Annotated in this window: 47 protein-coding genes and 3 pseudogenes (1 of these 50 running past the window's edge); 22 read left to right on the plus strand and 28 right to left on the minus strand. The window is 70.6% G+C overall.

Annotated features, from left to right (window positions below; translation table 11 throughout):
• Positions 1-1,036 (plus strand): hypothetical protein (locus IPN03_18840; protein ID MBK9375714.1); only part of this gene is annotated, 1,036 nt, incomplete at its 5' end.
• Positions 1,037-1,188: 152 nt separating this feature from the next.
• Entirely contained in the window at positions 1,189-1,335 is a 147-nt protein-coding gene (locus IPN03_18845; GenBank protein ID MBK9375715.1) for a hypothetical protein, read from the plus strand.
• 306 nt (positions 1,336-1,641) lie between these two features.
• Here IPN03_18845 and IPN03_18850 read toward each other — a convergent pair whose 3' ends face one another.
• On the minus strand, positions 1,642-1,815 hold the full coding sequence (locus IPN03_18850) for a hypothetical protein (protein ID MBK9375716.1): 174 nt from the start codon (positions 1,813-1,815) through the stop codon (positions 1,642-1,644).
• Positions 1,816-2,201: 386 nt separating this feature from the next.
• On the opposite strand from IPN03_18850, the gene IPN03_18855 reads away from it, so the two are divergent.
• Positions 2,202-2,915, plus strand: coding sequence for a DUF1801 domain-containing protein (locus IPN03_18855; protein MBK9375717.1), 714 nt, complete (start codon positions 2,202-2,204; stop codon positions 2,913-2,915).
• Between the two features lie 274 nt (positions 2,916-3,189).
• Here IPN03_18855 and IPN03_18860 read toward each other — a convergent pair whose 3' ends face one another.
• The 8 genes and pseudogenes from IPN03_18860 to IPN03_18895 form a co-directional block, all read right to left on the minus strand.
• On the minus strand, positions 3,190-3,453 hold the full coding sequence (locus IPN03_18860) for a hypothetical protein (protein MBK9375718.1): 264 nt from the start codon (positions 3,451-3,453) through the stop codon (positions 3,190-3,192).
• Positions 3,454-3,574: 121 nt separating this feature from the next.
• A complete protein-coding gene (locus tag IPN03_18865; GenBank protein MBK9375719.1) occupies positions 3,575-4,420 on the minus strand; it encodes a hypothetical protein in 846 nt (281 codons plus the stop codon).
• A gap of 2 nt (positions 4,421-4,422) precedes the next feature.
• Positions 4,423-4,668 carry a hypothetical protein gene (locus IPN03_18870; protein MBK9375720.1) on the minus strand — a complete coding sequence of 82 codons (246 nt, stop codon included), beginning with the start codon at positions 4,666-4,668 and terminating at the stop codon, positions 4,423-4,425.
• Between the two features lie 301 nt (positions 4,669-4,969).
• Positions 4,970-5,314 (minus strand): hypothetical protein, encoded by a 345-nt coding sequence (locus tag IPN03_18875; GenBank protein MBK9375721.1) that lies wholly within the window; start codon positions 5,312-5,314, stop codon positions 4,970-4,972.
• 644 nt (positions 5,315-5,958) lie between these two features.
• Positions 5,959-7,686 (minus strand): inositol phosphorylceramide synthase, encoded by a 1,728-nt coding sequence (locus IPN03_18880; protein MBK9375722.1) that lies wholly within the window; start codon positions 7,684-7,686, stop codon positions 5,959-5,961.
• A 395-nt stretch (positions 7,687-8,081) separates the two neighbouring features.
• Positions 8,082-8,858 (minus strand): CPBP family intramembrane metalloprotease, encoded by a 777-nt coding sequence (locus tag IPN03_18885; protein ID MBK9375723.1) that lies wholly within the window; start codon positions 8,856-8,858, stop codon positions 8,082-8,084.
• A complete protein-coding gene (locus tag IPN03_18890; protein MBK9375724.1) occupies positions 8,855-9,643 on the minus strand; it encodes an NAD-dependent epimerase/dehydratase family protein in 789 nt (262 codons plus the stop codon). The genes IPN03_18885 and IPN03_18890 overlap by 4 nt, the downstream gene beginning before the upstream one ends.
• 352 nt (positions 9,644-9,995) lie before the next feature.
• A pseudogene (locus IPN03_18895) lies at positions 9,996-11,362 on the minus strand (MFS transporter).
• A 207-nt stretch (positions 11,363-11,569) separates the two neighbouring features.
• On the opposite strand from IPN03_18895, the gene IPN03_18900 reads away from it, so the two are divergent.
• From IPN03_18900 to IPN03_18910, 3 genes and pseudogenes are all read left to right on the plus strand, one after another.
• Positions 11,570-11,809, plus strand: coding sequence for a hypothetical protein (locus IPN03_18900; GenBank protein ID MBK9375725.1), 240 nt, complete (start codon positions 11,570-11,572; stop codon positions 11,807-11,809).
• Positions 11,806-12,801: an FAD-dependent oxidoreductase gene (locus tag IPN03_18905; GenBank protein ID MBK9375726.1), complete on the plus strand. Its 996-nt coding sequence runs from the start codon at positions 11,806-11,808 to the stop codon at positions 12,799-12,801. The genes IPN03_18900 and IPN03_18905 overlap by 4 nt, the downstream gene beginning before the upstream one ends.
• 70 nt (positions 12,802-12,871) lie before the next feature.
• Positions 12,872-14,195, plus strand: a pseudogene (locus tag IPN03_18910) (sodium:alanine symporter family protein).
• Positions 14,196-14,242: 47 nt separating this feature from the next.
• On the opposite strand, the pseudogene IPN03_18915 reads toward IPN03_18910, so the two are convergent.
• From IPN03_18915 to proB, 3 genes and pseudogenes are all read right to left on the minus strand, one after another.
• Positions 14,243-15,544 (minus strand): annotated as a pseudogene (locus IPN03_18915) (glutamate-5-semialdehyde dehydrogenase).
• The gene (locus IPN03_18920) at positions 15,541-15,732 is read right to left on the minus strand and encodes a hypothetical protein (protein MBK9375727.1); all 192 of its coding nucleotides are present in this window, start codon (positions 15,730-15,732) and stop codon (positions 15,541-15,543) included. Before IPN03_18920 ends, IPN03_18915 begins: the two are co-directional and overlap by 4 nt.
• A complete protein-coding gene (gene proB, locus IPN03_18925) occupies positions 15,729-16,736 on the minus strand; it encodes a glutamate 5-kinase (GenBank protein ID MBK9375728.1) in 1,008 nt (335 codons plus the stop codon). Before proB ends, IPN03_18920 begins: the two co-directional genes overlap by 4 nt.
• A 121-nt stretch (positions 16,737-16,857) precedes the next feature.
• On the opposite strand from proB, the gene IPN03_18930 reads away from it, so the two are divergent.
• Complete coding sequence (locus IPN03_18930; protein MBK9375729.1) at positions 16,858-17,733, plus strand: hydroxyacid dehydrogenase; 876 nt, start codon at positions 16,858-16,860, stop codon at positions 17,731-17,733.
• Between the two features lie 498 nt (positions 17,734-18,231).
• Here IPN03_18930 and IPN03_18935 read toward each other — a convergent pair whose 3' ends face one another.
• From IPN03_18935 to IPN03_18955, 5 genes are all read right to left on the minus strand, one after another.
• Complete coding sequence (locus IPN03_18935) at positions 18,232-19,173, minus strand: DUF2752 domain-containing protein (protein ID MBK9375730.1); 942 nt, start codon at positions 19,171-19,173, stop codon at positions 18,232-18,234.
• On the minus strand, positions 19,142-19,876 hold the full coding sequence (locus IPN03_18940; GenBank protein MBK9375731.1) for a YIP1 family protein: 735 nt from the start codon (positions 19,874-19,876) through the stop codon (positions 19,142-19,144). The genes IPN03_18935 and IPN03_18940 overlap by 32 nt, the downstream gene beginning before the upstream one ends.
• An 82-nt stretch (positions 19,877-19,958) precedes the next feature.
• Positions 19,959-20,627 carry an NAD(P)H-binding protein gene (locus tag IPN03_18945; protein ID MBK9375732.1) on the minus strand — a complete coding sequence of 223 codons (669 nt, stop codon included), beginning with the start codon at positions 20,625-20,627 and terminating at the stop codon, positions 19,959-19,961.
• Between the two features lie 22 nt (positions 20,628-20,649).
• On the minus strand, positions 20,650-21,594 hold the full coding sequence (locus IPN03_18950; GenBank protein MBK9375733.1) for a transposase: 945 nt from the start codon (positions 21,592-21,594) through the stop codon (positions 20,650-20,652).
• A 9-nt stretch (positions 21,595-21,603) separates the two neighbouring features.
• Positions 21,604-23,061, minus strand: a complete 1,458-nt coding sequence (locus IPN03_18955) for a response regulator (protein ID MBK9375734.1) — start codon at positions 23,059-23,061, stop codon at positions 21,604-21,606.
• A 230-nt stretch (positions 23,062-23,291) separates the two neighbouring features.
• On the opposite strand from IPN03_18955, the gene mgtE reads away from it, so the two are divergent.
• Positions 23,292-24,662: a magnesium transporter gene (gene mgtE, locus IPN03_18960; protein ID MBK9375735.1), complete on the plus strand. Its 1,371-nt coding sequence runs from the start codon at positions 23,292-23,294 to the stop codon at positions 24,660-24,662.
• Between the two features lie 73 nt (positions 24,663-24,735).
• On the opposite strand, the gene IPN03_18965 is transcribed toward mgtE, so the two are convergent.
• Positions 24,736-25,527, minus strand: coding sequence for a DUF4412 domain-containing protein (locus IPN03_18965; GenBank protein ID MBK9375736.1), 792 nt, complete (start codon positions 25,525-25,527; stop codon positions 24,736-24,738).
• 145 nt (positions 25,528-25,672) lie between these two features.
• Here IPN03_18965 and IPN03_18970 point away from each other — a divergent pair, with 145 nt between their 5' ends.
• The gene (locus IPN03_18970; GenBank protein ID MBK9375737.1) at positions 25,673-26,293 is read left to right on the plus strand and encodes a class I SAM-dependent methyltransferase; all 621 of its coding nucleotides are present in this window, start codon (positions 25,673-25,675) and stop codon (positions 26,291-26,293) included.
• On the opposite strand, the gene pdxA is transcribed toward IPN03_18970, so the two are convergent.
• Positions 26,294-27,307 carry a 4-hydroxythreonine-4-phosphate dehydrogenase PdxA gene (pdxA, locus tag IPN03_18975; GenBank protein MBK9375738.1) on the minus strand — a complete coding sequence of 338 codons (1,014 nt, stop codon included), beginning with the start codon at positions 27,305-27,307 and terminating at the stop codon, positions 26,294-26,296.
• Between the two features lie 71 nt (positions 27,308-27,378).
• On the opposite strand from pdxA, the gene IPN03_18980 reads away from it, so the two are divergent.
• Positions 27,379-29,253, plus strand: coding sequence for a S9 family peptidase (locus IPN03_18980; GenBank protein ID MBK9375739.1), 1,875 nt, complete (start codon positions 27,379-27,381; stop codon positions 29,251-29,253).
• Here the strand turns inward: IPN03_18980 and IPN03_18985 are convergent.
• The gene (locus IPN03_18985) at positions 29,250-29,867 is read right to left on the minus strand and encodes an SRPBCC family protein (GenBank protein MBK9375740.1); all 618 of its coding nucleotides are present in this window, start codon (positions 29,865-29,867) and stop codon (positions 29,250-29,252) included. The genes IPN03_18980 and IPN03_18985 overlap by 4 nt on opposite strands.
• Positions 29,868-29,907: 40 nt before the next feature.
• Positions 29,908-30,783, minus strand: coding sequence for a DMT family transporter (locus tag IPN03_18990; protein ID MBK9375741.1), 876 nt, complete (start codon positions 30,781-30,783; stop codon positions 29,908-29,910).
• Between the two features lie 102 nt (positions 30,784-30,885).
• On the opposite strand from IPN03_18990, the gene IPN03_18995 reads away from it, so the two are divergent.
• From IPN03_18995 to IPN03_19015, 5 genes are all read left to right on the plus strand, one after another.
• Positions 30,886-34,188, plus strand: a complete 3,303-nt coding sequence (locus tag IPN03_18995) for a SpoIIE family protein phosphatase (protein ID MBK9375742.1) — start codon at positions 30,886-30,888, stop codon at positions 34,186-34,188.
• Between the two features lie 52 nt (positions 34,189-34,240).
• Complete coding sequence (locus IPN03_19000) at positions 34,241-35,122, plus strand: DMT family transporter (GenBank protein ID MBK9375743.1); 882 nt, start codon at positions 34,241-34,243, stop codon at positions 35,120-35,122.
• A 2-nt stretch (positions 35,123-35,124) separates the two neighbouring features.
• Positions 35,125-36,048, plus strand: a complete 924-nt coding sequence (locus IPN03_19005; protein MBK9375744.1) for a cation transporter — start codon at positions 35,125-35,127, stop codon at positions 36,046-36,048.
• Positions 36,049-36,170: 122 nt separating this feature from the next.
• Positions 36,171-36,518, plus strand: coding sequence for a hypothetical protein (locus IPN03_19010; protein ID MBK9375745.1), 348 nt, complete (start codon positions 36,171-36,173; stop codon positions 36,516-36,518).
• Between the two features lie 485 nt (positions 36,519-37,003).
• Positions 37,004-38,806: a response regulator gene (locus IPN03_19015; protein MBK9375746.1), complete on the plus strand. Its 1,803-nt coding sequence runs from the start codon at positions 37,004-37,006 to the stop codon at positions 38,804-38,806.
• Here IPN03_19015 and IPN03_19020 read toward each other — a convergent pair.
• Together IPN03_19020 and IPN03_19025 are read right to left on the minus strand one after the other, a co-directional pair.
• Positions 38,784-40,163: a sigma-54-dependent Fis family transcriptional regulator gene (locus tag IPN03_19020; protein ID MBK9375747.1), complete on the minus strand. Its 1,380-nt coding sequence runs from the start codon at positions 40,161-40,163 to the stop codon at positions 38,784-38,786. The genes IPN03_19015 and IPN03_19020 overlap by 23 nt on opposite strands.
• Positions 40,160-40,762, minus strand: coding sequence for a hypothetical protein (locus tag IPN03_19025; protein MBK9375748.1), 603 nt, complete (start codon positions 40,760-40,762; stop codon positions 40,160-40,162). The genes IPN03_19020 and IPN03_19025 overlap by 4 nt, the downstream gene beginning before the upstream one ends.
• A gap of 241 nt (positions 40,763-41,003) precedes the next feature.
• On the opposite strand from IPN03_19025, the gene IPN03_19030 reads away from it, so the two are divergent.
• Positions 41,004-41,960, plus strand: coding sequence for a hypothetical protein (locus tag IPN03_19030; GenBank protein MBK9375749.1), 957 nt, complete (start codon positions 41,004-41,006; stop codon positions 41,958-41,960).
• A 118-nt stretch (positions 41,961-42,078) separates the two neighbouring features.
• Here IPN03_19030 and IPN03_19035 read toward each other — a convergent pair whose 3' ends face one another.
• Positions 42,079-45,084 carry a pyruvate, phosphate dikinase gene (locus IPN03_19035; GenBank protein MBK9375750.1) on the minus strand — a complete coding sequence of 1,002 codons (3,006 nt, stop codon included), beginning with the start codon at positions 45,082-45,084 and terminating at the stop codon, positions 42,079-42,081.
• A 143-nt stretch (positions 45,085-45,227) separates the two neighbouring features.
• Between IPN03_19035 and IPN03_19040 the strand changes: the two genes are divergently transcribed.
• The 4 genes from IPN03_19040 (at position 45,228) to IPN03_19055 (ending at position 51,805) form a co-directional block, all read left to right on the plus strand.
• A complete protein-coding gene (locus tag IPN03_19040) occupies positions 45,228-46,544 on the plus strand; it encodes a TolC family protein (GenBank protein MBK9375751.1) in 1,317 nt (438 codons plus the stop codon).
• Complete coding sequence (locus IPN03_19045; protein MBK9375752.1) at positions 46,541-47,689, plus strand: efflux RND transporter periplasmic adaptor subunit; 1,149 nt, start codon at positions 46,541-46,543, stop codon at positions 47,687-47,689. Before IPN03_19040 ends, IPN03_19045 begins: the two co-directional genes overlap by 4 nt.
• Positions 47,686-50,784 (plus strand): efflux RND transporter permease subunit, encoded by a 3,099-nt coding sequence (locus IPN03_19050; protein MBK9375753.1) that lies wholly within the window; start codon positions 47,686-47,688, stop codon positions 50,782-50,784. Before IPN03_19045 ends, IPN03_19050 begins: the two co-directional genes overlap by 4 nt.
• Positions 50,785-50,845: 61 nt before the next feature.
• Positions 50,846-51,805 (plus strand): GDP-mannose 4,6-dehydratase, encoded by a 960-nt coding sequence (locus tag IPN03_19055; protein MBK9375754.1) that lies wholly within the window; start codon positions 50,846-50,848, stop codon positions 51,803-51,805.
• 11 nt (positions 51,806-51,816) lie between these two features.
• Here the strand turns inward: IPN03_19055 and IPN03_19060 are convergent, their stop codons facing one another.
• Positions 51,817-52,257: a hypothetical protein gene (locus tag IPN03_19060; GenBank protein MBK9375755.1), complete on the minus strand. Its 441-nt coding sequence runs from the start codon at positions 52,255-52,257 to the stop codon at positions 51,817-51,819.
• 252 nt (positions 52,258-52,509) lie between these two features.
• Here IPN03_19060 and IPN03_19065 point away from each other — a divergent pair, with 252 nt between their 5' ends.
• Positions 52,510-52,983 carry an ACT domain-containing protein gene (locus IPN03_19065; protein MBK9375756.1) on the plus strand — a complete coding sequence of 158 codons (474 nt, stop codon included), beginning with the start codon at positions 52,510-52,512 and terminating at the stop codon, positions 52,981-52,983.
• Between the two features lie 53 nt (positions 52,984-53,036).
• A complete protein-coding gene (locus IPN03_19070) occupies positions 53,037-54,953 on the plus strand; it encodes an ATP-binding cassette domain-containing protein (GenBank protein ID MBK9375757.1) in 1,917 nt (638 codons plus the stop codon).
• Between the two features lie 7 nt (positions 54,954-54,960).
• Here IPN03_19070 and argJ read toward each other — a convergent pair whose 3' ends face one another.
• The 3 genes in view from argJ to IPN03_19085 are tightly spaced (each overlapping or abutting the next) and all read right to left on the minus strand, a layout consistent with a single transcriptional unit that may run on beyond the window.
• Positions 54,961-56,145 carry a bifunctional glutamate N-acetyltransferase/amino-acid acetyltransferase ArgJ gene (gene argJ, locus IPN03_19075; protein MBK9375758.1) on the minus strand — a complete coding sequence of 395 codons (1,185 nt, stop codon included), beginning with the start codon at positions 56,143-56,145 and terminating at the stop codon, positions 54,961-54,963.
• The gene (gene argH / locus IPN03_19080; GenBank protein MBK9375759.1) at positions 56,142-57,554 is read right to left on the minus strand and encodes an argininosuccinate lyase; all 1,413 of its coding nucleotides are present in this window, start codon (positions 57,552-57,554) and stop codon (positions 56,142-56,144) included. The genes argJ and argH overlap by 4 nt, the downstream gene beginning before the upstream one ends.
• Positions 57,551-57,671 carry the end of an argininosuccinate synthase gene (locus IPN03_19085; GenBank protein MBK9375760.1) on the minus strand. The gene runs 1,136 nt beyond the window's last position, so only the last 121 of its 1,257 coding nucleotides appear in the window; the start codon falls outside the window, past its right edge; its stop codon occupies positions 57,551-57,553. The genes argH and IPN03_19085 overlap by 4 nt, the downstream gene beginning before the upstream one ends.

A 57,671-nucleotide genomic window follows, 5' to 3' on the forward strand; every position in this document is an offset into this window, starting at 1 on the left:
CTGCGACGCCGGCCTCGGCTACCTCGCGCCGGAGCGCGAGCTGGCGACGCTCTCGGGCGGAGAGGCGCAGCGGGTTCGCCTTGCCGCCGCGCTCGGCGGCGGGCTGGTCGGCGTGACGTACGTCCTCGACGAGCCGACGCAGGGGCTTCACCCGCGCGACACCGCCCGGCTGGCCGCCCTCCTGCAGGCGCTCTCCGACGCCGGGAACGCCGTGGTCGTCGTCGAGCACGACCCCGACCTCGTCAAAGCAGCCGATCACGTCGTCGAGCTCGGCCCCGGCTCCGGCCCGGACGGCGGGCTCGTCGTCGCCTCCGGCCGGCCGTCGGCCCTCGCGGCAGATTCCTCTACGTATACGAGCCGCCTGCTCGTACGTACGGCTTCGCCGGCCCGCGGCCCTCGGCGCCTCCTCTCACCGGGCGTCACGATCCGGGGCGCGACGCGTCACACGCTGAAGAACGTCGACGTGGAGATCCCGTCCGGCGGGCTCGTCGTCGTGGCCGGAGTGTCCGGCAGCGGCAAGTCGACGCTCGTCCTCGAGGTACTCGCCCCGTCGCTCCGCGCCGCGATGCGCGGCGGCGCTCCTGTCGGCTGTCGGGCGCTCGACCTGCACGTGCCGATCGAGGCAGTCCTTTCCTCGGACCAGGAGGAGCTCGCCGTCGGCGGCGGGAGCACCGTGGCGACGCTCTCAGGGATCGCCGAGCCCTTGCGGAAGCGGTTCGCCGCGACGCCCGAGGCGCGCGCGCGCAGGCTCACGGCAAAGGCGTTCTCCTCGAGCTCCCCCGGCGGTCGCTGCGAGACGTGCGCGGGACGGGGCCTCGTCACGGTGGCGATGGACCTCCTCCCGGACGTGACCGTCGGCTGCGAGGCCTGTGGCGGGCGGCGGTTCTCCGACGACGTCCTCGCGTGCCGCCTGGATGGACGGAGCCTGACCGACATCCTCGACGCACCGGTGGGTGACCTCGCCTCCTGGTTCGACGGCGACCGGGCCATCGCCGCTCGCTCCGGGCCCTCTGCGAGATCGGCCTCTCCTACCTGAGCCTCGGTCAGGAGGCCGCCGCTCTCTCCTCGGGCGAGCGGCAGCGGCTCCGGCTGGCACGACTCCTCGCCGAGCCTCACGCGGGCCGCACCGCTGTGCTCTCGACGAGCCGACGCGCGGCCTCGGATTCGAAGACGTCGCCCGGCTGCTGCGTGCTCGGCCGGCCCGCGACGGAAGGCCACCTCGTCGTCGTCGTGGAGCACCACCGCGATGGCCTCGCCGCGGCCGACTGGCTCGTCGAGCTCGGCCCGGAAGGGGGCGAGCGCGGCGGCCGGTCCTTTCGAGCCGGATCTCCGTAGCCGACGGCGGCGGCAGGATCCCCTGCCGCCCGCCGCCAGGAGCACAAGCCAACGGAGAAGGAAAAACCCTAGTCGATCGAGAATTTCTGGAGCTCGACCGAAGCAGGGTTCCGTCGATGACAAGCGCATCCCCTGCTGGGTGAGCGAACCGCTGTCGTTGGCGGCTACCCACGCCGTCCCGTTCCACTGCAAGGCATTGCCCGTCGTGGTCGTCCCCATGATCGTGATCGGCGGGACGAACGGACCAGAGGCGAGTGGTTCCGCCGAGCTGGTAGTCGACCCAGTAGGTTCCGGCGGCGAGATTCGTCACGACCGTCGCCGTCTCGCAGCCTGGATCGGCCGCTGGTTGTTGACCACGGAGGTCTCGCTGTCCCGGTAGATGTTGACGAGGGCGCAGGAAGCGAACCGGTTCGTCGTGAGATCGCCGAAAACGATGGTGCCACCGGCGTTCGGAGGACCGTTCCAGATCTGGACCCTCACATCGTTGAGCGTGCAGGCCGCCGCACCCGTCTGGTAGGCAAAGAACGTGATCGTCGAGACCCATCCGCCGCCGGCACGGTGAAGTCGTCGGTGAGCCGGAAGGCACCCGCTGTTGAGGCGGTGAGCCGAGACTGGTCATCCGGAGGCTGGTGTTCTGCACCTGGGACGCGTCGGCTCCGCCGAAGCCCCCGCCGACGTGCGTCACGAGCGGGCCGCTGTCCAGGAGGAGTGCCTTCGGCCCTTTCCAGATCGGACCGGCGGGGACCGGTGCCCGCATTTCGGCGGGCGGCTGCGGGCCGGATGTCGTCGGTCGCCTGGCCGGCCGCGGCGCCCGCGGCTACGACAGAGGCCAGAACGACGGCGAGCAGGGATCGAAACTCTTGTGCATGAACACTCCTCTCCCGATTTGCGCCGGACTCTACCGGCCGAGGCTGAGTCGCGCAAGGAGTCACGGTCCGAGTCATGGTCAGGGCATTGAAAACGGTGCGCGCCGGATCGCAGGTCTTTCAAGTCCAGATACGCCTGCCGATTCCGGGCCGCTCGACGCGCAACCGGCCTCGACGGTGAGGCCGGTCATCGTCCGAGGTCTCGGCTTCCGTCGGCGCCCGGCGGCGGGCCGAGGGGACTCCCCGCAGGTCCGCTTCTCGGGCAGACGGCTCGGCCTCCTCGCCGTCGCCTCCCTCCCCCAAGGCGGGAAGGCGACGGTCGGAGGCAGGATCGTGCGCGAGAATCCACCGTCCGGAGAGGACGGGGAGGATCGGGTGAAGAACACCGACGCACGCATCGACGCCTACATCGCGAAGTCTGCCCCTTTCGCCCGGCCCGTCCTGTCGCACCTTCGCGCCCTCGTCCACGAGGCGTGTCCCGGGGTGGAGGAGACGATGAAGTGGAGCATGCCTTCGTTCGTCCACGAAGGCAGGATCCTCTGCGGCATGGCGGCCTTCAAGGGCCACTGTACCTTCGGCTTCTGGCACAAGGACATGGTCGAGGTCCTGGCAAGGACGGCGAAGGGCGACTCCATGATGGGCAGCTTCGGCCGCATCACGGCGATCGCCGACCTCCCGAAGGAGAACCTTCTTCGCCCCTCCGCGAGGCCGTGAAGCCGGCGCCTCGGACGAACCCGCCCGCCCGAAGCCCGCGCAAGGCTGGCCGATCGCCATCCCGGCCGACCTCGCGAGCGCGCTGAAGCAGAACGGGCCGCCAACTCACGTTCCGGGCCTGCCCTCGCACCGGAAGTGAGTACGCCGAGTGGATCCCGAAGCAAGCGCGACAGACCCGCCGAAGCGCCCGCGACGACTCTCGGTGTCGCCAGGGAAGTCCCGCAACTGGAACGAGAGCTGCTGAGGCGCGCGGAGCCGTCTCGCCGGACCCCGGTCAGAACAGCGACTCGGTCGTGATCAGGTAGACGGGCCCACCGCCGCGATCCGGAAACGCCATCTCGAAGCGCACGATGCGCACGTTCGAAGTCCGGGTGAGCTCGACCAGGAGGCCCGCTCCGAGGTCGCTCCGCCATCCTTCCGTGGACGGCCCGACGCGCTCTCCCCACGTCTTGCCGCAATCGGCGAACACCTCGACCCCCGGGGCCGCCAGGGACAGCACCTCGCCGGTGAGGCGCCGCCGCCACTCGATGTTGGCCACCGCCCGCGAGGTACCGTCGAAGGTGTTCGGGTCGTACCCGCGAAGCCCGAGTGTCGGCTCCGAGGGTGAGCTGTCTCTCGCCGTCGAGGGCGTAGCCGGAAATCGGCAGCGACCCGGCCTCTCAGGCCCGCCCTGCCGGTGAGGGCGCCGCCCAGCTCGACGTGGCTGACCACGTTTGCCAGGCCGCGGTTCTCGACCCGTCCCGTGAAGGCTGCGCGCTGCCAGGTGAAGACCTGCCCCGAGAGCTGTCCCGGAGTCGAACGACACCCGATAGCGAGCGAGCGCTGTCGCCGCCGAATAGAGGCAGCGAGAGTCCCGTCATGACCTTCCAGTTGGGTCCGAGCGCCAGGTCCTCCTGCCTGAACCAGGCGCGGAAGCCGTGCACGACCTTCCAGCGAAAGGTCGTGCGTTCCCAGCCCACCTCCGGACCCACCAGGTCGCGGTCCTTCGGCTGCGGGTAGGGCAAGCCGTATAGGCTTTGCCAGTTTCGAAAGTGGGCGCTTTCACCGAAGGCTCCCACCAGGAGACGGTTGATCCGAACGTCGCCTCCCGGCAGCCGAAGCCCCCACACCTCCCAGGCCTGCGTGTCCGCGTCACCCTCGACCCGCTTCTCGCCGTCCGACCAGAGGTATTCCGTTGATTCCTGGCGCGCCCACTCGACGCCGCCGGCCCGCGGAGTCGAAAGGGAGAAGAACGGGTATTCGAACTGGAAGTGATCCGCGAACCCGTCGGTGGATTTCTGATGCTCCAGCTCGAGCTGCCAGCGGCTGCCCAGAAACGTGATGTCCCTGTAGCGGATCGTCGTGGAGGTCCGTTCGGGTTCGTCCGAAATATCGAAGAGGAGGCTCTTGCCGAGCCCCAGGAAGTTGTCGTCCTTGATTCCGGCCGTGCCGGACCGGCGATCCCCCTCCACACCGAAGCTGAGGTTCACGGCCAACGTCCACTGGTCGTGCGTCTCGACGATCACTTCTACCCCGCCGGGGCGGGCCGCGCCGAGATGCTCACCGGGTTCAGGAATCCTGTGCTTCGCAGGATGATCTCGGTCTCCTCCAGCCGCGCCGGATCGAGGACATCGCCCACCTTGAAGAGCAGCAGGCGGCGGATGAAGTCCTCGCGGGTGAGGATGTGCAGGGCGTTGACCCAGCGATAGGGCCACGCCGACGTGGACGGGTCGTCCAGGTCGAAGACGTCGTGCCGGTTGACCTGCACCGCCACGATGGGGTGCCGGGAGCCACGTCCTCCACCACGGCGCCTGGAGCGCCCAGCCTGACGGGAACGAAGGAGAGGCACAGGGCAACGCACCGCTGGACGGCGCTCCAGCCCATCGCGGGCCGGATGCCGATCTCCCGCGTCCGCTCCGTGACCGGCACCCGCATGGAGTTCATGATACCGCGCGGAGGGGTCTGGTCTACGTTCTACACTCTGCGATGTCCTGGGGTTCGGTCCGGACGTCGAGAGTCGCGGACACGCCCATGTGCCGCCGCTCACCAGTCCCAGGGCTGACGGGTTCAGGCCCTCAGCCTCTCGTTCCGTCTGGTTCCACCCTGCGCGGCTGAGGCGTAGTCTCCCTCTTCGGCCTAGGTGTCGCGGTCGGTCCCTCCTCGACCTTCTTCGGCTCTGCCTTACCTGGTTCGGTCGTTGCCGGTGCAGCCCTTCTCGGCTCCGCCTTCCTCACGTCGGGCTCGACGGGACTGGCAGGTACCGGCGCCGTCTCGACGCGCTGGCGCCGGGGCTCGGGAGCGATCCACGTTCCGACCTTCGGCGTCGGCACGGGAGTCGGCCGGTCGTAGTTCCGCTCCGGAGGCCTCGCCACGTCGTGGCGCTCGGGTCTCTGTTCCGGGACGGGGACTGTCGGCGCCACATCCCTCCTTGGTGCGGACGTCGGAGCCAGGGCCCACCCCCGCTGAGGCGTCGGAGCGGGGACGTCGCCACGCCGGGGCTCGTACGCCGGGCTCGTCGGCTCGACCTCACGCCGGGGCTCCGGCGCGCGGGCGGGCGGCACCTCGTCACGACCGACCGGGGGATGGCGGTCTCACGGGAGTCGCTCCGCGGACTGGGGCAGCGGTTGAGGCTGGCGCGTCGTCGCAGTCGTCGTCGCGTCGCTCCGGGGTTTCAGCGCGACTTCGTCCCTGCCAGCCGGCCGGACCGGCTGAACGCGCGTCTCTCCGCGGCGACCTTCCGAAGTGAGGCGGCGCGCCTCGTCGGCCTGGACCGGCGCTCCTCCCCTTTCCCGGATCACCTCGAGCTTGCGGTCGAAGGACGGGGGGGCCGGCGGCGGGATCGAGCGAGTGACGACCTCGCGCCGTCCGATCTGCTCCGGCGGCCTGACCGCGGCGCGCCCCTGGACGGCGACGGTGCTGACGCGGATCGACGCGCGGGTCGGCAGGACCGGGATCGGCCCGCGAAGAACGGGCGCCCGGGAAACCTCGTTCACGACCCTCGTGTCCCGCACGACGTCGCGATCGACCCGCCCGCCGCGAACGAAGACGTCGCGGGAGACGACGGTCACACGTCCCCGATAGGCGTAGTTGAAGTTGGTGACGTTCTCCCTCGAACCGGCGCGGTACCACCATGGGTCGAACGGCTCCCGGGGCCCGAGCGGGAACCAGCCGACGAACCCGCCCGCGGAGACGGAGATGGACCAGCCCGCGCCACCGCCCACGAACCCGACGACGGCCGGGGAGTAACCCGGATAGCGGGAGTGCGGCCCGACGGGGACCCAGCACCAGCGTCCCCGCGCGACGGCCCAGCGACCGTAGTGGTACGGCGCCCAGCCCCGGGGCTCGGAGGAGAGCCACGTCCAGCCCACGGGTCGCGCCAGATCCAGCGCCCATAGCGGTACGGCTCCCAGCCGGCGGCCATCCTCGCGGATACCAGACGTTTCCGTACTCGGCGCTGTTTTCCCACGAGCCGTACGCGTCGAGGTCGTCGATTCCGTAGATGTCGGGGTGCACGTACGAGGCCGAACGAACCGTGCGGTAACGTCGGGCACGGTTCTCCACCCAGCGGTCCCAGCTGTCGGTCCGGGTGATCCGGATGACGTCGTAGTCGGGGCGGTCGATACCCCGGATACGGATCCGCTCGCCCCGTTCCAGCGAAAGCTGACCACCGGCGGCAGCCACCCAGGCCCGTCCCTGAAAGACAGAGACGCGGCTGTCTCCCCGTTCGTCGACGTCGATCCGGTAGGTGCCGGGAGTCTCGAACGTCACGGAGACGTTCGGAGTCGCCACTTCGAAGATCTCGTCCCGCTCCATCCGGCGAATCCGGAAGGTGGCCGTACCGAGGGTGAGCGAGAGCTGCCTGACCTCCCGGGCCAGGTCGAGCGCGCCCAGCTCCGACTCGGGCCCGAGGTAGACCGTGCCGCCGCGAAGCTGAAGCTCCACGCGCGCGTCGCTGGCGGCCCAGATCCGGTCGCCGAGCGTCATCGGGTAGTTGATCGAGGCGGCCTGCCAGTCGTCGGGGTCGTCCCCCCGGTTGAACGAGACCTCCCCCTGGAACCAGGAGACGCGGGCCACGGACTGGCGGATGCCGTCGTCGCGCTCGTCGCCGTCGTAGTAGTTGCGGTCGTACTGGGCCGCGGCGGGCGGTGAAGTCAGAAGGATCGCCGCGAGGGCGAGCAGGGCTACGGGTCGAAGTTGGAGTCTCATGGTTCCTCCATTTCGGAAGTCTAGCGAATGCCGTGCCAGCTGGCGGGAGGACGGTGATCCCGGACACGAGCCGCCGCCCAGGCACGCAGGAGCGGCGCGCCAGGATCGCGGCAAGGACTCCGGTCGCGATACCGACGACCGCGTCCGTGGCGTAGTGGAACCGGCCGTACACCGTCGAGACGTAGAGGGACAGGATGACCGGCGAGAGGATCCAGAACGTCGTTCGGTGGTGCTTCCAGGCCATCAGCCACATGACCGTCGCCGCCGCGGCGTGGGGGCTCGGGATCGAGCCGCCCGCGAAGTGGGTCCGGGTCCGGATCAGCTCTCCCGCCCAGGTGAAGGCCCAGCCCTCGAGCGGCACGCGGAAGCGGTCGGGCATCCAGTACATCGGGCTCGCCACCGGAAAGAGGATGAACCCGACGTCGCAGAGGACGTTCGCGAGACCGAGCGTGAAGAAGTACTCCTCCACGGCGGCGGCGCCCCGCTTCCACTGGAGGATTCCGCAGAGGACCGGGTAGAGCGGCACGTAGATCACGTAGCAGAACATCAGCCACTCGGTGAGGGACGGCGTGACGAAGCGCTCCATCCAGAGCGTGGGCTGGACGCCGAACAGGCGATCCTCGAGCGCGAGGACCAGGTCGTCCCGGAACCTGCCGTGAAAGATCAGCTGCAGCCCGGCGACGGCCTCGAAGAGGTAGGCGTACGACAGCGAGACGGTGACCGTGCGGAGAACGAAGACGGGAAGCGGCCGCCGAAGCCGCGCCAGGAGCGCTGACGAGGCCAGGACCGCCGTGGCGACGGCGAGGTTCGTGGCGACGAGATGGGGCCAGCGTTCAACCGTCGCCCTCCCGCCGACGGCGAGAAGGCTGAAGAGCACGAGCGCCGCCAGGATGACGACGTCGGCCGGCCGAAGCTCGAACGGCCCGAAGGCCGGCCGCCCGGAGCCCTTTGCCTCGACCTGCACGCGATCGACCGCCACCGTCAGCGGGAGACGATGAAGAGGTCGAGGGACAGGCCCAGCAACCAGTGGGTCAGCAGAGGAACGAGAAGAGAGCGCGACCGGAACGCGACGATGCCCCAGACGAGGCCGCCCAGGACCGCCCCCACCGTCTCCCCGAACGGCTTGCCGACGTGGAGGAGCGAAGACGCGAGGGCCTGGACGAGGATGGCGTTCCAGTCACCCATCCGGTCGCGCAATCCGAACTGCACGAATCCCCGGAAGCCAAACTCCCAGCCGACGTAGAAGACGAGGTAGGCGATGGCATGGAACGCGAACGCGAGCGGGCCGTTGCCCGCGGCGCGGTTCAGCGGGTACTCGGCCAGGAACTCCGAGTCTTTCGATGCGAAGAAGCGGAGCGCGAACATCACGGGCGTCACGACCGTGAAGGCCTTCCAGCCCCACGACAGGTCGCCCGCCTGCACACCCCACGCCGCGAGCGGCTCCCGGAAGACGAGCGTGACGATCAGGGCCGGGATCAGCCCGAAGAAGACGAAGGCCGAGCCGAAGTGGTAGAGCCCGGCGGTCAGCTCCCGGTTTCCACCGAGCGCGAACGAGGAGGCCAGGTGGCGGAAGTAGAACGGCTTGCTCCCGAAGTACCTGAAGAGAATTCCGAGAAGGGTCACGGCCAGCAGGACGATCGTCGTCTTCCGGTCGATGGGGCTCCACAGGTCGCCGACGGACGGCGTCGTCTCCGTCGCGACCATTGTCCCTGTCGTCGCTTTCGACTCTTTCGTCCCAGTCGTCTCACGCGACGTCATCCGCGGTCCCTCTGTCCGCGCAGCCAGTCGAGGGTCCGGCGGAGCCCCTCCCTGAGGGGCGTGATCCGGTACCCGAGCTCGCGCTCGGCCTTCGCGCTCGTGAAGGCCCAGTCGGCGAGAAACGTCTCGACCCATCCCGGGGTGACCTTCGGGTAGACCCCGAGCCATTCCGCCTTGCGTTCTTCGAGACCCGCATATAGAAGCGCCAGCGAGGGGGGCAGGCTTACCCGGAAGTGCTTTCGATTCGTCACCTCGTCCACGAGCGAAAAGAGGCCCTTCAGCGGAACGTTCTCGCCGCCGAGGAGGTACCGCTCCCCGACTCTCCCCTTCTCCATCGCCAGGAGGTGCCCCTTCACGACGTCGTCGATGAACGCGTAGTTCCCGACGTCTCCGCCGCCGTCGAGCAACGCGGGGAAACGACCGCGGTCGTACTGGTCGATCATCAGCGAGACCGAGTTGCCCTCCGTCAGCGGCCCCGGCCCGTAGAGGCGCGTAGGGTGGACGATCACGACCGGAAGGCCCCGCGACGCTCTCTCCGGGGCCTCCTTCTCGGCCAGAGCCTTGCTCTCCTCGTACTCCGTGAAGAACCGGGGCGTCGCCCTCGGCATCGCCTCGTCGCCCACGACTCCCGGAGGCGTCGGACCGAAGACGACGACCGTGGAGGTGTAGACGAGGCGCCGGACGCCGGCCTGAGGCGCCGTCTCGAAGACGTTGCGGGCGCCTTCGACGTTGACCCGGAAGAACGTCGAAGGGTCCTTCGACCAGTTCTTCGCGTAGGCGGCCAAGTGGAACACCTCGGCGCACCCCGCCATGCCTCGCCGGAGGAATCGCGGTCCAGAACATCGCCCGTTATCCATTCCACGTCACCGGCGCCGCTCGCGGCCGCTCGCTCGTCGTTCGCGCCAGCGCCCGCCCGCCGCCCACCAGAAAGGAGCGCTTCCACGAGCCGGCCGCCGACGAACCCCGTGCCGCCCGTGACGAAGACCGGCCCTGCGCTCACGTCCTGAGACGCGTCCCTGTCGCGGTCCTGGTTCGGAGGTGGACGGCAGAGTCGCTCACGAATGCCCTAGCGTACCCGATGGGGCGGGCGCCCGACCGACCTCCGCCCCTCAGATCGGCTTGATGTCCTCCGGCGCCTCACCCTTTGCCGACGTGGGCGTCACCGCCTCGAGCCCGTGGCTCGTCGGCCCTCTCTACGAAGCCGAGCATGGCCAGCGCCCCCAGCGCGTACATGACCGGGTTCCAGCCCGCCGGGTTCGCGGCGCTCGCGCCAGAGCCGTCCTTCAGAAGGCCGAGGCCCCAGCTCATTCCCGCCCAGCCGACCTGCTGGCAGAACGTCATGAGCGCGTAGGCCGAGCCGAGGCGGGCCTCGGGGACGAGGTAGGTGACGGCGGGCCAGAGGACGGCGGGGACGAGCGCGAACGCGAGGCCGAGCATCCCCATCAGGATCGTCGGGGAGATGGAGGTGCCGACGAGGAGGAAGAACGGCGGGACGAGGAGCGCCGAGCCGGCCGCCATCAGGAGCGCGCGCTTGCCGATCTTGTCGGCCAGGAGGCCGAAGAGCGGCATGCCGATCATCGAGAGGAGCGGGAGGATCGACTTCAGGTTCCCCGCGGCCTCGGGCGACAGCCCCTTGGCCTCGATGAAGTACAAGTTCGCGAACGTCCGGAACGGGAAGATCGTCGCGTAGAAGGCGACGCAGAGCCCGACGACCCACCAGTAGCCGATGTCGAAACGGACGAGGTCGGACCAGACGAGCTTGTCTGTCGCACCGGGCCGCGACACGGCGTAGGCCTTCGTGGCCGCGCCGCTCGAGCGCCGGCGTAGACGATGGCGAAGACGAGCCAGAGAAGCCTGAGGCACGCGGCGAGGAGGAGCGGCGGCTGCCAGCTGCCGAAGAGCGACTTCGCGAAGTCGGGCGACTTGTCGGCGGCCCACGAACCGAGCCGCGCGATGAGGAGCTGGATCGCGAGGGCGAAGGAGATCTCCTTGCCCTTGAACCACCTGCCCACGACGGTCGTCGCCGCGACGATGAAGAGCTCCGAGCCGATACCGAGGAGGAAGCGCCCGACCATCATCCCGGCCCACTCGGAACCGGGAAGGAGCGCCGGCAGGACGGCGATCGCGAGGCTCCCCACGGCGCCGATCGTCCCGAAGAGGACTGCCGAGGCGGCCACGCCGATCCGGTCGATCAGGACGCCCCCCGCGATGAGCGTCAGGAGCGCCGCGACGTTGTAGGCCGTGTCGAGGAGCCCCACCTGCGCGCCCGTGAAGCCGAACGCCTTCTCGAGGAGCGGCGTCACCGGGTAGAGGGCGTCGAAGACGTAGTAGTTGCCGAACATCGCCAGGCTGCACGAGAGCAGCACGAGCCAGCGGTAGAAGGCGGGCGGCAGGGGACGCGGGTCGGCGGCCGGGGCGGCGAGTTCGGACATGGCGCCGGACGATACTCCCTCCGCCTCGGCGCAGCGGCGGCCGGCTTCGGACCCCTCCTTGCTACCATCCATGCCGTGACTCCTTCACCCACCAGTTCCGATTTCGACGTCGTCGTCCTGGGCGGCGGCCCGGGCGGCGAAGCGCGCCGCCATCCAGGCCGCCAAGGCGCACAAGCGCGTCGCGCTCGTCGAGCAGGCCGCCGTCGTCGGCGGAGCCCGCGTGAACTGGGGAACGATCCCTCGAAGACGCTCCGCGAGAGCGCCCTCTTCTTCCTCGGCATGACGCGCCACCGGCTCCACGGCTTCCAGACCGAGGTGACGGACGACGTCACGGTGGCCGACTTCATGTACCGCGAGCGGCTCGTCGTCCAGCGCGAGCTGGACATGATCAACGCATCGCTCGGGCGCTACCGGATCCAGGTCTTCCGGCGCCACGGCCGCTTCCTCGACCCGAAGACCGTCGCCGTCGAGGGAAGGACGGTCGGCGCAAGGGGACGCTCCGAGGCGAGGTCGTCGTGATCGCCACCGGGTCGAGCCCGAACCGCCCCGCCGACGTCCCGTTCGACGCCGAGAGCGTCTTCGACAGCAACACGATCCTGAAGCTCCCGCGGATGCCGAAGACGATGACCGTCCTCGGGGCCGGGGTCATCGGCATCGAGTACGCCTCCATCTTCGCGGCGCTCGGCGTCTACGTGACGCTCGTCGACACGCGGGACCGGCTCCTCCCCTACCTCGACCGGGAGATCGTCTCGATCCTCGAGCGCGAGCTGGGCGAGCTGCACGTCGAGATCCTCCACGACGACCGCTACGTCCGCGTCGAGCCGGTCCCGGGCGCGTCTCCCCGGGTGACGATCGAGACGAGGCAGGGGCGCCGGATCACCTCCGACGTCCTCCTCTACTGCGTCGGACGCGACGGCAACACGAAGGACCTCGGCCTCGAGACGATCGGCCTCGCCCCCGACAAGTACGGCCTCCTGACGGTCAACGAGGAGCTCCAGACCACCCACCCGCACATCTACGCCGTCGGCGACGTCATCGGCTACCCGGCCCTCGCCTCGACCTCGATGGAGCAGGGGCGGCGCGCGATGCGCCATGCGTTCGGCCTGGCCCGCGCTTCGGCCAGCACCGAGAACATCCCCTTTGCCATCTACTCGATCCCCGAGGTGAGCTACGTCGGCGAGACCGAGGAGAAGCTGAAGGAAAAGGGATCGACTACGTCGTCGGCCGGGGCCACTACGGATGAACCCCCGCGGCCAGATCATCGGCGACACCCAGGGGCTCCTGAAGCTCGTCTTCGACGCGGCGACCGCCCGCCTCATCGGCGTCCACATCGTCGGCCACTCGGCGAGCGAGCTCGTCCACATCGGGCAGGCCTACCTGAAGATGCAGGCGACGGCCCACGAGATCGCCGAGTCGCTCTACAACTACCCGACGCTCTCGGACATGTACCGCCACGCCGCCCTCACGGCCGTCTCCGAGCTGGCGAAGGGCACGCGAGCGACGCCGGCTGATCTCGACTATCCTGCCGGGCGGCTCTCGGGGGAGGGCACCTCCCCGCTTCTCTTTCGTTAGGAGGACGGCATGGCGGCCATCGAGCAGTTTCTGGCCAGGGGCAGCGACTTCATCTGGGGTTGGCCCCTCATCATCCTGCTCTTCGGGACCCACCTCTTCCTGACGATCCGCCTCGGCTTCCCCCAGCGGCACCTCTGGACCGCCATCAGGATCTCCTTCAGCCGGGAGAAGGAGGGCGCCGGTGACGTCAGCCAGTTCGGGGCGCTGACGACCGCTCTGGCCGCGACGATCGGGACCGGGAACATCGTCGGCGTCGCGACGGCCGTCGCCGCCGGCGGCCCCGGCGCCGTCCTCTGGATGTGGCTGACCGGCGTGTTCGGCATCGCGACGGAGTACTCCGAGGCGCTCCTCTCCGTCCGCTTCCGGGTCAAAGACGCGAATGGCGCGATGTGCGGCGGCCCGATGTACGTCCTCGAGCGGGGGATGAACGCGAAGTGGCTCGGCGTGATCTTCGCCGCACTCACCTCCGTCGCCGCCTTCGGCATCGGCTGCACGGTTCAGGCGAACTCCATCGCCTCCCTCGCGCAGGAGACGTTCGGCATCTCGCCGTGGGTCAGCGGCGCTCTCATGGCGATCCTGACGGCGATCGTCATCCTCGGCGGCATCCAGTCGATCGCCCGCGTCTGCGAGCTCCTCATCCCGTTCATGGCGGGTTTCTACGTCCTCGGCTGCGCATATCTCCTCGTGCTGCACTGGGAGACGCTCCCCGCGGCGTTCCGCCTCATCTTCTCGAGCGCGTTCAGCGGGCAGGCCGCCATCGGCGGGTTTCTCGGAGCCGGCATGAAGGAGGCGATCCGCTTCGGTGTCGCGCGCGGCCTCTTCTCGAACGAGTCGGGGCTCGGCAGCGCGCCGATCGTCGCGGCCGCGGCGATGACGAAAAACCCCGTGCGCCAGGCTCTCGTCTCCTCGACCGGCACTTTCTGGGACACCGTCGTCGTCTGCGCGATGACCGGCCTCGTCGTCGTCAACTCGGGCGACTGGCACGCCGGGCTCAAGGGGGCGGCGCTGACGAAGACGGCCTTCAGCCACATCCCGCACGTCGGCCCGATCGTCCTGACCATCGGCCTCCTGACGTTCGTCTTCTCGACGATCCTCGGCTGGTCGTACTACGGCGAGAAGGCCGCCGAGTACCTCTTCGGTCCGCGGATCGTCCGACCCTACCGCGTCCTCTGGGTCGCCGCCCCCGGCCGTCTGGTCGTTCGCCGACATCGCCAACGGACTGATGGCAATCCCGAACCTCGTTTCGCTCCTCGTCCTGAACGGCCTGATCGCCTCGGAGACGAGGAAGTACCTGACTCCCGGGAACCTCAACAACACCGCGCCCGAGGAGTGAGCCGAGTGGCCCGGACGGGGTCGCCGACCGCCGCCGTCAGTGAACGGGAGCTTCTCGTGCCGGAAGGGCCTCCCCTGCGGCCCGTAGGACGCCGACACCTGGCCGTGCCCCCTGAGGAGCCACCTGTACGTGACGAGCCCCTCGAGGCCGACCGGACCCCGCGCGTGGAGCTTGCCGGTCGCGATCCCGACCTCGGCGCCGAGGCCGTAGCGGGTGCCGTCGGCAAAGCGGGTCGACGCGTTGTGGTAGACGCCCGCGGCGTCCACCTCGGCGAGGAACCGCTCCGCCGCGAGACGGTCGCCGGTGACGATGGCCTCGGTGTGCGACGAGCCGTAGCGGTTCACCCAGGCGATCGCCTCGTCGAGGCTCTCGACGACCTTCACCGAGACGACCGGCGCGCCGTACTCCGTCCGCCAGTCCTCCTCCGTCGCCGGGGTGACCGGTAGCCCGTGCGCCGCGGCGCAGGTCTCCTCGCAGCCGCGCACCTCGACCCCCTTCTCGAGGAGAGTTCCGAGGAGCGGCAGCATCACGTCGGCCACGGTCGCGCGGTGGACGAGGACGGTCTCCACGGCGTTGCAGGCCGCCGGGTAGGTCAGCTTGGCGTCGAGGACGATGGCGAGCGCCATCTCCAGGTCCGCCGCCGCGTCGACGTAGACGTGGCACACCCCGTCGGCGTGGCCGAGGACGGGGATCCGCGTCCGCGCCTGGATCGACCGGACCAGCGCGTTCGAGCCGCGCGGGATGACGAGGTCGACGAGGTCGTCCAGAGCGAGGAGGGCGTCGACCGACTCGCGGTCGGGAATGGACTGGACGGCGTCCTCGGGTATCCCGGCCCTGGTGAGGCCCGCCCGGATCGCGTCGACGAGCGCCGCCGTGCTCCGCGCCGCCTCGCGGCCTCCCTTAAGGATCACGGCGTTCCCCGACTTGATGGCCAGCGCCGAGATCTGCGTCACGGCATCGGGACGCGCCTCGAAAACGACTGCCAGGACCCCGAGCGGGCAGGAGACCTTCTCCAGGACGAGGCCGTCGTCGAGGAGCGTCCGCGAGAGGACGCGGCCTGCCGGGTCCTCGAGCCGCGCCACCGCACGGACGCCGTCGGCCATCCCGGCGAGCTTCGCTGCGTCGAGCCGGAGCCGCGACAGGAGCGCTTCCGTCATCTCGCCGCAGGCTGCTAGCGCTTCGGCCTCGGCGACGTCGGCTGCATTCGCCTCCAGGATCGCGACGGCGTCGGCTTCGAGGCGTGCGGCGATCTCGTCGAGCGCGGCGTTCTTCGAACGCGGCGCGAGCGTGGCGAGCCTGCGGGAAGCGGCCTTCGCGCTCTCCGCGGCTTTGCGGACGTCCGTGCTCATTGCGCCTCCTCCTCCCCTGCCGCCTCTCTCACGACGACGTTGTTGCGCGTCACGAGGGCGTCGTAGCCCCTGGGGACTCCCTCCCGCGCCTCGCCCGAGCGCCGGCCGACGAGCCTGGAAGCGTCGTCGCGGCCGTAGTTCACCTGTCCGCGAGCGAACTCCGCCCCGTCGCTCCCGAGGATCCTCACGACGTCCCCTTCTCGAATTCCCCTTCCAGCGCTGTGACGCCGGCGGGGAGGAGCGACGCCTTGCCGGTGACCAGCGCCGCGCGGGCGCCGTCGTTGACGTGGATCGCTCCGGCCGGGAGGGCCGCCCAGGCGATCCAGCGCCTCTTGCCGGTCAGGGTGCTCTTCGGAAGGAAGAGCGTCCCGGCATCCCCTCCGGCGAGGATCTCCTCGAGCACGCCGGGCCTGCGGCCGCTCGCGACGACCGCGAGGGCGCCGGAGGCGGTGGCGATGGCAGCCGCTTCGAGCTTGGTGGCCATCCCGCCCCGTCCCCGGGCGCCGGCCCCTTCGGCGAGCGCGCGGACCCGGGGGCTCACCTCCGCGACGACGGGGATGCGCCGCGCCAGGCGATTCCGGGCGGGGTTGGCGGTGTGGAGGCCGTCGACGTCGGAGAGGATGACGAGGAGGTCCGCCCCGACCTTGCTCGCCACGAGGGCCGAGAGCTTGTCGTTGTCGCCGAAGACGTGCCCGGCCGGCGCCTCCAGCTCCGCCGTCCCCACGGTGTCGTTCTCGTTCAGGACCGGGACGACGCCCAGGGAGATGAGCTCCTCGAGAGTCGCCCTCAGGGCGAGATAGCGGCCGCGGCTCGAGAAGTCGTCCTCGGTCAGGAGGACCTGCGCCGCGGTGACGCCGACCTTCTCGAACGCGTCGGACCAGATCGACATGAGCCGCCCCTGCCCGATCGCCGCGCAGGCCTGCTTGAGAGCGAGCGTCTTCGGCTTTCCCGAAAGCCCCAGCCGCTGGGCCCCGAGGCCGACCGCGCCGGAGGAGACGACGACCATCTCCCGGCCCTTCCGGCGCTCTCCGGCAACAGCCTCGATCAGGCCGTAGAGGCGCCCGAGGGCGAGGGCGCCGTCGTCGCCCATCACGACGTTCGTCCCCACCTTCACGACGACCCTTCGGGCGGCCGAGACGCGGGCGCGGGCCGCGGCGAGCCGGGCCGCGGGAAACTCGATCTCAGGATTCATGGTCGAATCCTAGCTCCCCTTCACCCGACCGGACGGAGCAGACGCGGGAAGGCTCCTGCCCTTCCTTCCGGCCTAGAATGCCTCCGGGCGCCGCGGCGCCCGAACTCACCAGGAGGAAGAGATGAAGATCCTGATCGCCGACGCCTTCGATGACTCCCTCCCCGGCCGCCTTTCGCCGTTCGGAGAGGTCACGCAGGAGGCGGCGAAGATCGCCGAAGCGGAGGTCCTTCTCGTCCGGTCGAAGACGAAGGTCACGAAGGAGTACCTCGATGCCGCTCCGAACCTGCAGCTCATCATCCGGGGCGGCGTGGGCCTCGACAACATCGACGTCGAGGCCGCCCGCTCGAAGGGCATCGAGGTCCGGAACACCCCGCGCGCCTCGTCCATCGCCGTCGCCGAGCTGACGATGGCCCTGATGATGACCGTCCCCAACCGGATCATCGAGGGGCACAACGGCATCAAGGAAGGGAAGTTCCTGAAGAAGGAGCTGAAGCGGACCGAGCTCTACGGCAAGACGCTCGGCCTCCTCGGCGCGGGCCTCATCGGCACCGAGGTCGCCCGCCGCGCCCTGGCGTTCGGGATGCGCGTCGTCGCGCACGACCACTACATCTCCAACCACGCCCTCGCCGAGATGGTGGAGGACGACCACGAGCTCTTCGCGCTCTCCGACTACATCTCGATCCACCTGCCGCTCACCCCGGAGACGAAGGGGATGATCGACAAGAACGCGATCGCGAAGATGAAGGACGGCGTCATCCTCGTGAACACCGCCCGCGGCAAGGTCGTCGTCGAGGAGGACCTCGCCGAGGCGCTGAAGAGCGGGAAGGTCCGCGCCTACGCGACCGACGTCTTCTACAGCGACCCGCCCGACCCGTCGTGCCCGCTCCTCACGGCCCCGAACGTCGTCATGACCCCGCACATCGGCGGCTCCTCGAAGGAGAACCTCCTGCGGATCGGGGACAACGTCATCGACATCCTGAAGAAGTGGAAGCGCTGACGGCGCGATTCGTTTCACGATTCCTGGTCGGGACGGCGGCCCTCCTCGGGGCCGCCGTCGCCGTTTCGGCTCCGCCCCGCCTCCTCGTCGAGGCGCCTCCCGCTCTCGCCGCGTACGCGCGGGAGGTGGAGCGGCTCGACCCGAAGGCGTTCGTCCCCGCGATGGAGCTGACGGGCTTCTGGGACCCGGGCGACGTTCGGGTCCTCGTCGCGCCGGAAGGAAGCCCCCTCGCCCGGCGCGCCCCCTCCTGGGCCGTGGCCTACGCGGACCCGTCCGCGGGGATGGTCGTCCTGATCCCGACGCGGACCCCGGTCTGGCCGGACGACGGGCTACCCGACGTCGTGCGGCACGAAGTGGCCCACGTCCTGACGTTCCGGGCCGCGGGAGGGCGGATGGTGCCCCGCTGGTTCGACGAGGGGCTCGCGATGGCCGCGGGGCGCGAGCGCGTGATCGAGGACGACGTGCGCGAGGCGCTCGCCATCCTCACCGGGCCGCGCCTCAGGTTCGCGCAGGTCGACGGGCTCTTCCACGGAGGGCGGAGTGACGCGAACAGGGCCTACGCGCTCTCCTCGGCGTTCTTCGGGGACCTCCTCGCCCGGCACGGGTCGGCCTTCCCGCAGCGGGTCCTTCGCCGGATGGCCGGGGGAGAGCCCTTCGAGGAGGCGTTCCGGAGCGCCACGGGCGTCGCGTTCCGCGACGAGACGGCGGTCTTCTGGACGTCGCGCCGGAGCCTCGAGCGCTGGCTTCCGATCCTGACGTCGACGGCCGCCGTGTGGCTCGGGATCGTCTTCCTCGCGGCCTGGGCGGTGCGGGTCGCCCGGGGACGACGCGCCGCGCGCCTCGCGGCCTGGGAGGCCGAGGAGCTCTCCGCGCTACGGGACGAACCGATCGAGCCCGGACCTCTTCGGGACGGCGACGACGGGGGGGGGGGGGGCGAGGACCCGCCTCTCGTCCACTGACGGGTCGCGGGAGGGCTTCATCGCCCGTCGAAGACCAGCCAGGCCCAGTTCGCGACGACCGCGAGAACCAGCGCGGCCCGAAGGGCGAGGCCGTCCGTGGCGCGGGCACGCCGCGCCCGGAGAGAGCCAGCGCGAGCGCCACGGCACCGCCGGCCACGAACAGCAGCGCCGCCAGGGAGAAGAGCGGGTTCCAGACGAACGCGGCGGGCAGGTCGAGCCGGGCGAGGGCGAGGGTCGCCCGTCCGCTTCCGCACCCCGGGCAGGGGACGCCCGTGAGGGCCTTTGCCAGGCAAGGCGGGAGCGCCGACGCCGCGCGCGAGACCAGGCCCGGCGCCGCGAGGGCGAGGGCGGCCGCGCACGCCGCGGCCGCCCCCCAGAGGAACCCGAGCTGGACGGCGGCCGGCCGCCGCGGGTCGCCGGCCGCCGCCTCGCCGGGCTCGGTCACGCCGTCATCGCCCCGCGAACGCCGCCGCGAGACCACCGATGACGACCGCCACGACGACGACGATACAGACGCAGCAGACGGCGAACGGGATCAGGACCCCCGCGATCGCCTTCCCCTGCGTCGTCCGGTGCATCCGGACGGCCCCCATCACCATCAGGATCAGGTTCCAGACGACGGCGACGAGGCCGCCGACGAACGGGATGACGTTCGCCAGGTTCGAGACCGAGGCGTAGGAGACGGCGCGGAACGTTCCCTCGAAGCCGGAGGTCGAGTCCTTCGTCGCGCCGACGATCAGGAAGCTGACGTGGTAGATCGCCGCGCCGACGAAGAGCCCGATGAGGACGAGGATCGGCGCGAGCCCGACCTGGATCAGGAGCGCGCCGGCGTTCGTCGCCATCGCTCCGCCGAGCTTCTCCTTCATCTCCGGAGGGAGGAACGCCGTCCACGCCTGCCCGAAGAGGCCGCTCCAGACGCTGGAGACGGCGATGCCGATCCACGAGACGAGGATCGCGAAGATGAGCGGCTCCGCGTAGTCGCCCTTCTCCTTCGTCCGCTGCCACGCGTCCGCGGGGTTCGTGATGAAGAGCTTGATCGTCTCGAGGAACGCGTTGACGAAGCCCAGCTCGGCGCGCCGCTCCCACGGGAGCCCCTCCTGCGGGACGGCGCCGTACGGCGGCGGGGGCGGAGGCGGCAGGGGCGGCGTCGGCGGTGGAGGAATGCCCGGGATGTCGCTCGACATGTCGTGCTCCTTCGAAGGACGTCAAGGGGTCAGGTCTTGATTCTCGATTCTACAGCCGGTCCGGGCGGCGCCTCCTCGGCCGTCACGCCCCGAGCCGGTGTATCTCGTCGTTCTCCACGATCCGCACGCCGGTGAGCCTGCCGCCCGCCACCGCGACCATCGCGGCGGCGACCACCTCCGCCGGAACCGGCTTCCAGCGCGCGAGCGGCCCGGCCATCGCCCACGAGACGAGGCCCGAGGCCACGATCGCCGCCCGCTCGGCGGGCCGGCTGTCCGCACGCTCCCCCACGAGCAGCGACGGACGGAAGAGGGCGACCCCGTCGAAGCCGACCGACTTCACCGCCTCTTCCGCCTCGCCCTTCGTCCGGTTGTAGAAGACTCTCGACCGCGGGTCGGCCCCGAGGGCGCTCACGAGGAGGAAGCGGGTCGCTCCGGCGCGGCGCGCCAGCCGCGCGAAGGCGGCCACGGCGTCGACGTCGACCGCGCGGAACGCGCTCTCGGAGCCCGCTCTCGCGATCGTCGTCCCGAGGGCGCAGAGCGCCGTCCGCACGGACGGCACCGCGACGGCCTCGAGGCGCCCGAAGTCCGCCACGACCTCCGTCAGGCGCCCCCCCGCGCCTCCGAGCGGCCGCCGCACCACGGCCACCACGCCCGGACCCGTTCCGTCCGCGAGCAGTCGCCTCACGAGCGCGCTCCCCACGAGCCCGCTCGCCCCCGCGACGAGGAATGGGGTCAGGTCTTGATTTTCCATTATAGCGGCTCGGCCGAGCCCATCAGAGCTTCTCTACGAACGCCGCCAGCTTCGCGTCCTGGCCGGCGAGCGTCTCGCCCCGCCGGACGAGGACGGAGGCCTGCGCGACGCCGACGCCGAGGAGCCCGGCGATCGCGGCGAGGGGCGCGCGCGACCGGGAACGCAGCGCCCAGGCGAGAAGAGCGCGATCGACGAGGTGCTTGCGCGGGGCAGCGGCCATCTGCTCGAGGGCGATCTTCCTCGAGGCCGCGAAAACCGCCGCGACCTCCTCCGGCGCCCTCGTCACCGGCTCGCGCTGGGCCCGCGGCACTTCCTTGGCCGCGGACTTCCGGTTCGCCTTCCGTCCCGCCTCGCGGGAGAACTCCTCGGACCCGAGGAAGACCTGCCCGCGCAGCTGGCTCCACGGGTCGTAGCCGGAGCCCTTCCCTTCCGCCACGAAGGCGACGTAGCGCCGGCGCGCCTCGGCGGGTCTCCGGCCGAACTGCTCGAGCGTCCACGCGGTGTCGAGCCACTCGGGACCCTCGACGAGGCCGGCCGTGGCCTTGTAGCTCGACCAGGGCCAGGACGCCGCCGTTCGGGCGAAGCCGACTTTCACCGGGTTCAGCACGACGTAGCGGGCGACTTCCAGCAGGTGCGCGTCTCTTTCGACGAGGATCGCCTTGAACCGGCCCTCGAAGAGGTGCCCCGCCCGGCCGTGCCGGCGGTTGAAGCGCTGCGTCGTGACGCCGTTCAGGTCGCGCATCCCTCGCGAGAGGGTCGGCTCGGGCGTCTCGACGAGGAGGTGGTAGTGGTTCCCCATCAGGACGTAGGCGTGGAGGCGCCAGCCGTAGAGGGAGACCGTTCGTCCGAGGACGGAGAGGAACTCCTCCCGGTCGACGTCGTCGCGGAATACGTCGCCGCGTTCGTTCCCGCGCGCGGTGACGTGCCAGATGGCGCCGGGGTGCTCGAGTCGGAGGGGACGTGCCATGCGACGATTCTACAATAGAAAATCAAGACCTGACCCCAATCGGCTCAGGAGGGGCTCGAGCTCGACGGGGACGGAGGTGAAGCGCAGGCGGGTCAATCCGGGGAGTCCGTCGGAAACGGGGACCACCTTGGCATAGAGATCGCCCGCGAGGAGACCGCTGTTGCCGACGATGCGCAGCTTGAGGTCGGAGAGGGCCTCGACGGTGGCCTCTGACCTCAGCTCCGCCCCGGAGCGCGAGAGGCCGACGATCTCGGCCGGTTCCTCGTCACGCCCGATGCGCTTGCCCTCGAGGACGGTGAACACCGCCCCGAGCGGCGGATCGACCGGCCAGAACGCCTCGGCCCGCCGCTCGAGGTGGAGGCACGGCGCCTCCTCGAGGCCGAGCAGGTCGTGGACGCGGACCGGCTCGGGGAAGCCCTTCGCCCTGACGGAGAGCGAGCCCCCCGTCACGACCCCTTCTCCCGCCTCCGCGAGCGTCTTCTCCGAGATGAGGACCTGGCCGCCGCAGGTGTAGCTCTCGATGCGCGCCGTCAGGTTCACGTGCCCCCCCACCGCCCCGTACTTGGCCCTCTTCTCCGACCCGATGTTCCCGACGACGACGTCGCCCGTATGGACGGCGATCCCCATCTCGACCGCGGGAAGCCCCTCGTCGCGGTTCCGGCCGTTGACGCGGTCCATTCCCTTCTGCATCGCGAGGGCGCAGGCGACGGCCCGCCGCGCGTCGTCCGCCCGGGTCACGGGCGCCCCGAAGAAGCCGAGAACCGAGTCTCCGATGAACTCGTCGATCGTCCCGTCGTGGGCGAGGATGACCTCGGCCATCGTTCCGAGGTAGTTGTTGATGACCCGTACGACCTGCTCCGGCGCGAGCCGCTCGGCCATCGCCGAGAAGCCCCTCAGGTCGGACATGAGCATGGTCACCTTGCGCTTCTCGCCTCCGAGCCTCAGCCCGTCGGGCGACTCGAGGATCTCGGCTACGACGGCGTCGGAGAGGTAGCGGCCGAACGTCTCCTGGATGAAACGATTCCTCACCTTGAGCTGCTCGGCCAGCGCCTCGATCTCCACGACGTGCGCCTCGACGACGTCGTAGAGCCGCTTGGCCGCGAGCGAGGACTTCAGCCGCGCCCTGAGGAGCACCGGGTCGAAGGGCTTCGGCAGGTAGTCGGTCGCCCCCATCTCGATGCAGCGGACGACGTTCTCCATCTCCTCGAGGGCGGACACGACGATCACCGGCAGGGAGCGGAGGCGGCCGTCCTCCTTCATCGTGCGGAGGACCTCGAATCCGTCGAGGACCGGCATGACGAGGTCGAGGAGGACGACGTCGTACTCCCCGGTCCTCAGCGCCCGCAGCGCCTCGCGCCCGTTGCACGCCACGCCCGACGCGTAGCCCTGCGCCTCGAGGCTGCCGACGAGGATGGCCCGGTTCACGGGGTCGTCGTCGACGACGAGGACCCTCCCCGCGTGGGCCATCAGGGCATCCTCCGTTCGACCATTCCCGCCTCCGCGTCCGAAAGGGCGACGGTCGCGGTCTCCGCGTCCCGCCTCGCACATGCCGCGTTGAAACGATTCTAGGCCCGTCGCGCAGCGAAGCGCCACGGAACGTCCCGCCTCGGCTCGTCAGTCGGTTTCGGGTTGGCCGGACCTCGACGTGACCTCATCCGGCGCCGGAGCTTCACGAAGCCGGTCTACACTCGCCCGGCGTGAGAATCGGAGAGCTCCTCGGTCCCGACGTCCTCGAGATCGTCCGCGACGACCCGGCGGCTCTGCGCGAGGGACTGCTCGAGTTCCACCCGGCCGACGTGGCCGACCTGCTCGCGGCGATTCCCAGGGAAGACCGGATCCCCGTGCTGGAGCAGCTCCACGAGGACCAGCTCGGCGGGGTCCTCTCCTACCTCGGGGGCGGCGTCCTCCGGATGGCGCTCACGCGCCTCCCGCCGTCCAAGATCGCCCAGGCCCTCGACTCGCTCGAGCCCGACGACTCCGCCCGCCTCCTCTCCTTCCTCCCGGAGGAGCGACGCCTTCCGGTGCTGAACCGGATGTCGGCGAAGGACGCCGCGGCCGCGCGCGGCCTGCTCGCCTGGGAACCCGGCACCGCGGGCCGCCTCATGACCGACCGGTTCGTGAAGGTCGGCCCCGACTGGACGGTCGCCGAGACGATGGCGCACCTGCGCAAGATCGACCCCGAGGTCGCCACCGTCGCCGACCTCTACGCCGTGAGCGAGAAGGGGCGTCTCGTCGGCGTCATGTCGCTCCGCAAGCTCCTCCCCGCCGAGCCCGAGAGGAGGGTCTGGGAGCTGATGACGCACGACGTCATCTCGGTCTCGCCCACGACCCCGCAGGAAGAGGTGGCCCGCCTCGTCTCCAAGTACGGCTTCAACGCGATGCCGGTCGTCAGCGAGGACGGGAAGGCGCTCGGGGTCGTCACCGTCGACGACGTCGTCGACGTCCTCGTCGCCCGCGAGACCGAGGCCGCGCTCGCGATGGGCGCGGTCGCCGCGCCGAGCGACCCGGACGAGAAGCACGAGTTCGACTACTTCGGCGCCCCGCTCACCCGCGTCGTGAGGAGCCGGCTCGGCTGGCTCCTCCTTCTGTTCATCGGGGGCACGCTGACCGGCACCGTCCTGCAGCACTTCGAGGGGGAGCTGTCGAAGGTCGTCGCCCTCTCGTTCTTCATACCGCTCATCATCGGCACCGGGGGCAACGCCGGGAGCCAGACCGTCTCCACCATCATCCGCGCGATGGCGCTCAAGCAGGTCCACGTGAAGGACGTTCTCCGCGTCGCCGTCCGGGAGATGAGCTCGGGCCTGATCCTCGGCGGCATCCTCTGCGCCGTCGCCATCGCGCGGGTCTCGCTCTGGGGGGTCGGTCCGAGCCTGGCGCTCACGGTGGGGCTGACCGTCCTGGCCGTCTGCATCTGGGCGAACGCGATGGGGGCCCTCGTGCCGCTCCTGGCCGAGAGGTTCCACTTCGACCCGACGGTCGCTTCGGCCCCTCTCATCGCGACCCTCGTCGACGCGACGGGCCTCGCGATCTACATGGCCATCGCCAAGGCGGTCCTGAGGGAGATCTGACGGACCCCCGGACGCACGACCGCCGCCGGCAAGACCGGCGGCGGCGGGGTCCGAAACGGAATCGGGTACGGCGCTACTTCTTGCCGCCCTTCTTCATCATCTCTTCCATCATCTTCCGCTGCTCGGGCGTGAGGTTCTTCATGGCGTCTTCCATCTGCTTCTGCTGCTCGGGAGACATCATCGTGCCCATCATGCTCGTCTCCTTGTAGCCCGCCGGAACCTCGAACGTCGAGGCCGGCAGGGAGCGCTTCTCGGCCTTCACGAGCTCCCACTTCATCGACGCCTCGGCCTTCCCCTTCTCGCGCATGATCATGCGGATCGGCATTCCCTCGAGACCGTTGGCCTTCAGCGCGATCTCCAGACCCTGCCCCCCCGCTCCGCGCCGGGCCGAGTTGAACATCGAGGCGGGTCCGAGGATCTCCTTCGAGATGCAGACCTCGTTCTCCGACGTCTCGCCTTCCTGGGCCACGAGCGCCTTCTGGCACGCGAAGCCGGCGACGCTGTCGGGGCCGAGGCGCTTCACCGTCCACTTCTTGTCCTGCTCCGACCTGGGAAGGCTCTTCTGCATCTCCTTCACGTCGATCCGCGCGTAGCTCCTCTGCGCGTCGTTGATCATGTAGGAGATGTCGGGCTCGGCCGTTCGGGTCAGCACGACCATCTTCATGCCGCCGCCCTGAGCCTGCTGGAGCTGGGCGTTCGTCATCTCGATCTGCATCCGCGCACCCGCCTTGCCGATGAGCGCCTTCGACGAGCCGTTCATGTCCTTGCCGCTGATCTTCATGTCGAGGACGCCTTCCCACTGCGCGGCGGCCGAGAGCGGGAGGACGAGAAGAACGGCGAGGGAAAACCGGAGGATCGTCTTCACGGGAATCTCCTTTCGCGAATGCGAGGGTGTGCGGTCGAATCGAACCGAAAGTCTACTCCCCGCATCGCCGGTGGCGCGTGACCGCCAGCACCCCCGAGCGTCGCCGGGGTCGCCGCGCCGGGCCCCGGTCGCGCAGAATGGGCCCATGCCCCGCCGCACGCCGGACGAGCTGAAGACCTACGACGCCTCCTACTACGACCGCTGGTACCACGACCCGCGGACCCGCGTCACCGCCCGGACGCTCGTCCGCCGGAAGGCAGCCCTCGCCGTGGCGGCGACGGAGCAGCTCCTCGAGCACCCCGTCCGCAACGTCCTGGACGTCGGCTGCGGCGAGGCGCCCTGGCGCGGCGCGCTCCTTCACCTGAGGCCCCGCCTGCGCTACACCGGCGTCGACCCGAGCGCGTGGGCCGCCCGGCGGTGGGGGGAGAGCCGTGGCGTCCTCCGCGGCGGCCTCTCCGACCTCGAGAGCCTCCCGCTGCGCGGGCCATTCGACCTCGTCGTCTGCTCCGACGTCCTGCACTACGTTCCCGACGCCGGTGTGCGCCGGGGCGTCGCCACGATGACCGGCCTCGCCCGGGGCCTGCTCTGGCTGGAGGCGTTCACGTCGGAGGACGACTTCGAGGGGGACGTGGAGGGCTTCCGGCCCCGCCCGGCAAGCTGGTACCGCTCGACCTTCAGGCGCGCCGGACTCGTTCCGCTCGGGCTCTGGCTCCACGCCTCCCCCGCCGTGGCGCACCGCGTCGCGGCGCTGGAGAGGAGCGGCTGATCAGACCCGGCGCGGCCGAACCGCGAAGGCGTCGCGTGCGGCCGCCCGCACGGCCTCGACCATGCTCACCGCGCTCGCGCGGCCGGTCCCGGCGATGTCGAAGGCCGTGCCGTGGTCGACCGACGTCCGGAGGAACGGCAGCCCGCAGGTGATCGAGACCGTCCGCTCGAAGTCGTACATCTTCGCGGCGATGTGCCCCTGGTCGTGGTAGAGCGAGAGGACGGCGTCGAAGCGCCCCTGGGCCGCGTGCCAGAAGACCGAGTCGGCCGGAAGCGGCCCGTGCGCGTCGATTCCCTCCGCGCGCGCCGCCGCCACCGCCGGCACCAGCTCGCGCTCTTCCTCGTCGCCGAAGAGGCCGTGCTCGCCGCCGTGAGGGTTCAGCGCGGCGACGGCAAGCCGGGGAGACGCGACGCCCAGCGTCCGAAGGGCCGCGGCGGCGCGCCGGAGGACGTCGAGCGTCCGCTCGGCCGTGATGCGCCGGATCGCCTCGGCGAGCGAGAGATGGCGCGTGAGGAAGAAGATCCGGAGCCCCTTGACCTCGAACAGGGTGAGCGGGTCGGGCGTCGCGGTCCGCTCGCCGAAGATCTCGGTGTGGCCGATCTGGGAGACCCCCGCGGCACGGAAGGCTTCCTTGTTGACCGGCGCGGTCGCGACGGCGTCGACCTCGCGCGCGAGGGCGAGGTCGATGGCGACGCGGATCGACTCGAACGCCGCACGGCCAGCCGCCGCCTGGATGCGCCCCCACTCGATGCCGTCGAACCCGTATGCCGGCACGTCGACGACCTCGGCTGTCCCGAATATCCCCGCCGCCTCTGCGGGCCTGCCGATCGGCACGACCTCGAGCGAGACGCCGGTCGTCCCGAGCGCCCGATCGACGAAGCGCCGGTCGCCGACGACGACGGGAATGCAGACGTCGTGAAGCGCGCCGGTGGAGAGGGCCCGGACGACGATTTCCGGCCCGACCGACGCCGGGTCTCCGAGGGTGATGGCGACGACGGGGCGGGAGTGAGGCATCGAATTCGCTTCCCGGAGGATGATCCCATGCGGATGCCACATTGGCTGAACGTCGCCCCCACGAGGTGAGAATGCGAACGACCGCCCTGCCGATCCTCCTCGCCTCGTTTCTCGCGCTCGCCGCGCCCGCCGACGAGCTCGAAACGCGGGTCTCGACGATGGCCCGCGTCGGCGGGGCCTGGTCCCCGAGCTTCTCTCCCGACGGCTCGCGCCTCGCCTTCGTCTCGAACCTCTCGGGACAGCCGCAGGTCTGGACGATCCCGGCGGCCGGCGGCTTCCCGGAGCTCGTCACGCCGCTCGAGGACCCCGTCGGACAGGTCCGCTGGTCTCCCGCCGGGGCGCTCCTCGCCTTCAGCGTGGCGCCCGGCGGCGGGATGAACGAGCAGGTCTGGATGTCGCGGCCGGACGGCACGGGCATCCGCCTCCTGACCCCGGGAGGGCGCGAGACCAACCGCCTCTCGGGCTTCACCCGCGACGCCTCGCGGCTTCTGCTGGCCTCGAACGACAGGAGCGGCGCCACCATCGACGCCTACCTCCTCGATCCGCTCACGGGCGAGCCCTCGGCACGAACGAACGCCCCCGGCAGCCACGCCTACACGGACGTCTCCTGCGACGGCCGCTTCGCTCTCCTTTCCCGCCTGGTGCAAAGGGGGGACAACGACTTCCTCCTCGTCGACCTCGAGACGGGCGCCGAGCTCCTCCTGACCCCCCACGAGCGGCCGGCGAGCTTCGGCGGCGGCGTCTTCTCGCCCGACGGACGCACGGTCTGGCTCTCGTCGAACGCCGGGCGCGACCGGACCGCCCTCGCCCGGATCCGCCTCGCGCCGAACGGCAGGCCGGGCCCGATCGAGGTCATCGCCGCGCGCGACGATGCCGAGCTCTCCGGGTTCGAGGTCGACGATTCCGGCCTCACGGCCGTCCTCGCCTGGAACGTCGCAGGGAAGAGCGAGCTCGCCTTCGTCGACCTCGCCACCGGCCGCAGCCGCCCGGGACCCGCCCTCCCGTCCGAGATCGCTTCGGGCCTCGTCTTCTCGCCCGACGGGACGAAGCTCGCGATGGTCCTCTCGGGCTCGACGTCGCCGATGGACGTCTGGGTCTACGACCGCGCGAAAGGCTCGCTGCGTCAGCTGACGCGGAGCCCGCACGCGGGCGTCGACCTCGCTTCCCTCGTGAAGCCGGAGCTCGTCCGCTTCCCGGGGCGCGACGGCCTGCCGCTCACGGGCTGGCTCTACAGGCCTGCCGGCGCGTCCGGACCGGGACCGCTCGTCCTCTCGTTTCACGGCGGTCCCGAGGGACAGGAACGGCCCTCGTTCCGCTCCGACTACCAGGCCCTCGTCTCGCAGGGAATCTCCGTCCTCGCCCCGAACGTCCGCGGCTCCTCGGGCTTCGGCAAGCGCTTCGTGAACCTCGACAACGGCGCCCTCCGAAAAGGGGCGGTGGACGACATCGCCGCCTCCGTCGACTACGTCGTGAAGGCGGGCCTGGCCGACCCGAAGCGGATCGGCATCACGGGAGGCTCCTACGGCGGCTACATGACGATGGCCGGCCTCGCCGCCTTCCCCGACCTGCTGGCCGCGGGCGCGAACCTCTTCGGGATCGTCAACTTCGCCACCTTCTTCCGCAACACCGAGCCCTGGATGGCCGCGATCTCCAGGACCGAGTACGGCGATCCCGAGACGGAAGCGGCGATGCTCCGCGACCTCTCCCCCATCCACCGCCTCGACCGTGTGAAGGCGCCGACGCTCGTCCTCCACGGCGCCAACGACACGAACTGCCCGGTCATCGAGGCCGAGCAGGTCGTCGATCACCTGAAGGCGCGCGGCGTCCCGGTGAAGTACGTCCTCTTCCCCGACGAAGGGCACGGCTGGAGGAAGATCCCGAACCGGGTCCGCTCGACGGTCGAGGTGACGCGCTGGTTCGTGAGGTACCTGAAGGAAGGAGCCTAGGGCGCCGCCTCGACGGCGCGGCCGAGGCCCGAGACGCTCTTCTGGAAGAGGCGGCTCCAGCGCGACTGGACGAGCGGGGCGAGGAGACCGACCGGGGCGCCGTGGAAGACCTCCGCGTTGACGACGAACGTTCGCTCTGGCGTCACCGGCGTGAACCTCCAGACGTGGCATGAGGTGATGCCGCCTTCGGACTTGCACCACATCACCTCGCGTCCGGCCTTCAGCCGCGTGACGAACTCCTCCGAGCGGACCGTCCCGACCGGGAAGCCGAGCGCGAGGACCTGCTCGAAGCCGCCCGCGAGACGAAACCCCGGCTCACCGGTCCAGCGCGCCCCCTCGTGGAGCGGCGTCGACCAGCGGGGCCACTCCTCGATCCGCGAGAAGACCTCCCAGACCTTCTCGACGGGGGCTCCGACGCTTCCGGAGGCAACGACGACGAGCGTCTTCCACGACTCCATCGGGACCCCGGCCGCCTCGGCGGCGGAGCGCGCCGCAGCCATCTCCGCCTCGGTCCCGGTGAAGCTCACCCTCAGCGCCGTCATGGCGAAGACGGCGGCGACGACGAGAAGGACGACGAACGCGAGCAGGCCGGCGACCCGTCGGAGGTTCCACATCCGGACGAGTGTAGCCCCGGCCGCGTGCTCCACCGGCTCGTCAAGCCGGTGGCAGCGGCTCCCGCGGCCCGGCCTCCGCCCGTGGCTTCCCGCTCCCCGCCAGGAGGACGGCGGCGACGATGGCCGCACCTCCCGCCAGCGTCATCAGGCCGATGTGCTCACCGAACGCGAGCCACCCGAGAATCGCGCCGAAGGCGATGGTGAGCGGGTTGGCGAGAGTGGCGCGCCCGGCCGGGACCCGCGCGAGGCCCTTCGTGAGGAAGAGCTGGCCCAGCTGCCCCGCGGCCGCGATGAACAGGAGCCATCCCCAGTCGACCGGGGTCGGAATCGCCGGTCCCTCGACCAGCGTACCGATGACGGCCAGCGGGATGGACGTGAGCGGGAACCAGAGGACGATCGTCTCCTCGTGCTCGGTGCGCGAGGCGTCGCGGACGGTGACGTAGGCCGCCGCCGACAGGACCGCGCCGAGAAGCCCGACGACGAGCGGCGCGAGCGGCTGCGGCGCCGTGCCTGCGCCCCCGCCCCACGGCACGAGCAGCGCCACACCCGATGCCGCGAGAAGGAAGGCGGGAAGGAACCGCTTTCCCGGCTTCTCCTTCAGGAACCACGCCGCGAGGACGGCCGTGAAGACCGGGTGCACCTGCTGGAGCAGGACGGCCGACGCGAGCGGCTGGTGCGCGACGGACCAGAAGTAGCACGAGAGGGCGAAGTGTCCGAGGGCGCCGCGCAGGACGAGAAGCCCCGGCCTCTTCGGACGCCACGAGAGTCCGCGCCTGCGGAGTAGCCAGAGCATGAAGAACGCGTTCAGGACTCCGCGGACGAGGATCACCTCCTGCGGCGGGACCCGCCCGCCGAGGAGCTTGGCTCCTGCCGCCATGACGGCGAAGAAGAACGCGGAGAAGGCCATCTCGCGCACGGGGACGCATTATCGAGTCGACTTGAACCCCGAAACGCCCTCGGCCCGTAACAGAGGCAAGAGGCCCGTCAGGCCCCGGGCCGTTGGCGCAGGCAGACGAAAGTGAATCGCTTCCGTAACCTCGTGGCGTTCGTCCTTGCGGTTTCCGCCGCTCGCGTCACCGCCCTGCTTCCCGAGCCGCCTCCTTCCTTCCGCCCGCTCTCGCTGGAGCAGGGACTCTCCCAGGCGGCCGTCCGCGCGATCACGCAGGACGAGCTCGGCTTCCTCTGGGTTGCCACTGAGGACGGTCTCAACCGCTACGACGGGTACGGGTTCACCGTCTTCCGCAACGACCCGCTCGACCCGGACAGCCTCTCCGACAACTCCATCCTCTCGCTCGCGCCGGGCCGGGGCCAGGTCCTCTGGCTCGGGACCGTCGACCGGGGCATCGCCCGTTTCGACCTGAAGACGCAGAAGTTCCGCCGATACCTTCCCGCTCCCTCGCGCCCGGACGCGCTTCCCGGCGGGCCGGTCGCTGCGCTCCTCGAGGACCGCGCCGGCCGCCTCTGGGTGGCCTCGGGTGGGGGCGGCCTGGCTCGTCTCGATCCGGGCAGCTCGTCGTTCCGCGTCTTCCGGGCCGACCCGGCCGACCCCGCGAGCGTGCCGGCGCCCTTCGTACTGGCGCTCGCCCAGGACCCCTCGGGCGCGATCTGGGCCGGAACGGCCGGACGGGGACTCGTGAAGCTCGATCCGGAGACCGGCCGCGTCCTGGCGACGTACGACCGCGACCCGGCGAACCCGGGGCTTCCCGTCAACGCGTTCGTGAACAGCCTTCTCGTCGACCGGAAGGGACGGATCTGGGCGGGCGCAGGGGCGCTCGTCCGCCTCGACCCGGCGACGGGCGAGACGCAGGTGTACCGGAACGATCCGTCGAATCCTGCGTCGTTCCCCGCCCGCCAGGCGAGGGCGCTCGCCGAAGACACGAGTGGGAGGATCTGGGTGGCGACCGAGAGGGGCGTCGTACGGTTCGACCCCGACACGGAGCTCTTCGCGTCGTTCCGGAATGCGCCCGACGACGCCGCGAGCCTCCCTTCGGACCGCACGACGACCCTCCTCGTCGATCGATCGGGACTTCTCTGGGTCGGGCTCGACGGGGCGGGAATGGCCGTGCTCGACCTCGTCCCGTCCCCCTTCCTGACGTGGCGCTACGACCCGGGACGGCGCGACGGGATGACGGCACGGATCGTCCGCGGAGTGCACGAGGCCCCGGACGGAACGCTCTGGCTGAGCCTCGCGGGAGGCGGGCTCAACGCCCTCGACCCCTCGACCGGAACCGTTCGCGCCTACCGTGCGGGAGGCCCCGGGCGCCTCTCCACCGACGACGTCTGGAACGCCGTCGTGGACGAGAATGGAATCGTATGGGCGGCGACGCTCGGGGGCGGACTGAACCGGGTCGACCCGGTAACCGGGACGGTGCGCGTCTTCCGTGGGGCGTCGGGCGAACCCGGCACGCTCTCCTCCAACGCGCTGCGGGTCCTCCTCCAGGGCCGTGACGGGGCGCTCTGGATCGGCACCGTCGGAGGCGGGGCCTGCCGCTTCGACCGCGCCACGGGCACCGCGGAGTGCTTCCGGAACGACCCCGCGGACCCGCGCTCCCTCTCGAGCGACGTCGTCAGGGCCCTGCACGAGGGTCCGACGGGAACTCTCTGGGTCGGGACGGATCGCGGCATCAACCGGCTCGACCGGACCACCGGCCGGTTTACGCGGTTCCTCGACGACCTTTCCCGTCCGGAAACGGCCGGCATCGCGCGCGTCTACGGCCTGTGCGAGGACGCGACGGGCGTTCTCTGGGCCGGGACGCCCCGTGGCCTCGTGAGGCTCGACCCGCGAAGTGGCGCCGTGCGGCGGTATCGCGAGGCCGACGGCCTTCCGAACGAGACCGTCTACTCGGTGCTGCCCGACGCCTCGGGCGCTCTCTGGATCTCGACGAATCGCGGCCTGGCGCGCGTCGTCCCGTCTCCTGACGGAGCCACCGCCTCGTTCCGGGCCTTCGACGCGCTCGACGGTCTCCAGAGCGACGAGTTCAACGGAGGGGCGTTTCACCGCGGCCCTTCGGGCACGCTCTGGTTCGGAGGAATCCTCGGCGTGACCGGCGTGAGGCCGATCGAGCTGAAAGTCGACCCGTTCGCGCCTCCGATCGCCCTGCTTTCGTTCTCGAAGCTCGGGAAGAAGCTCCCCGCTTCCGCGTGGCTTCCGTCGGGGGCCGTCGACCTCGGTCCCCGCGAGGGGTTCTTCACCGTCGAGTTCGCGGCCCTCGCATTCCGAAGCGCTGGAAAGAACCGCTACCGCTGGAAGCTGGAGGGTCTCGACGAGGACTGGGTGGCCGCGGGAGCCCGGCGCCGCGCCGACTACACGTCCGTCCCCCCGGGGAGCTACGTCTTCCGAGTGAAGGCCGCCAACAAGGACGGCGTCTGGAACGAGGAGGGCGCCCGGCTGCGCATCGTCGTGAAGCCGCCCTGGTGGAAGACGCCGGGAGCGATCGGGACGTGGCTCTTCCTGCTGGCGGCGGGAGGGGTCGTCGTATCCCGCCTCGAGAGGCGCCGCGTTCTCGGTAAAGAGCGCGAGCGCAGCCAGCTCGTCGAGGCCGAGCTGAGGGCCCACGCAGCGGAAGCCCAGGCCCGCGCGGTCCAGGCGGAGGCGACGCGCAAGACCGCAGAGCTCGAGGAGGCGCGGGCCATGCAGCTTTCCCTCCTGCCGCGCACGACTCCTCGCCTCCCCGGGCTCGAGGTCGCCGCGTTCGCCACGACGGCGACGGAGGTGGGCGGCGACACGTGGGACTGGGCCGTCGGTCCCGACGGCGCGCTCGCCCTCGTCATCGGCGACGCGACGGGACACGGTGTCAGGGCCGGTACCGTCGTCTCCGTCATGAAGGGCCTCTTTCGGGGCGACCCCTTCCCGAAGGACCTCGGTGCCTTCCTCGACCGCGCGGGCCGCGTCCTGCGCGACCTCGGCCTGCCCCGCCTTCACATGGCGCTTGCGGTTCTCGTCGTCAGGGGCGAGGAGATCACCTTCGCCTCCGCCGGCATGCCCCCGGCGTGGATCCTGCGGGCGGCGACGGGCGAGGTCGAGGAGGTGCTCGTCCCGGGAGCGCCGCTCGGGGCGCTCGTCGACACGCCGCACGCCTCCGTCTCCTTCCGGCTCGGCCCGGGAGATGCCGTCCTCCTGTCGTCCGACGGCCTGGCCGAGAGTCCGGGCCTCGACGCCGAGCCTCTGGGCTACCTGCGGGCCCGTGAGCACTTCCGCGCCACGGCACGCCTGTCCCCTGACGACGCGCTCGCGGCGATCGCACGGCACGAAGAGAAATGGCGTGGCGGGAGGCCCCGCGAGGACGACCTCACGCTCGTCCTCCTCAGGCGCGACGCCTGAGACGCACCGGAGAGCACGCCTGCAGCGCGGCGCGTGACATACTTTCGCCCCTTTGGCGCACCTCGTTCTCGCCCTGACGATCCTCACCTGGTCCTTCTCTTTCATGGCGGCCGTCCGCCTCAGGCAGGACCTCGGGCTGACGGAGGCGCTCGTCGCGCGGTTCGTCCCGGTGCTCCTGGGAGCCGGGGCGTTCCTGCTGCTGAGAAAGAAGATCAGGGTTCCCCGCGAGGCGTGGCCGAAGGTCATCGCCATGGGGCTCCTGAGCGTCCCCGCCTACAACGTCTTCTTCTTCCACGGAATGAAGACCGTTCCTTCGGGAACCGGTGCCCTCATCATCGCCCTGAACCCCGTCTTCACGGCGGTCCTGGCGCGGCTCGTCCTCGGAGAGCCCTTCGGTCGGCGGCGCGTCGGGGGGCTCCTGCTCGCCCTCGCCGGGCTCTTCGTCGTCGTCCGTTTCGGCACCGACAAGGCCGTCGACTGGCCCTACCTTTCGAGCGCCCTCCTGCTGGCCCTCGCGCCCCTGTCCTGGGCGATCTACACGGTCGTCGGGCGGACGCTTCCGCCGGGAGCCGACCCTCTCGACACGTCGTACGCGCTCCTCTTCGTCGGAAGCCTGCCGCTCCTCGTCTTCGCGCGCCCCTCGACGTTGAAGGCGCTTCTCTCGAGCCCCGGGGCGCTCGGCGCGGCGCTCTACCTCGCGGTTCCCTGCACGCTCCTGGCGTGGGTCTCGTTCCTGTGGGCGCTGAAACGTCTCCCGGCAGGCGTGGCCGCCTCGTTCGTCTTTCTCAATCCTCCCCTCGCGAACCTCTGGGCGTGGATCTTCGAGGGGACGACCTTGCGGGCACCCTTCCTCCTCGGTGCCGCGATTCTCCTCGCCGGCGTCGGGCTCATCGTCCTTCCCGGGTTTAGAAGGCGTAACCTCTCCGCGCCATGATGATGACGACGCCGCGCCCCGAGCCGGCGGCCGCGCAGCGGTATGCGCTGCTCTCCATCGCCGCCGCGATCGCCACCATCGGCATGAAGACGCTGGCGTGGAAAGTCACCGGCTCCGTCGGTCTCCTCTCCGACGCCGTCGAGTCGATCGTCAACCTCCTCGCGGCGCTCGTCGCGTTCTGGGCCCTGCGAGTCGCAGCCCAGCCGCCCGACGCCGAGCATCCCTTCGGCCACTCCAAGGCCGAGTACCTCGCCTCGGCATTCGAGGGGATCGCGATCCTCGGGGCTGCGATCGCGATCGCCATCACCGCGTGGAGGCGCATCGCCGACCCGCAGCCGCTCGACAACGTCGGGGTCGGCCTCGCGATCTCGGTGGGCGCGTCGGTCGTCAACGGCGCGGTGGCGTTCGTGCTCCTGCGCGCCGGTCGAAGGCTCGACTCCATCACGCTCCGCTCCGACGCCCACCATCTCCTGACCGACGTCTGGACCTCCGTCGGCGTTCTCGTCGGGATCCTCGTCGTGAAGCTGACGGGCTGGCTCGTCCTCGACCCGATCGTCGCCCTGGCCGTCGCCACGAACATCGTCTGGATGGCCGGGAGGATCCTGCTCGAGACGGCCCAGGGGCTCCTCGACAGGACGATTCCGGCGGCCGAGCAGAAGCAGCTGAACGACGTCCTCGCAAAGTTCCGGGGCGACGGGGTCGAGGTTCACGCGGTGCGGGCGCGCCAGGCGGGGCCGGTCCGCTTCATCGACATGCACGTCCTCGTCCCCGGGAGCTGGAGCGTTCAGCGGGGGCACGACCTCTGCGAGGGAATCGAGAGCGGGGTGAAGGCTCTCTTCCCACGGTCTTCGGTCATGACGCACCTCGAGCCGGCGGAGGACCCCTCCGCGTGGGACGACCCCGGCGCGCCCGGCGCAACCGGCTGACCGCCCGTCAAGCCCGAACCGGGTCCCGCCGGGCACGCGACTTGCTCCCTCATCTCCAGCCGTGGCCGGGCCGTGTCGACGAAGGCAGGGCGTGGCGGCGCGACTCCGTAGGAGGTGCACCAATGAAGCGTGCCGGGTTCCTCTCGCTCGCCTGCATCGCGCTCTCCGCCGGCCCCGTTCTCGCCGCCTTCCCGGCACCGGAGGATCCCCCACGCCCGGCGATGAGCCGGGGCACGTTGGAGAAGATCTTCGAGGGAGAGGTCTCGGAGTTCGCGGCCAGGCGATTCCTCACGATCACGATGGAAGGAGACGAGACCCGCACCTTCCGGCTCGACGAGAGGGACGTCGCAGCCATCGTCGACCCGGCGGTCGCGGTCGGGTCACGCGTGCGGGTGGTCGAGTCCCGGACCGCGGACGGCCAGCGGACCGTCACGGTCAGGATCGCGGGCGTGCCCGCCCCGCCCCGCTAGCCGGCAGCCCTGACGAATCGCAGCAGGAAGGGGGAGCCGCGGCTCCCGCTTCCTGCGCTCTCGGTTTCGTACGAGGCCTGCCGGACGACGGACGGAAGCTGTTCCGCGGCGAAGAAAAAGTGGAGGCGGCGTGGGGGAAACGCCGCCTCCCGGGGTGCAACGGGGGAAGGGTCCCGGGGGCCCGCTGGCGGGGATCCGGAGCCGTCTTGCGTACTCGAACCGCTCGCGACCAGCTGGCTTTGTGGGCCTGATCCCGGCGGAGAACCGGTACCGGTCCCTTTCCCACGCTCGACGTGTGGTTCGTCTTACCGACCTCGGTCTCCTTTCGCGTCGTTCCTTGCGGCTCGTCGCCGTCTCGCGAACTCCGCGCAAGTTCCTTGCCAATGAGGCGACGAGCGGAGCGTGCGGAACCTCGGCGAGCGACTGCCGGGGTTGCGAGCGCGATGCCGCCGGAAGAATGCTCCGACACGAGAGAAGATCCTTCCATGACCTTCCTGACGGGAAAGGAGCGAACGGTCCTCGGCATCGCCGCCGGGGCCCTTCTGGCGAACGCGATCCTCACGTTCGGCAATCTCCACGGACTCGTCGCCGTCCAGCGCGACCTGAACCGCTCGCACCAGGTCCTCGCGGAGCTGGCGCGGCTCGAGGGGACCCTGCATGGTGCGCAGGCCGCCCAGCGCGCCTTCCTCGCGACGGAAGGCCGCGCGTCGCTCGCGTCGCTCGAGGCGGCCCGGACCGTTCTCGGGATCCGGCTCGACAGGCTCGGAGAGCTGGTGAGGGACGACGCGGAGCAGAGGGCCCGACTCTCTTTCCTCGAACGGGCGGCACGGCGTCACCTCGACGGGCTTTCCGACGAGGCCCGCCTCTTCGCGGACGGCAGGCGCGCCGGGCAGAAGCCGGGGACCGTCGCGCTCGACGACGCACCCACGGGCCGCGCCGTGCGCTCCGCAGCGGAGGCGGTCGAAGACGCGGAGCGCCGGGCGCTCACCACGCGCGAGACGCAGGCCTTCCGGAGGCGGTTCACGGCGGTGCTCTCCGGGATCGTCTCCACGCTCCTCGGGCTCTGCCTCGTCGTCGTGGCCGTCCTCCTTCTCAGGAGGGAGCTCGAGGCGAACGCCGAGGCGGCTGCGGCGCTGGAGAAGGCGAACGCCTCGCTGCGCGACGCCGACCGGAGGAAGGACGAGTTCCTCGCCTCCCTCGCCCACGAGCTCCGCAACCCGCTCGCGGCGATGAGGAACGCCGTGGAGCTCCTCGCCGCGACCGAGGCTGCTCCGGACGACAAGGCGCCCGGGCGCCGGTCCCTCTCGCAGGCTATCCTCGCGCGCCAGCTCTCCCACCTGACACGGCTCGTGGACGACCTCCTCGACCTGGCGCGGATCGCGAGCAGCCGCATCGTCCTGCGCAAGGAGGCCGTCGCGCTCGCCGACGTCGTCGAAGCCGCGCTCGAGGCGACGCGCCCCGCGCTCGACGCGCGGCGGCACACGCTCGCGGTACGGCTCCCCGCGGAGAGCGTCCTCGTCGAGGGCGACCCCGTCCGTCTCGCTCAGGTCCTCTCGAATCTCCTCTCGAACGCCGCCAAGTACGCCCCACCGGACGGACAGATCGAGCTGGTGGTCGCCGCCGACGAGGCGGAAGCCGTCGTCCAGGTCACGGACGACGGGATCGGGCTCGCCCCGGAAGACCTCGAGCGGGTCTTCGGGCTGTTCGAGCAGGGCGCGGTCCGGCCCGACGGCGACGAGGGCCTCGGAGTCGGCCTGGCGCTCTCGAGGCGCCTCGCGCACCTCCACGGCGGAAGCCTGACGGCGACGAGCCCCGGCCCCGGCGCGGGGAGCACCTTCACGCTCCGGCTTCCCCGCGCGGTGGCGCCGCACCGCCCGACCCCCGCGCCCGAGCTCTCCCTGCCCGCCGCGGCCCCGCGCCGCGTCCTCATCGTCGAGGACAACGCCGACGGCGCACGGTCACTCGCCGAAGTCCTCTCCCTCTCGGGTCACGAGGTCCACGTCGCCAGCGACGGACTCTCGGGCGTCGACGCCGCTCTCCGCCTGCTTCCGGACGCCGTGGTCCTCGACCTCGGCCTCCCCGGAATCGATGGCTACGAGGTGGCCCGGCGCCTCCGGTCCGACCCTGCCTTAGCCGGTACCCTGCTCGTCGCGCTCTCGGGCTGGGCAGGGCGCGAGGAGCGCGCGCGCGCGATCGACGCGGGTATCGACCACCACCTCGTCAAGCCCGTCGCCGCGAGCCGCATCGCCCAGCTCCTGGCGACGGCTACGCCCCGCCCCGCGACCTGAGCTTGTTGTAGACCGTCTTCAGGGAGAGGCCGAGCATCTCGGCAGCGGCGCGCTTGTCTCCGCCGACGGCCGCGATCGTCGCGTCGATCAGCTTCTGCTCCGCCGCGCGCGCCGTGTCGCCGACACGCACGGGAACGAGAAGGGCGTCCCCCACGCCGCCCGCCCCCGGCGGCACGGGAGCCGGAGCGGCGAGGACCGCCTCGACCGCCTCCAGTGAGACCGCCGGGGAATCCGAGAGGACGTAGGCGCGGTGGACCACGTTCCGGAGCTCCCGGACGTTTCCGGGCCACGCGTGCCTGCCGAGAGCCTCGAGCGCCGCCGGCTCGATGTCCGCGATGTCGCGCCGCTCTTCCGCCTCGACCCGCGACAGGAACTCGCGCGCGAGGATCGGGACGTCGGCGAGCCGCTCGCGAAGCGGCGGGAGCCGGAGCGGGAAGACGGCGAGCCGGTAGTAGAGGTCCTCCCGGAACGTCCCGCTCGCGACCGCATCGACGACGTCGCGGTTCGAGCTCGCGACGACCCTCACGTCCACGTCGCGCTCGTCGGTCCCGCCCACGCGGCGGAACGATTTCGTCTCCAGGACCCGCAGCAGCTTCACCTGCATCTCGAGGGGCGTCTCGGTCACCTCGTCGAGGAAGAGCGTGCCACGCCGCGCGAGCTCGAACGTCCCCTCCCGTCGGCGCTCGGCCCCTGTGAAAGAGCCCTTCTCGTGCCCGAAGAGCTCGCTCTCGACCAGGCTCGGCGAGATGGCGCCGCAGTTGACGCCCACGAAGGGCCCCGAAGCCCGGCGCGAGAGCGCATGGATCGCCCGGGCCGCGACCTCCTTGCCGGTCCCGCTCTCTCCGTAGAGAAAGACCGGGGCGTCCGAGACGGCGACGCGCGTCAGGAGCCGGAGCACCTCCTGCATCGGCGCCGAAGCGCCCAGGAGGCCGCCCAGGCCGTCGCCCGCCCGGCACTCCTCCGCCGGCCTCACGTCCGCAGGCTGCCCTGGCGGCACCGCGGGTCGCTCGGCCCGGCTTCCGAGGTGGTCGAGCGCCGCCCGGAGCTGCGGCGGGCGCAAGGGCTTCACGAAAAAGTCGTGCGCCCCGGCCTTCATCGCATCGACGGCATTGCGCACCGAGCCCTGGCCGGTCAGGACGAAGACGGACGTCCCGGGCGGGGCGCCGCTCACGAGGTCGAGGCCGTTCCCGTCCGGAAGCCCGAGATCGACGATGGCGACGTCGGGGGTGAGGTCGCGATACGCCGCGATCGCGTCGGCAACGCTCCCGGCCTCCGCCGGCTGGTGCCCGAGCTCGGCCAGGAGATCCGCGAGCGCCCTGCGGGACCGCGGGTCGTCCTCGACGACGAGGACCCTCACCGCACTTCACCCACCCCGGGCCAGGAGAGCGCCGCACCGAGAGCGTCGCCCTCGATCGAGAAGAAAATCTCGCCGCCGTCGGCCGCCACTGCCGCGTAGGCGAAGAACAAGTCGTCCGCCCCCGGCACGTCCCTCGGCAGGAGGACGAGGCGGTCGATCGGGACCGGTGGCAGCGGGCCGAGCCCGCCGACGTGGACCTCCGCGCGCCCGGCCCCCCTCCGGACCGCGACGAGGGGCGCGCCACCGCGCGCCGCGCCGAAGGCCACGACCCGCCGGATCGCTTCCTCCGCCGATACCGGCCGGACGAGAACGACGCGCGCCTCCTCCCCGCCTTCGGGCGCCTCCCCGAAGGGCGCGACGAGGCGGCCGAGCGTCACCGGCTCCGGCCTCTCCTCCGCGATGTCCGAGAGCGCGGAGAGGAGATCGAGAAGCCGCCCGGCGGTCGCGAGGTCGGTGCCGAGATCCCGCGCCCGCGTCTCGAGGGCGGGAGCCTCCCTGAGGAGCCGGGCGGCCAGGACCTCCACCTTCGCCGTCGCCGCGGAGAGCGGGTCGGCCAGCGCGTGTCGGAGGACCGCGAGGACCGGTGGCACGGACGGCATGGCGTCACGTTACCAGCCCGTACGAGCTTTGAGGGACCTCCAGCGGGCCTCCCCTTGTCCCTTTTTGCAATCGCGAGGTAAGAACGTCCTCTCCGCGCCGCCGCCGATCCTCGGTGCCCGATCCGGAGCCGCCACCCCCGGCCCCGCACGGCACGCAGATTTCCACGGATCCGGGCGCGCCTTTCCTCGGGTCGCCCGGCCTGGCCCGCGTCTTGAAAGGGCGCCGCGGAGGAGGTGCCCGATGAGGCCCATCCCGTACCCCGTCGAACGAAAGTCCCTCGCGCTCGCGCTGGCCCCGCTCCTCGCCGTCGCCCTCTCCCTCGGAGCCTGCTCCGGGAAGGACGGCGGGAGCTCTGCCGAGGCCGGCCGGCAGGCGCTCGACGAACGGAACCAGCTCCTGACCGTCGAGAACGCGAAGCTCAACGAACAGCTCCGGTCCGCGGAGGCCGCGGACGCCGAGGCGGCGGCCACGATCGCCGAGGTCCAGAGCGGCCTCGAGGAGATCCGCGGGAAAGAGCTCGGGATCCTGAAGAAGACGCTCGACGTCACGCGCGAGGGTCAGCCCCGGGTCAGCGCGCGCGAGAGGCTCGCCGGCGAGATCGACACGATCCGGACCGCGATCCGCGCGAACCTCGGGAAGCTCTCGCGCCTCGAGAAAGAGCGAAAGGCGTCCGGGCAGAAGCTGGCCTCCTTCCAGACGCTCGCCGACGAGCTGAAGCGGTCGCTGGAGGAGAAGGACGCGACGATCGCGACGATGGAGAAGACCGTCCTCGAGCTGGGTGAGAAGGTCCGGAACCAGGAGGGTGTGATCCTCGCGAAGGACGCGATCATCCAGGAGAAGGAGATCGCCATCGAGCAGAAGACGAGGGAGATCAACACCGGCTACGTCGCCGTGGCCGGGAAGAAGGTCCTGAAGGACAAGGGCGTCGTCGAGAAGAAGGGCTCCGTCCTCGGGCTCGGCGGCACCTGGCAGGAGACGGGGAAGTACGACAACGGGGTCTTCCGCGAGATCGACACCACGAAGGAGGCGGAGCTCGCGATCCCGGCGCCCGCGGAGAAGGTCAGAGTCCTTCCCGGGCATCCGGAGGAGAGCTACCGGATCGTCTCCGGTGGACCCGGCAGGTCGATGCTGAAGGTGACCGACCACGACACCTTCTGGCGCGACAGCCGGTACCTGGTCGTCATGATCCCGGACTGACCTCTCCGCTTCCCCGTCCCTGTCCCCCGGAAAGACCTGCGGCGGCCGGGTGGCCGCCGCAGGCGCTCATGTCGGGAGTCCCGCGCGGGGCCGGCTCGCACCGGCCCCGCGCCTCGTGCTACTTCCTCCCCTTCTTCGCGGGAGCCTTCTTCGCGGTCTTCCTCGGAGCCGGCTTCGCCTTCGGGGCGGGCTTGACGACCTTCTTCGGGGCGACCTTCGTTTTCGGGGCCGCCTTCGCGGCCTTCTTCGCCGGGGCCTTCTTCCTGGCCACGGGCTTCGAGAGCTTCTTCGGCGCCGGCTTCGTCGCCGGCTTCGCCTTCACCGCCGGCTTCGTCGCGGACTTCGCCGCCTTCGCGGGCCTGCCGGAGATCTTCGCCCCCTCGCGGACGGCAGCCTGGCCGGCGGCGAGACGGGCGATCGGGATCCGGAACGGCGAGCAGCTGACGTAGTCGAGGTTCGTCCGGTGGCAGAACTCCACCGACGTCGGCTCGCCGCCGTGCTCGCCGCAGATGCCGATCTTCAGCTTCGGCCTCGTCGTACGGCCGAGCTCGACACCCATCTTCACGAGCTTGCCGACGCCGGCCTGGTCGATCCTCTCGAACGGGTCGGCGGGAAGGATCTCGCGCCGAACGTAGTCGGGCAGGAACTTGCCGGCGTCGTCTCGGCTCAGGCCGAACGTCGTCTGGGTCAGGTCGTTCGTCCCGTAGCTGAAGAACTCGGCGACGGTGGCGATCTCGTCGGCGGTCAGCGCCGCGCGCGGCAGCTCGATCATCGTCCCGACGAGGTAGTCGACCTTGATGCCGGCCTTCGCGAAGACGTCCTTCGCGACCTCGCGGACGAGCTTCTCCTGGTCCTTCAGCTCGTTCACGTGGCCGACGAGCGGGATCATGATCTCCGGCTTGACCTCGACCCCTTCCTTCTTCACGTTGCAGGCCGCCTCGAGGATGGCGCGCGCCTGCATCCGCGTGATCTCGGGGTAGACGATCCCGAGGCGGCAGCCGCGGTGGCCGAGCATCGGGTTCATCTCGTGGAGCTCGTTGACCTTCTGGGCCACGGCTGCCGGCGAGATGCCGAGCTGCTTGGCCACGTCCTTCTGCTCGTCGGCCTTGTGGGGCAGGAACTCGTGGAGCGGCGGGTCGATCGTCCGGATCGTGACGGGCCGCGGGCCCATCGCGCGGAAGACCCCCTCGAAGTCGCCGCGCTGCATCGGGAGCAGCTTGGCGAGCGCCTTCTCGCGCGCCTCGACGGTGTCGCCGAGGATCATCTCGCGGACGGCCGTGATCCGGTCGCCGCCGAAGAACATGTGCTCGGTCCGGCAGAGGCCGATCCCCTCGGCGCCGAACAGGACCGCGTTGGTCGCCTGGTCGGGCTGGTCGGCGTTCGCGCGGACGCGCAGGCGCCGGACCTTGTCGGCCCAGCCCATCATCGTCGCGTAGAGGGTGTAGACCGGGCTCGCCTCGGGAGCGAGGCTCTTCTCGAGGAGAACCTGGAGGACCTCCGACGGCTTCGTCGCGAGCCGTCCCTCGAGGACCTCGCCCGTCGAGCCGTCGATCGAGAGCCAGTCGCCTTCCATGACGACCCGGTTCTTCACGTCGCCCTTGACCGTCATGCAGCGCTGGGCGTAGTCGATCCGGAGCGACTCGCAGCCGACGATGCAGACCTTGCCCATCTGGCGGGCGACGAGGGCCGCGTGCGAGGTCATGCCGCCCCGCGCCGTGAGGATCCCCTCGGCGGCGTTCATCCCCTTGATGTCCTCGGGGCTCGTCTCCTCGCGGACGAGGAGGACCTTCTCACCCCGGGCGGCCCACTCGAAGGCGTCCTGGGCGGAGAAGACGACGCGGCCGGTGGCGGCGCCGGGGCCGGCGTTGAGGCCCTTGGCCAGGAGCTGGCCTTCGGAGACGGCCGCGTTGCGGGCGGCCGGGTCGAAGACCGGCCGGAGGAGCTGGTTCAGCGAGTCGGGGTTGACGCGGAGGATCGCCTCCTCGGCGGTGATGAGCTTCTCGCGCTCCATCTCGACGGCGATCCGGACCTCGGCGAAGCCGGTCCGCTTGGCCGTTCGGGTCTGGAGCATGAAGAGGCGCCCGCGCTCGACCGTGAACTCGATGTCCTGCATGTCCCGGTAGTGCTTCTCGAGCTTCTGGCGGATGCCCATGAGCTGGTCGTAGACCTTCGGCATCGCCTGCTGGAGCGTGGCGATCTTCTCGGGGGTCCGCGTGCCCGCGACGACGTCCTCGCCCTGGGCGTTGATGAGGTACTCGCCGTAGAAGAGGTTCTCGCCGGTGGCCGGGTCGCGGGTGAACGCGACGCCGGTGCCGCAGTCCTCGCCGAGGTTGCCGAAGACCATCGACTGGACGTTGACGGCCGTGCCCCAGCTCTCCGGGATCGAATTGAGCTGGCGATAGACGATCGCCCGCTCGTTCATCCAGGACGAGAAGACCGCGCCGACGGCGCCCCAGAGCTGGGCCATCGGGTCCTCGGGGAAGTCGTGTCCCGTCTTCTTCTTGATCGCCTTCTTGAACTCGCCGACGAGCTCCTTCAGCGCCTCGACGGTGAGGTCGGTGTCCAGGTGGGCGCCGAACTTCTCCTTCTTCGCCTCGAGGATCACCTCGAACGGGTCGCGCTCGTGCTTGCCCACCGGCTTCAAGTCGAGGACGACGTCGCCGTACATCGCGACGAAGCGGCGGTAGCAGTCCCACGCGAAGCGCGCGTTGCCCGAGGCCTTCGCGAGCCCTTCGACGGTCACGTCGTTGAGGCCGAGGTTGAGGATCGTGTCCATCATCCCGGGCATCGAGGCGCGCGCGCCGGACCGGACGGAGACGAGGAGCGGGTTCTTCGGATCGCCGAACTTCTTGCCGAGCTTCTTCTCGACGCCGGCGAGGTGCACGTCGACGACCTTCTCGAGGCCCTTGGGGTAGGTCCGGCCGTTGGCGTAGTAGTAGGTGCAGACCTCCGTCGAGATCGTGAAGCCCGGGGGAACCGGCAGGCCGATGCGGGCCATCTCGGCGAGGTTGGCTCCCTTGCCGCCGAGAAGGTTCTTCTGGCTGCCGTCGCCCTCTGCCGTTCCGCCACCGAAGGAATAGACGTACTTCGTGCCTCGCGCCGACGGCGCGGACTTGCTGGTCATCGGGATCCTCCTGAGATCGGGTTGCTCAATCGTTGCTGGGGTTCTGCTTCGAACCCTCGGGATTCTACCGCCCTCCAGGGGAGGGCCACCTCCCCCGTCCGGTAAGATCCCCACCGGTATGTTGTCCTCCCTCCGCGGGGCGCGTGTTCTCGTTGCGCCCGTCTCCCTCCTCTCCGTCCTCCTCGTCGACCCTGTCGCCGGCCGCTCGCGCCGAGGAGCCCTCCCTCACCATCGAGGAGGCGATCCGCCTCGCCGTGACCCGCAACGAACGGGCGCTCGCCTCCGGCGAGCGGCTCGAGGCGGCAGAGGCGCGCGTCTCGAAGGCCCGGGCGGTCTTCTTCCCCGACGTCGAGGTGACGGGGGCGTGGACTCACAGGCCCTACGAGCGGACGACGACGGTCGGAAGCGAAGAGGTCGTCCTGTCGAAGTACGACGCGTTCAACTCGACCTTCACCGCGAGACAGGTGATCTTCGACGCCCGCGCCTTTCCGATCCTCAAGCAGACGCGGAGCGAGCGGGACGCCGCCCGGTTCGAGGCCGCCGAGCAGCGGCGGATCGTCGCCTTCGAGGCCTCGGCGGCCTTCCTGATGACGCTGGGGTACGAGCAGGTCGCCGCCGCCGCCGAACGGCGTGTGGTGTTCGCCCGCCAGACCCTGGCTGACGCCAGCGCGCGCTTCGAGGCGCAGATCACGGGCTCGAACGACGTCACGCGCGCCGAGCTCGAGCTCGCGAGCGCCGAGCGCGAGGCGACCCGCGCCCACAACGAGGAGCAGACCTCCCGGCTCGCCCTCGCGAACCTCCTCGTCGCCCCCGTCCCGGCCCGCCTCGAGGTTCCCGTCGCGCTCCTCTCCCCCCCGCCGGAGCTCGGGACCGGCGACGGCGACCTCGTGGAAACGGCCCGCCAGCTCCGTTTCGACGTGGCCGCGCAGAAGAAGCGCGCGGAGGCGTTCCTCTACTACTCGAAGGAGCCGTTGAGCCGGTTCTTCCCGAGCCTCGTCGGCCGGGCCGACGGGAGGTGGACGAACGAGGCGGGCCTCAGCGGCCGCAACACGACCTGGACCTACGGCATCGACCTCACCTGGTCCCTCTTCGACTCCACGATCGCCATCGCCGACACGCGCGAGAGGAAGGCCCTCGCCCGTGCCTCCTCCCTCGAGGCGCAGGCCCTCGAGCGCGGCGTCGAGCTCGACGTGAAGACCGCCCTCGCGAAGCTCGCGAACGCCCGCGCCGCCGTCGCCCAGGCCGGCGTCGCTTTCGAGGCGGCCCGCAAGAACGCCTCCGAGACGGGCACTCTCTACCGCGAAGGGCTCGCGAACGCGCTCTCCGCCGCCGACGCGAACCAGAGCCTCTTCGAGGCCGACGTGGCGCGAACGCGCGAGCTCTACACCCTCGGCGCCGCCGTCCTCGACCTCTACGCGGCCCGGGGCCTCGACCCGGAAGGAAAGGAGCCCCGTCCTTGAAGACCTGCAGATCGCTCGTTCTCGCCCTCGCGACCGGCGCCTCGGCGCTCGTCCTCTCGTGCTCCGGCGGCGGCGACACGCAGGGAGCGGGCGGCGGCAAGGGGGGCCCCCCCGCCTTCCCCGTCGAGACGGCCGAGGTGAAGAGCCGGCCGGTCGAGTACACGGTCACCGCCGTCGGCTCCGTCGACGCGTTCGAAAAGGTCCAGGTGACGGCTCGCGTCGCCGGTGTCGTCGAGCAGGTGAAATTCGTCGAGGGCGAGTCGGTGGAGGCCGGGCAGGCCCTCGTCGAGATCGAGCTGCGCCGCTACCAGCTCTTCGTCGAGGCGGCGCGCGCGAACCTGCAGAAGGCCGGCGCCGCCAAGGCCGACGCCGAGGCGGCCCTCGCCCGCCGGAAGGCCGTCGTCGAGAAGAACCCGGGGCTCATCCCGGGCGAGGAGATCGCCACCTTCGCCACGCGCGTCCAGACGGCGGCGGCCGACGTCGCCCAGGCGAAGTCGGCGCTCGACCAGGCCGAGCTGAACCTCAGGGACGCGTTCGTCCGCGCCCCCGTCGCGGGCCGCATCGAGACGCGGACCGTGACGACCGGCCAGTACGTCGCCCCCGGGGGCGTCCTCGCGACGCTCGTCCAGCGCGACCCGCTCCTCCTCCGCTTCCAGGTCCCGTCCGAGGACGCGCGGAGCCTCAAGACGGGCCACGTTGCCCGCTTCCGCGTTCCGGGCGACGCGAAGGAGTTCACGGCCAGGATCACCCACGTCGCCGGCGCCGCCGAGGCGGCCTCGCGGATGGTCGCCGTGACCGCGCAGGTCGACGACGCGCGCCGGGCGCTCCTGCGCCCGGGCGCCTTCGCCGACGTGACCGTCCCGGTCGGCGGCATCGCCCAGTCTCCCGTCATCCCGCAGACGGCGATCCGGCCGAGCGAGAAGGGCTTCCTCGCCTTCGTCGTGGAGGACGGAAAGGCGCGCGAGCGCGTACTGACCCTCGGCCTCCGGACGACCGAGGGGCTCGTCGAGGTCCGCGGCGGGCTGAAGGCCGGAGAGGAGCTCGTGATCCGGGGCGCCGAGGCGCTCCGGGACGGCCTCCCCGTCAAGGTGAGCGCTCCTGGCGCCGAGCCGACCGCCCCCTCCCGGCCGGAGGCCCGCGGATGAACATCACCGAGGTCTGCATCCGGCGGCCCGTCCTGGCCTGGATGCTCATGGCGGCGACGATCGTCTTCGGCGGCGTCGCGCTCTCGCGCATCGGCATCAGCCAGTTCCCCGACGTCGACTCGCCCACGATCTCCGTCTCCGTGACGTGGGAGGGGGCCGCTCCCGAGGTCATGGAGCACGACGTCGTCGAGCCGCTCGAAGAAGCCGTCATGCAGGTGGAAGGGATCAAGTCCCTCACCTCCTCCTCCCGGCAGGGCTCGGCGAACGTGACGATCGAGCTCGACATCAGCCGGAACATCGACCTCGCCCTCCAGGACGTCCAGACCAAGGTCTCCCAGGCGCAGCGGTCGCTCCCGCGGGACATCGACCCGCCCGTCATCTCGAAGTCGAACCCCGAGGACAACCCCATCCTCTGGATCGGCCTCTCCGGCCCCTTCCCCCGCCAGGTCATCGCCGACTACGCCCGCTACCGCCTCAAGGAGCGCTTCCAGACGGTCCCCGGCGTCGGCGAGGTGAACATGGGGGGCTACCTCGACCGGAACGTCCGGATCTGGGTCGACGCCGACAAGCTGAACGCGAAGGGGATGACGGTCACCGACGTCATCGCGGCGCTCCAGCGCGAGCACGTCGAGCTCCCGGCCGGCCGCCTCGAGACGGAAGGCCGCGAGATCAGCGTGCGGGTCATGGGCGAGGCCCTCGACCTCGCGACCCTGCGGAAGATCTCGCTCCGCGACCTGAACGGCGCGCCGGTCTACCTCGAGGACGTCGCTCTCGTCGAGGACGGCTTCGAGGACGAGCGGCGCATCGCGCGCGTCAACGGGGCCCCCGCGCAGGGCCTCGGCATCCGCAAGCAGCGCGGGTCGAACGCCGTCGCCGTGGCCCAGGGGGTCAAGGCCGCGATGGCGGAGATCCAGAAGACCCTCCCCCCAGGGATGGAGGTCGGGATCAACTTCGACTCGACGACCTTCATCGAGGACTCGGTCCACGAGATCCAGTTCGAGATCCTTCTCTCGGTCGTCCTGACGGGCCTCGTCTGCTGGATGTTCCTCGGATCCCTCTCCTCGACGCTGAACGTCGTCCTCGCGATCCCGATGTCGCTCCTCGGGACGGTCGCGTTCATCTACTTCGCCGGCTTCACGCTGAACACCTTCACGCTCCTCGCGCTGGGCCTCGCCGTCGGCATCGTCGTCGACGACGCGATCATGGTCATGGAGAACATCTTCCGGCACTTCGAGGAAGGGAAGGACCGGGTGACCGCCGCCCGCGAGGGGACGGGCGAGATCACCTTCGCCGCCCTCTCGGCGACGATCGCGATCATCGCGATCTTCATCCCGGTCGTCTTCATGAAGGGCGTCATCGGGAAGTTCTTCCTCCAGTTCGGCATCACGCTCTGCGTCGCGGTGGCCCTCTCCTACGTCGAGGCGATCACCCTCGCGCCGGCCCGCTGCGCGCAGATCCTGAAAGCCGGCGAGGTGAACCGGAGCGGCCTCGGCGGCCTCGTCGACCGCGCCTTCGACGCCCTCGCGCGGGTCTACGCCCGGGTCCTCGCGCACGGGCTGAAGCACCCCGTCGCGGTCCTCGTCTCCGCCACCCTTCTCCTCGGTGTCGCGGTCCTCGTCTTCCGCGCGCTCCCCTCGGAGTTCGTCCCGTCGCAGGACCAGGGGCGCCTCATGCTCCGCGTCCAGACGGCCGTGGGGTCCGACATCCACGAGACGGACATGGCCTTCCGGAAGATCGAGGCCTACGTCACGGCCCGTCCCGAGGTCACGCGCTGCTTCGGCGTCGTCGGCGGCTTCGGCGGCGGCGTGAGCGGCGGCGTCGTCTTCGTCTCCATGGTCGACAAGAGCGACCGGAAGCTCTCGCAGGCCGAGTTCGCGGCAGAGATCCGCAAGGAGCTCAACTCCTACCCCGGCGTTCGGGTCGTCGTCCAGGACCTTTCTCAGTCGGGCTTCACGGCCCAGCGCGGCTTCCCGGTCGAGTTCTCGGTCCGGGGCCCCGACTGGGACGTCCTCGTCGAGAAGGCGAGGGGGATCTCGGAGAAGCTCAACGCGAGCGGCCAGGTCGTCGACCTCGACATGGACTACCGGATCGGAATGCCCGAGCTGCGGATCGTCCCGAACCGGGCGCGTGCCGCCGACCTCGGCATCTCCGTCGAGAACGTCGCGACCGCCCTGAACGCGACGCTCGGCGGCCTGCGCATCGGGAAGTATTCGACGGAGGGGCGACGGATCGACGTCCGCCTCCGCCTCCTCGCCGGGCAGCGGACGCGCCCCGAGGACCTCTCGCGCCTTCGCCTGCGCAGCAACGCGGGCGACCTGATCCCTCTTTCCTCCCTCGTGACGACGGAGGAGGTCCCCGCTCTCCAGGCGATCACGCGGCGCGACCGCGAGCGGGCGATCACGATCTACGCGAACGTGGCCCCTGGAATGTCGCAGGCCGACGTCCTGAAGTACGTCGAAGGGCTCGGGACGGACATGCCGACGGGGTACAGGCTCGTCCTGGGAGGCGCGAGCGTCGCGTTCCGCGAGTCGATGGGCGACCTCGTCTTCGCCCTCGTCCTCGGAATCGGCGTCGCCTACATGGTCCTCGCGTCCCAGTTCAACTCGTTCCTCCACCCGGTCACGGTCCTCTCGATCCTCCCGCTCTCGGTCGCGGGCGCGGCGTTCGCCCTCCTGGCGACCGGGCGGAGCCTGAACATCTTCTCGATGATCGGCCTCCTCCTCCTGATGGGGATCGTGAAGAAGAACTCGATCATCCTCGTCGACTACACGAACCAGCTCCGCGAGCGCGGCCTCGACACGCTGAACGCGCTCCTGAAGGCCGGGCCGGTCCGCCTCCGGCCCATCCTCATGACGTCGATCGCGACGATGATGGCCGCCATCCCGCCTGCGGCCGGGATCGGCTCGGGCTCCGAGATCCGGGCGCCGATGGGGATCGCCGTCATCGGCGGACTCATCGTCGCGACGGTCCTCTCCCTCCTCGTCGTGCCGGCCTTCTACCTCGTGACGGACCGGATCGCGGCGAGCCTGCGTGGCCGGCGCGCGGAACACGCCACGGATACTCCTTCCCCGGAGCCTTCGGCATCCGCCCCTTGATCCTCGTCGCCGTCACCTTCCCGCTCTCCCCGCGGACGAAGCGCCCGGTTCGAGGGAGCTCGTGAAGGTACTCGTCACGGGAGCGGCTGGGTTCATCGGCTCGCACACCGTGGAGCGGCTTCTCGACAGGGGCGACGACGTCGTCGGCCTGGACGACTTCAACGACACCTACGACCCTGCGCTCAAGCGCCGGAATCTCGCCGGGGCGCTGTCCCTCGGAGGCTTCACGCTGGTCGAGGGCGACGTCCGCGATACCGAGCTCGTCCCGCGCATCCTGCGAAACGACCGGTTCGACGCCATCGTGCACCTGGCGGCCCGGGCGGGCGTCCGGGCCAGCCTCCTCCAGCCCGTCGTCTACGAATCGGCCAACGTCACGGGACTCCTGAACCTCCTGGAGGCCGCGGCCCACGACGTCCTCCCCCACTTCGTCTTCGCCTCCAGCTCGAGCGTCTACGGGCTGAGTCCCCGGCTCCCCTGGCGTGAGGACGATCCGGTGGACAGCCCCGTCTCACCCTATGCGGTCACCAAGCGGGCGGGCGAGCTGATGTGCCGGAGCTACCAGGCGACGTATGGGCTGGACACCTGCAGCCTGCGCCTCTTCACGGTCTACGGACCGCGCCAGCGCCCCGACATGGCCATCGCCCGGTTCTTCGGGGCCATCCTGGCCGATGAACCGGTCACGGTGTACGGGGACGGAAGCGCCCGGAGAGACTTCACCCACGTTCACGACGTCGTGGGCGGAATCCTGGCCGCCCTGGATCGCCGCTGCAGCGGTCGGATCATCAACCTCGGGGGGGCGCACACGGTGACGATCCTGGAGCTGCTCGAGATGATCGGCCGCATCACCGGCAGGACCCCGAAGATACGGTTCGAGGCCCGTCAGCCGGGGGACGTGCCCACGACGTGGGCGGACAACGCCGTCGCGCAGCTTCACCTCGGCTGGGCTCCCGGGATCACGCTGGAGACGGGTCTGACGGAATACCACCGGTGGCGGACCGAGCGCGGTGCGGTCTCCGGCTGAATCGGGATGCCCTACGGGATCGTGACCGCGCCTTCACCCTTCTTCGCGTCGGCAGCCTTCGCCCTCGTGATCGCCCCGGCGTAGGCGGAAGTCGCCTTGTTCGTCTCCGTCCTCGCCTCGATGAGGACGAAGCCCTTCGTACCGGTCTCGAGCGCCGCCATGGCCCGATCGAGCCGGGACCGGGCCCGCTTCAGCTCATCCGTGAAGGACTCCCACGTTCCGCGGGGCTCGAGGGCGAGGTTCACGAGCGCCGCCGTCGCCAGGGAAACCTCCTCGACCTCCCCGCGGCGCAGGGAGGTGGGGTCGACGACGATCGGTTTCGCGTACTCGGAGAGGAGCGTTCTCGCGGCGGTCCCCTCTGCCGACTCGTGGAAACCGGCGAGGTCTTCCCAGCCCCGGGCCGCCGCGTCCGGCCCGCCGTCGGCCGGTCTGAGTATCTGCTCGTATCGCATGGCGATATGGCTGACTCCGGCCCTGGCCGTTTGCGCATTCACGAGGACCCGCTTCGTCGGTCCATGGTCCTCTCTCGGTCCACAGCCCAGGAGCAGCGAGGACATGAGTAGGCACTGTATGGCGTTGCGCATGAGAGACCTCCCCGCTCGCCCCGGCTCGACGGAGGAGGATCGCCACTGTCGGCGTCTCCGGTTCTCCGTGCGCAGAATTCTAGCGGTACCTGCCGAGGGCCCCCACGGGGAGCCGCGTCCATGCCAGGAATCGCGGCGCCTGCCGGTGCGGGAATCACGGCGCCGCAGCGCGCCGCCGCAACCTCTGAGACACTCGGCGCCGTGAGCCCGCTGCGTTTCACCGCATTGCCCGGGAGCTTCGCCGTCCTCCGCCTCGCGCCGGACGCGGCCGTACCGGCCGAGCTCCTCGTTCCGCCCTTCCACTCGGTGACGCGGACCCCGGCGGAGCTCTCCGTCGTCTGCCCCGAAAGCGCCGTTCCGGCGGGGTCGAGGGCCGAAACCGGGTGGGCGCTCCTCGCACTCGCCGGACCTTTCCCGTTCGAGATGGTCGGGGTCCTCTCGTCGGTCCTCGCCCCTCTCGCGGCAGCGGGCGTCAGCATCTTCGCCCTGAGCACTTTCGACACGGACTACGTCCTCGTGAAGAGGGAGAGGCTCGCGGTCGCGATCGATGCGCTCACGGCCGCCGGGCACGAGCGCGTCGAGGCCGGGACGTAGGGAAGCCGGCCGGCCATTTCGCCCCCCCGGGCGTCTGCTATGTTCCGCCCCCCATGATCGCCGTCTCGGACCTCGGAAAATCGTTCGGTGCCCAGACCCTCTTCGAGGGCGTCTCCATTCAGTTCAACCCCGGCAACCGCTACGGCCTCGTCGGAGCGAACGGCTCGGGGAAGTCGACTCTCCTGCGCATCCTGTCGGGCGAGGAAGCGGCCTCGTCGGGCATCGTGTCGATTCCGAAGAAGCTCAGGCTCGGCGTCCTGAAGCAGGACCACTTCCGCTACGAGGAGATGCCGATCCTCGACGTGGCGATGATGGGAAACCAGGAAGTCTGGGAGGCGATGGCCGAGAAGGAGCGCCTCCTGCACGCGGACTCCACGTTCGAGAGCGACCGCTACGCCCAGCTCGAGGACATCATCATGCGGTACCAGGGCTACTCGCTCGAGGCGCGGGCGGGAGAGATCCTGGAGGGCCTGGGAATCCCGACGGAGGTCCACCGGTCCCCTCTCTCGACCCTCTCGGGCGGGTTCAAGCTCCGCGTCCTCCTCGGGCAGGTCCTCGCGGCGGATCCGGGCGCGCTCCTCCTCGACGAGCCGACGAACCACCTCGACATCGTCTCGATCCGCTGGCTCGAGAAGTTCCTCGACGCCTACAAGGGCCTCGCGATCGTCATCTCGCACGACCTCCGCTTCCTCGACAACGTCTGCACCCACATCGCCGACGTCGACTACGAGACGGTGACGCTCTACACGGGGAACTACACCGCGTTCGAGGCCGCCAAGGAGGCGGAACGGGAGCGGAAGGAATCCGAGATCCAGAAGCGCGAGAAGCAGATCGCCGGGCACCAGGCCTTCATCGACCGCTTCCGGGCGAAGGCGACGAAGGCGCGGCAGGCGCAGAGCAAGATCAAGCTGATCGAGAAGATCGTCATCGACAAGCTGCCCGAGAGCTCCCGCCGGCACCCGCGATTCCGCTTCCGGCAGCGGCGGCCGAGCGGACGGACGGCCCTCGAGATCGACTCCGTCGGGAAGGCCTACGGCGACAACGTCGTCCTGAAGGACGTTTCTCTCAGGGTCGACCGTGGGGATCGCCTCGCGATCATCGGCCCGAACGGCATCGGCAAGTCGACGCTCCTGAAGATCGCGATGGACGAGCTCAAGCCGGACGCCGGGAAGGTCACGTGGGGCTACGAGGCCAGCCCCGGGTACTTCTCGCAGGACCACGGCGAGCTCCACGGCGCCGGCCGGCAGTCGGTCGAGGCCTGGCTCTGGGAGGCGGCCCCGGGCGAGCCCATCGGTTTCGTCCGGGGGCACCTGGGGCACGTTCTCTTCACGGGTGACGACGCGGACAAGCCTGTCCGGGCCCTGTCGGGGGGGGAGAGCGCCCGGCTCGTCTTCGCCCGCCTCTCCGTCGTCGGCCCCAACGTGCTGGTTCTCGACGAGCCGACGAACCACCTCGACATCGAGGCGATCGAAGCCCTCGTCACGGCGCTGAACGAGTACGACGGGACGCTGATTTTCGTCTCCCACGACCGCTGGTTCGTCTCCCGCCTCGCCAACCGGATCCTCGAGATCTCCCCGAAGGGGCTCAACGACTTCCGCGGGACCTACGACGAGTACCTCGAGCGCTGCGGAGACGATCACCTCGACGCGGACGCCGTCCTGCTCAACGTCCGCAAGGCCAGGAAGAGCCAGGAGACCCGGAAGAAGGAGCCCGAGCCGAAGCGGCAGAACCGGGTGAAGGCGCTCGAAAAGAAGCGCGACGAGCTGACCCGGCTGATCGAGTCGGCGGAGACGCGCGTCCACGACATCAGCGAGCGATTCCTCGACCCGGCCCTCTTCGGGAAGGGCGCCCAGGCGGAGGCCCGCAGGCTCGAAGAGGAGCAGAAGCAGCTGAAGCTCAGGATCGAGAGCCTGATGACCGAGTGGGAGCAGGTCGAGAGAGAGATCGAGGCTTCGGGTCCCGGCTCGTAGTAATGCCTCAGCTCCGGTAGTCGGCGTTCTCCGACACGTACTCGTGCCCGAGGTCTGCGGCGAAGAGACGCGCCCTCGCGCTCCCGACCCCGAGGTGAGCGACGAGGGGGACGCGCTCCCGCGCGAACTCCTTCGCCGCCGCAGCCTCGCTGTAGGCCGTCGGGGCGCCGTCCTTCACGAGGACGACGCGGCCCGCTTTCAGAGACACGTTCCGCGTCGAGACCCGGGCCCCGCTCCTGCCGATGGCCGCGAGGATCCGGCCCCAGTTCGGGTCGCCGCCGTAGAGCGCCGTCTTCACGAGCGGCGACGTCGCCACGGCGTGCGCAGCGAGTCTGGCCTCCCGTACCGTCGCCGCCCCCTCGATCGTGATCTCCATGACCCTCTTCGCGCCTTCGCCGTCCCTCACGATCCTCCAGGCGAGGTCGCCGCAGACCTTCACGAGGGCGGCGCGGAAGGCCGCGGCATCGCCCATCGTCTTCATCTCCAGACCGCCGGCCTTCCCCGACGAGAGGAGGAGGACGGTGTCGTTCGTCGACGTGTCGCCGTCGACCGATATCGCGTTGAAGGTCCCGTCGACCGCTTCCTTCAGGGCGGCGGCGAGGAGGGCAGGCGTGGCGGGAGCGTCCGTCGTGACGAACGCGAGCATCGTCGCCATGTTCGGGTGGATCATCCCGGCGCCCTTGGCGACGCCCACGACGCGCGCGCGCCGTCCCTGCCAGGCGAAGGTCGCCTGCGCGACCTTCGGCGCGGCGTCGGTCGTCAGGATCGCCCGCGAGACCGCTTCGAGGCCGCCGGCGGAGAGCCTGGCGAACGCATCGGGGAGGAAAACCCGGACCTTCTCGTCGGGGAGGACGACACCGATGACACCCGTCGAGGCGACGAAGACCTCTTCACGGGCGCAGCCGGCGAGCTGGGCGGCTCTCTCCTGAACCCGCTTCGCGGCTTCGGTCCCGGCGGCCCCGGTGACGGCGTTGGCGCAGCCCGCATTGACGACGACGGCTTTCACGCGGCCGCGGCTCTTCTTCAGCGCCGCGCGGGAGAGGGTGACCGGGGCCGCCTGGAAGAGGTTCTTCGTGAAGACCGCCGCGGCATTGGCTCCGTCGGGTGCGACGAGCAGCGCCACGTCGAGCCCCGGCTTCTTGCGTAGGCCGGCCTGCACGGCCGCGCCGAGGAAGCCATCGGGAAGCTTCATGCCCTGCTCCTCGCGGCGTTGGCGGAAGGCGTAGCGGCCCTGCTCGCGGCCGCGATCCGCGCTGCGGCCCTCTTCGCCGCCTGCCCCACGCGCTTCGGGGACGTTCCCCCGACGGCCGCGCGGCGCGCGAGGGCTCTGGCGAGATCGACCGAGGCGAGATCGGACTTCGTGATTCCGTCGCCCGGCGGAAGCTCGGCGAGCCCCTTTCCCGTCTCCTCCGCGCGGGCGAAACGGCGCCCGACGATCTCGTGAGCCTCCCGGAACGGCACGCCCCGGCGCGCGAGCGCGTCGGCGAGCTCCGTCGCCAGGAGCCGGTCGTCCCCGGCCGCGGCCTTCATCCGTTCGGGCTTCAGCCGGAGGCCCCTCACCAGCGCGGTGAGCGCCGGCAGGGCCGCCTCCAGGACGGCGCGAGTCCGGAAGAGCGGCTCCTTGTCGAGCTGGAGATCCTTGTCGTAGGCGAGAGGAAGCCCCTTGAGCAGCGCGAGAAGACCGGTCAGCTCTCCGATCGCGCGCCCCGCGTGGCCGCGCACGAGCTCGAGGAGGTCGGGGTTCTTCTTCTGGGGCATCCGCGAGGAGCCTGTCGCCAGCGCGTCCGGCAGCTCGGCGAAGCCCGCCTCGTCCGACGTGAAGAAGATCAGGTCCTCGGCCATCCGGGAGAGGTGCGCGAAGTGGAGCGACGCGGCGAAGAGGTACTCGGCCGCCGCGTCGCGGTCGGAGACGCCGTCGAGGGAGTTCGCCGTGGCGCGGTCGAAGCCGAGGCTCCTGGCGAGCCGTTCCCGGTCTACGGCCAGGGGCGTACCCGACAGGGCGCCCGAGCCGAGGGGGCACTCGTTCGCTCGGCGCCGTGCCGCGCGGATGCGGTCGGCGTCGCGCAGGAGCATCTCGGCGTACGCGAGGCTCCAGTGGCCGAACGTGACCGGCTCGGCGCGCTTGAGGTGCGTGTACCCCGGCATCGGCGTCGCGGCCTCGGCGGCGCCCCGCTCGGCGAGCGCGCCGGCGAGCTCGAGGACCGCCGCGTGAAACGCGTCGAACGCGTTCCGGAGCCAGAGCTTCAGGTCGGTCGCGACCTGGTCGTTGCGCGAGCGGCCGGTGTGGAGCTTGCCCGCGAGCGGGCCGATCCGCTTGCCCAGCTCCGCCTCGACCCAGGAGTGGACATCCTCGGCGTCGGCGTCCCGCCCCTCGCCCGCATCCCAGGCGCCTTTCACCTCGCGCAGGCCCTTCACGATCTTCCGCGCCTCCGGGGCGGTCAGGACTCCGCACCGCCCGAGCTCCTCGGCCCAGGCGATCGAGCCCTGGACGTCCTCGGCGAGGAGCGCGCGGTCGAACGACCACGAGTCGTTGAACCGGCGAAGGACCTCCGCCGGTCCCGCGGCGAACCGCCCGCCCCAGAGGTCGCGGCGCCCGCTCATCCCCAGGGCTCGAGCCGGAGCTTCTCACCCGCCTTCACCGCTTCGTCCGACGGCGGGACGAGGCGCTTGCGGCCCCGCGTCGGGAGGCCGAAGAGGCGGATGAAGCCGGTGGCGTCG

The organism is Holophagales bacterium, from assembly GCA_016719485.1.
Classification (GTDB): Bacteria; Acidobacteriota; Thermoanaerobaculia; order UBA5066; family UBA5066; genus UBA5066.

Bases quoted from the DNA above. Each gene is read 5' to 3' on its own strand.
- IPN03_18855 (MBK9375717.1), top strand. From the start codon at position 2,202: ATGAACACTCCTCTCCCGATTTGCGCCGGACTCTACCGGCCGAGGCTG.
- IPN03_18880 (MBK9375722.1), bottom strand. From the start codon at position 7,686: ATGGAGCGCTTCGTCACGCCGTCCCTCACCGAGTGGCTGATGTTCTGC.
- IPN03_18885 (MBK9375723.1), bottom strand. From the start codon at position 8,858: ATGACGTCGCGTGAGACGACTGGGACGAAAGAGTCGAAAGCGACGACA.
- IPN03_18900 (MBK9375725.1), top strand. From the start codon at position 11,570: ATGACGCGCCACCGGCTCCACGGCTTCCAGACCGAGGTGACGGACGAC.
- proB (MBK9375728.1), bottom strand. From the start codon at position 16,736: ATGAATCCTGAGATCGAGTTTCCCGCGGCCCGGCTCGCCGCGGCCCGC.
- IPN03_18930 (MBK9375729.1), top strand. From the start codon at position 16,858: ATGAAGATCCTGATCGCCGACGCCTTCGATGACTCCCTCCCCGGCCGC.
- IPN03_18940 (MBK9375731.1), bottom strand. From the start codon at position 19,876: ATGTCGAGCGACATCCCGGGCATTCCTCCACCGCCGACGCCGCCCCTG.
- IPN03_18945 (MBK9375732.1), bottom strand. From the start codon at position 20,627: ATGGAAAATCAAGACCTGACCCCATTCCTCGTCGCGGGGGCGAGCGGG.
- IPN03_18950 (MBK9375733.1), bottom strand. From the start codon at position 21,594: ATGGCACGTCCCCTCCGACTCGAGCACCCCGGCGCCATCTGGCACGTC.
- IPN03_18955 (MBK9375734.1), bottom strand. From the start codon at position 23,061: ATGGCCCACGCGGGGAGGGTCCTCGTCGTCGACGACGACCCCGTGAAC.
- IPN03_18970 (MBK9375737.1), top strand. From the start codon at position 25,673: ATGCCCCGCCGCACGCCGGACGAGCTGAAGACCTACGACGCCTCCTAC.
- pdxA (MBK9375738.1), bottom strand. From the start codon at position 27,307: ATGCCTCACTCCCGCCCCGTCGTCGCCATCACCCTCGGAGACCCGGCG.
- IPN03_18980 (MBK9375739.1), top strand. From the start codon at position 27,379: ATGCGAACGACCGCCCTGCCGATCCTCCTCGCCTCGTTTCTCGCGCTC.
- IPN03_18985 (MBK9375740.1), bottom strand. From the start codon at position 29,867: ATGTGGAACCTCCGACGGGTCGCCGGCCTGCTCGCGTTCGTCGTCCTT.
- IPN03_19005 (MBK9375744.1), top strand. From the start codon at position 35,125: ATGACGACGCCGCGCCCCGAGCCGGCGGCCGCGCAGCGGTATGCGCTG.
- IPN03_19010 (MBK9375745.1), top strand. From the start codon at position 36,171: ATGAAGCGTGCCGGGTTCCTCTCGCTCGCCTGCATCGCGCTCTCCGCC.
- IPN03_19015 (MBK9375746.1), top strand. From the start codon at position 37,004: ATGACCTTCCTGACGGGAAAGGAGCGAACGGTCCTCGGCATCGCCGCC.
- IPN03_19025 (MBK9375748.1), bottom strand. From the start codon at position 40,762: ATGCCGTCCGTGCCACCGGTCCTCGCGGTCCTCCGACACGCGCTGGCC.
- IPN03_19030 (MBK9375749.1), top strand. From the start codon at position 41,004: ATGAGGCCCATCCCGTACCCCGTCGAACGAAAGTCCCTCGCGCTCGCG.
- IPN03_19035 (MBK9375750.1), bottom strand. From the start codon at position 45,084: ATGACCAGCAAGTCCGCGCCGTCGGCGCGAGGCACGAAGTACGTCTAT.
- IPN03_19050 (MBK9375753.1), top strand. From the start codon at position 47,686: ATGAACATCACCGAGGTCTGCATCCGGCGGCCCGTCCTGGCCTGGATG.
- IPN03_19060 (MBK9375755.1), bottom strand. From the start codon at position 52,257: ATGCGATACGAGCAGATACTCAGACCGGCCGACGGCGGGCCGGACGCG.
- IPN03_19065 (MBK9375756.1), top strand. From the start codon at position 52,510: ATGCCAGGAATCGCGGCGCCTGCCGGTGCGGGAATCACGGCGCCGCAG.
- IPN03_19070 (MBK9375757.1), top strand. From the start codon at position 53,037: ATGATCGCCGTCTCGGACCTCGGAAAATCGTTCGGTGCCCAGACCCTC.
- argJ (MBK9375758.1), bottom strand. From the start codon at position 56,145: ATGAAGCTTCCCGATGGCTTCCTCGGCGCGGCCGTGCAGGCCGGCCTA.
- argH (MBK9375759.1), bottom strand. From the start codon at position 57,554: ATGAGCGGGCGCCGCGACCTCTGGGGCGGGCGGTTCGCCGCGGGACCG.